73 protein-coding genes, 1 rRNA gene, 1 pseudogene and 2 other annotated features (1 of these 77 running past the window's edge) are annotated in these 54,578 nt (G+C 42.0%); of the genes and pseudogenes, 72 read left to right on the top strand and 3 right to left on the bottom strand.

Annotated elements, in window-relative coordinates; all coding sequences use genetic code 11:
* The 67 genes and pseudogenes from disA to AAZR19_RS18020 all read left to right on the top strand — a co-directional run.
* A protein-coding gene (gene disA, locus AAZR19_RS18350) for a DNA integrity scanning diadenylate cyclase DisA (RefSeq protein WP_024425581.1) crosses the window boundary here: on the top strand, window positions 1-101 show its 3' end. It extends 979 nt beyond the left edge of the window; only the last 101 of its 1,080 coding nucleotides appear in the window; the start codon falls outside the window, past its left edge; it ends in the stop codon at window positions 99-101.
* Window positions 102-254: 153 nt separating this feature from the next.
* The gene (locus AAZR19_RS18345) at window positions 255-1,355 is read left to right on the top strand and encodes a PIN/TRAM domain-containing protein (RefSeq protein ID WP_024425582.1); all 1,101 of its coding nucleotides are present in this window, start codon (window positions 255-257) and stop codon (window positions 1,353-1,355) included.
* 13 nt (window positions 1,356-1,368) lie between these two features.
* Entirely contained in the window at window positions 1,369-2,058 is a 690-nt protein-coding gene (gene ispD / locus AAZR19_RS18340) for a 2-C-methyl-D-erythritol 4-phosphate cytidylyltransferase (RefSeq protein ID WP_024425583.1), read from the top strand.
* Between the two features lie 3 nt (window positions 2,059-2,061).
* Entirely contained in the window at window positions 2,062-2,538 is a 477-nt protein-coding gene (ispF, locus tag AAZR19_RS18335; protein WP_003216928.1) for a 2-C-methyl-D-erythritol 2,4-cyclodiphosphate synthase, read from the top strand.
* Window positions 2,539-2,632: 94 nt separating this feature from the next.
* Window positions 2,633-4,084: a glutamate--tRNA ligase gene (gene gltX / locus AAZR19_RS18330; protein ID WP_041105654.1), complete on the top strand. Its 1,452-nt coding sequence runs from the start codon at window positions 2,633-2,635 to the stop codon at window positions 4,082-4,084.
* Window positions 4,084-4,314: a binding site (T-box leader), on the top strand. It overlaps the preceding gene by 1 nt.
* Before the next feature lie 82 nt (window positions 4,315-4,396).
* Complete coding sequence (gene cysE / locus AAZR19_RS18325; RefSeq protein WP_034283914.1) at window positions 4,397-5,050, top strand: serine O-acetyltransferase; 654 nt, start codon at window positions 4,397-4,399, stop codon at window positions 5,048-5,050.
* Window positions 5,047-6,447 (top strand): cysteine--tRNA ligase, encoded by a 1,401-nt coding sequence (gene cysS, locus AAZR19_RS18320; RefSeq protein WP_041105656.1) that lies wholly within the window; start codon window positions 5,047-5,049, stop codon window positions 6,445-6,447. Before cysE ends, cysS begins: the two co-directional genes overlap by 4 nt.
* Window positions 6,448-6,450: 3 nt before the next feature.
* Window positions 6,451-6,882 carry a Mini-ribonuclease 3 gene (locus tag AAZR19_RS18315; RefSeq protein WP_076839365.1) on the top strand — a complete coding sequence of 144 codons (432 nt, stop codon included), beginning with the start codon at window positions 6,451-6,453 and terminating at the stop codon, window positions 6,880-6,882.
* Window positions 6,866-7,615: a 23S rRNA (guanosine(2251)-2'-O)-methyltransferase RlmB gene (gene rlmB, locus AAZR19_RS18310; protein WP_024425588.1), complete on the top strand. Its 750-nt coding sequence runs from the start codon at window positions 6,866-6,868 to the stop codon at window positions 7,613-7,615. Before AAZR19_RS18315 ends, rlmB begins: the two co-directional genes overlap by 17 nt.
* A 2-nt stretch (window positions 7,616-7,617) precedes the next feature.
* Complete coding sequence (gene rae1 / locus AAZR19_RS18305) at window positions 7,618-8,130, top strand: ribosome-dependent mRNA decay endonuclease Rae1/YacP (protein ID WP_024425589.1); 513 nt, start codon at window positions 7,618-7,620, stop codon at window positions 8,128-8,130.
* 63 nt (window positions 8,131-8,193) lie between these two features.
* Window positions 8,194-8,850 (top strand): RNA polymerase sporulation sigma factor SigH, encoded by a 657-nt coding sequence (gene sigH, locus AAZR19_RS18300; protein ID WP_008345424.1) that lies wholly within the window; start codon window positions 8,194-8,196, stop codon window positions 8,848-8,850.
* 76 nt (window positions 8,851-8,926) lie between these two features.
* Window positions 8,927-9,076 carry a 50S ribosomal protein L33 gene (rpmG, locus tag AAZR19_RS18295; protein WP_008356502.1) on the top strand — a complete coding sequence of 50 codons (150 nt, stop codon included), beginning with the start codon at window positions 8,927-8,929 and terminating at the stop codon, window positions 9,074-9,076.
* Window positions 9,077-9,110: 34 nt separating this feature from the next.
* Window positions 9,111-9,287 (top strand): preprotein translocase subunit SecE, encoded by a 177-nt coding sequence (gene secE, locus AAZR19_RS18290; RefSeq protein WP_008345422.1) that lies wholly within the window; start codon window positions 9,111-9,113, stop codon window positions 9,285-9,287.
* A gap of 171 nt (window positions 9,288-9,458) precedes the next feature.
* A complete protein-coding gene (nusG, locus tag AAZR19_RS18285) occupies window positions 9,459-9,992 on the top strand; it encodes a transcription termination/antitermination protein NusG (protein WP_003217197.1) in 534 nt (177 codons plus the stop codon).
* 171 nt (window positions 9,993-10,163) lie between these two features.
* Entirely contained in the window at window positions 10,164-10,589 is a 426-nt protein-coding gene (rplK, locus tag AAZR19_RS18280; RefSeq protein ID WP_003216956.1) for a 50S ribosomal protein L11, read from the top strand.
* A gap of 99 nt (window positions 10,590-10,688) precedes the next feature.
* Window positions 10,689-11,387 carry a 50S ribosomal protein L1 gene (rplA, locus tag AAZR19_RS18275; protein ID WP_017359164.1) on the top strand — a complete coding sequence of 233 codons (699 nt, stop codon included), beginning with the start codon at window positions 10,689-10,691 and terminating at the stop codon, window positions 11,385-11,387.
* Window positions 11,388-11,436: 49 nt separating this feature from the next.
* Window positions 11,437-11,577: a sequence feature (ribosomal protein L10 leader region), on the top strand.
* A 69-nt stretch (window positions 11,578-11,646) separates the two neighbouring features.
* Window positions 11,647-12,147 carry a 50S ribosomal protein L10 gene (rplJ, locus tag AAZR19_RS18270; RefSeq protein ID WP_024425590.1) on the top strand — a complete coding sequence of 167 codons (501 nt, stop codon included), beginning with the start codon at window positions 11,647-11,649 and terminating at the stop codon, window positions 12,145-12,147.
* A gap of 48 nt (window positions 12,148-12,195) precedes the next feature.
* The gene (gene rplL, locus AAZR19_RS18265) at window positions 12,196-12,561 is read left to right on the top strand and encodes a 50S ribosomal protein L7/L12 (RefSeq protein ID WP_008345418.1); all 366 of its coding nucleotides are present in this window, start codon (window positions 12,196-12,198) and stop codon (window positions 12,559-12,561) included.
* A gap of 96 nt (window positions 12,562-12,657) precedes the next feature.
* On the top strand, window positions 12,658-13,263 hold the full coding sequence (locus AAZR19_RS18260) for a class I SAM-dependent methyltransferase (protein WP_024425591.1): 606 nt from the start codon (window positions 12,658-12,660) through the stop codon (window positions 13,261-13,263).
* A gap of 255 nt (window positions 13,264-13,518) precedes the next feature.
* Window positions 13,519-17,100, top strand: a complete 3,582-nt coding sequence (gene rpoB / locus AAZR19_RS18255) for a DNA-directed RNA polymerase subunit beta (protein WP_076839362.1) — start codon at window positions 13,519-13,521, stop codon at window positions 17,098-17,100.
* Between the two features lie 61 nt (window positions 17,101-17,161).
* Entirely contained in the window at window positions 17,162-20,761 is a 3,600-nt protein-coding gene (rpoC, locus tag AAZR19_RS18250; protein ID WP_024425592.1) for a DNA-directed RNA polymerase subunit beta', read from the top strand.
* Between the two features lie 144 nt (window positions 20,762-20,905).
* Window positions 20,906-21,154: a 50S ribosomal protein L7ae-like protein gene (locus AAZR19_RS18245; RefSeq protein WP_024425593.1), complete on the top strand. Its 249-nt coding sequence runs from the start codon at window positions 20,906-20,908 to the stop codon at window positions 21,152-21,154.
* Window positions 21,155-21,267: 113 nt separating this feature from the next.
* Entirely contained in the window at window positions 21,268-21,687 is a 420-nt protein-coding gene (rpsL, locus tag AAZR19_RS18240; RefSeq protein ID WP_008356518.1) for a 30S ribosomal protein S12, read from the top strand.
* Window positions 21,688-21,808: 121 nt separating this feature from the next.
* Window positions 21,809-22,279, top strand: coding sequence for a 30S ribosomal protein S7 (gene rpsG, locus AAZR19_RS18235; protein WP_008356520.1), 471 nt, complete (start codon window positions 21,809-21,811; stop codon window positions 22,277-22,279).
* 54 nt (window positions 22,280-22,333) lie between these two features.
* Window positions 22,334-24,412 carry an elongation factor G gene (fusA, locus tag AAZR19_RS18230; RefSeq protein ID WP_041105661.1) on the top strand — a complete coding sequence of 693 codons (2,079 nt, stop codon included), beginning with the start codon at window positions 22,334-22,336 and terminating at the stop codon, window positions 24,410-24,412.
* A 118-nt stretch (window positions 24,413-24,530) separates the two neighbouring features.
* Window positions 24,531-25,721, top strand: a complete 1,191-nt coding sequence (gene tuf / locus AAZR19_RS18225; RefSeq protein ID WP_034283892.1) for an elongation factor Tu — start codon at window positions 24,531-24,533, stop codon at window positions 25,719-25,721.
* A gap of 109 nt (window positions 25,722-25,830) precedes the next feature.
* A complete protein-coding gene (locus tag AAZR19_RS18220; protein ID WP_076839360.1) occupies window positions 25,831-26,790 on the top strand; it encodes an alpha/beta fold hydrolase in 960 nt (319 codons plus the stop codon).
* A 218-nt stretch (window positions 26,791-27,008) separates the two neighbouring features.
* On the top strand, window positions 27,009-27,317 hold the full coding sequence (gene rpsJ, locus AAZR19_RS18215) for a 30S ribosomal protein S10 (RefSeq protein WP_003156464.1): 309 nt from the start codon (window positions 27,009-27,011) through the stop codon (window positions 27,315-27,317).
* Between the two features lie 37 nt (window positions 27,318-27,354).
* Window positions 27,355-27,984, top strand: a complete 630-nt coding sequence (gene rplC / locus AAZR19_RS18210) for a 50S ribosomal protein L3 (RefSeq protein WP_024425597.1) — start codon at window positions 27,355-27,357, stop codon at window positions 27,982-27,984.
* A 27-nt stretch (window positions 27,985-28,011) separates the two neighbouring features.
* On the top strand, window positions 28,012-28,635 hold the full coding sequence (gene rplD, locus AAZR19_RS18205; RefSeq protein WP_024425598.1) for a 50S ribosomal protein L4: 624 nt from the start codon (window positions 28,012-28,014) through the stop codon (window positions 28,633-28,635).
* A complete protein-coding gene (gene rplW, locus AAZR19_RS18200; protein ID WP_003217016.1) occupies window positions 28,635-28,922 on the top strand; it encodes a 50S ribosomal protein L23 in 288 nt (95 codons plus the stop codon). Before rplD ends, rplW begins: the two co-directional genes overlap by 1 nt.
* Before the next feature lie 28 nt (window positions 28,923-28,950).
* A complete protein-coding gene (rplB, locus tag AAZR19_RS18195) occupies window positions 28,951-29,784 on the top strand; it encodes a 50S ribosomal protein L2 (protein ID WP_024425599.1) in 834 nt (277 codons plus the stop codon).
* A gap of 57 nt (window positions 29,785-29,841) precedes the next feature.
* Window positions 29,842-30,120, top strand: coding sequence for a 30S ribosomal protein S19 (gene rpsS, locus AAZR19_RS18190; protein ID WP_003216920.1), 279 nt, complete (start codon window positions 29,842-29,844; stop codon window positions 30,118-30,120).
* A gap of 17 nt (window positions 30,121-30,137) precedes the next feature.
* Window positions 30,138-30,479, top strand: a complete 342-nt coding sequence (rplV, locus tag AAZR19_RS18185) for a 50S ribosomal protein L22 (protein ID WP_007496316.1) — start codon at window positions 30,138-30,140, stop codon at window positions 30,477-30,479.
* Window positions 30,480-30,482: 3 nt separating this feature from the next.
* On the top strand, window positions 30,483-31,139 hold the full coding sequence (gene rpsC, locus AAZR19_RS18180) for a 30S ribosomal protein S3 (protein WP_003217241.1): 657 nt from the start codon (window positions 30,483-30,485) through the stop codon (window positions 31,137-31,139).
* Window position 31,140: 1 nt separating this feature from the next.
* Complete coding sequence (gene rplP / locus AAZR19_RS18175; RefSeq protein ID WP_003156478.1) at window positions 31,141-31,575, top strand: 50S ribosomal protein L16; 435 nt, start codon at window positions 31,141-31,143, stop codon at window positions 31,573-31,575.
* The gene (gene rpmC, locus AAZR19_RS18170) at window positions 31,565-31,765 is read left to right on the top strand and encodes a 50S ribosomal protein L29 (protein ID WP_003217155.1); all 201 of its coding nucleotides are present in this window, start codon (window positions 31,565-31,567) and stop codon (window positions 31,763-31,765) included. The genes rplP and rpmC overlap by 11 nt, the downstream gene beginning before the upstream one ends.
* Window positions 31,766-31,790: 25 nt before the next feature.
* Window positions 31,791-32,054, top strand: a complete 264-nt coding sequence (rpsQ, locus tag AAZR19_RS18165) for a 30S ribosomal protein S17 (protein ID WP_012008705.1) — start codon at window positions 31,791-31,793, stop codon at window positions 32,052-32,054.
* A 39-nt stretch (window positions 32,055-32,093) separates the two neighbouring features.
* Window positions 32,094-32,462 carry a 50S ribosomal protein L14 gene (rplN, locus tag AAZR19_RS18160; protein ID WP_003216882.1) on the top strand — a complete coding sequence of 123 codons (369 nt, stop codon included), beginning with the start codon at window positions 32,094-32,096 and terminating at the stop codon, window positions 32,460-32,462.
* Window positions 32,463-32,497: 35 nt separating this feature from the next.
* Entirely contained in the window at window positions 32,498-32,809 is a 312-nt protein-coding gene (rplX, locus tag AAZR19_RS18155) for a 50S ribosomal protein L24 (protein WP_008356538.1), read from the top strand.
* A gap of 25 nt (window positions 32,810-32,834) precedes the next feature.
* The gene (rplE, locus tag AAZR19_RS18150; protein WP_003217159.1) at window positions 32,835-33,374 is read left to right on the top strand and encodes a 50S ribosomal protein L5; all 540 of its coding nucleotides are present in this window, start codon (window positions 32,835-32,837) and stop codon (window positions 33,372-33,374) included.
* 22 nt (window positions 33,375-33,396) lie between these two features.
* Complete coding sequence (rpsN, locus tag AAZR19_RS18145; protein ID WP_008356542.1) at window positions 33,397-33,582, top strand: 30S ribosomal protein S14; 186 nt, start codon at window positions 33,397-33,399, stop codon at window positions 33,580-33,582.
* Window positions 33,583-33,613: 31 nt separating this feature from the next.
* Complete coding sequence (rpsH, locus tag AAZR19_RS18140) at window positions 33,614-34,012, top strand: 30S ribosomal protein S8 (protein WP_007496327.1); 399 nt, start codon at window positions 33,614-33,616, stop codon at window positions 34,010-34,012.
* A gap of 31 nt (window positions 34,013-34,043) precedes the next feature.
* Complete coding sequence (rplF, locus tag AAZR19_RS18135) at window positions 34,044-34,580, top strand: 50S ribosomal protein L6 (protein WP_024425602.1); 537 nt, start codon at window positions 34,044-34,046, stop codon at window positions 34,578-34,580.
* Window positions 34,581-34,612: 32 nt separating this feature from the next.
* Entirely contained in the window at window positions 34,613-34,975 is a 363-nt protein-coding gene (gene rplR / locus AAZR19_RS18130) for a 50S ribosomal protein L18 (protein WP_008356544.1), read from the top strand.
* A gap of 24 nt (window positions 34,976-34,999) precedes the next feature.
* On the top strand, window positions 35,000-35,500 hold the full coding sequence (gene rpsE, locus AAZR19_RS18125; protein ID WP_007496332.1) for a 30S ribosomal protein S5: 501 nt from the start codon (window positions 35,000-35,002) through the stop codon (window positions 35,498-35,500).
* 13 nt (window positions 35,501-35,513) lie between these two features.
* The gene (rpmD, locus tag AAZR19_RS18120; protein ID WP_003217067.1) at window positions 35,514-35,696 is read left to right on the top strand and encodes a 50S ribosomal protein L30; all 183 of its coding nucleotides are present in this window, start codon (window positions 35,514-35,516) and stop codon (window positions 35,694-35,696) included.
* Window positions 35,697-35,726: 30 nt separating this feature from the next.
* On the top strand, window positions 35,727-36,167 hold the full coding sequence (gene rplO, locus AAZR19_RS18115; protein ID WP_003216888.1) for a 50S ribosomal protein L15: 441 nt from the start codon (window positions 35,727-35,729) through the stop codon (window positions 36,165-36,167).
* 1 nt (window position 36,168) lies between these two features.
* Window positions 36,169-37,461 carry a preprotein translocase subunit SecY gene (secY, locus tag AAZR19_RS18110; RefSeq protein WP_024425603.1) on the top strand — a complete coding sequence of 431 codons (1,293 nt, stop codon included), beginning with the start codon at window positions 36,169-36,171 and terminating at the stop codon, window positions 37,459-37,461.
* Between the two features lie 55 nt (window positions 37,462-37,516).
* The gene (locus AAZR19_RS18105) at window positions 37,517-38,170 is read left to right on the top strand and encodes an adenylate kinase (protein WP_076839358.1); all 654 of its coding nucleotides are present in this window, start codon (window positions 37,517-37,519) and stop codon (window positions 38,168-38,170) included.
* Window positions 38,167-38,913: a type I methionyl aminopeptidase gene (gene map, locus AAZR19_RS18100; RefSeq protein WP_003217210.1), complete on the top strand. Its 747-nt coding sequence runs from the start codon at window positions 38,167-38,169 to the stop codon at window positions 38,911-38,913. Before AAZR19_RS18105 ends, map begins: the two co-directional genes overlap by 4 nt.
* Before the next feature lie 27 nt (window positions 38,914-38,940).
* Window positions 38,941-39,247, top strand: a pseudogene (locus AAZR19_RS18095) (KOW domain-containing RNA-binding protein).
* The gene (gene infA / locus AAZR19_RS18090) at window positions 39,225-39,443 is read left to right on the top strand and encodes a translation initiation factor IF-1 (protein WP_003217190.1); all 219 of its coding nucleotides are present in this window, start codon (window positions 39,225-39,227) and stop codon (window positions 39,441-39,443) included. The pseudogene AAZR19_RS18095 and the gene infA overlap by 23 nt, the downstream one beginning before the upstream one ends.
* A 31-nt stretch (window positions 39,444-39,474) precedes the next feature.
* Entirely contained in the window at window positions 39,475-39,588 is a 114-nt protein-coding gene (gene rpmJ / locus AAZR19_RS18085) for a 50S ribosomal protein L36 (protein WP_003156543.1), read from the top strand.
* A gap of 21 nt (window positions 39,589-39,609) precedes the next feature.
* Window positions 39,610-39,975 carry a 30S ribosomal protein S13 gene (rpsM, locus tag AAZR19_RS18080; RefSeq protein WP_003217023.1) on the top strand — a complete coding sequence of 122 codons (366 nt, stop codon included), beginning with the start codon at window positions 39,610-39,612 and terminating at the stop codon, window positions 39,973-39,975.
* A 20-nt stretch (window positions 39,976-39,995) separates the two neighbouring features.
* Window positions 39,996-40,391: a 30S ribosomal protein S11 gene (gene rpsK / locus AAZR19_RS18075; protein ID WP_003217231.1), complete on the top strand. Its 396-nt coding sequence runs from the start codon at window positions 39,996-39,998 to the stop codon at window positions 40,389-40,391.
* 175 nt (window positions 40,392-40,566) lie between these two features.
* Window positions 40,567-41,511: a DNA-directed RNA polymerase subunit alpha gene (locus AAZR19_RS18070; protein ID WP_003217009.1), complete on the top strand. Its 945-nt coding sequence runs from the start codon at window positions 40,567-40,569 to the stop codon at window positions 41,509-41,511.
* A gap of 75 nt (window positions 41,512-41,586) precedes the next feature.
* Window positions 41,587-41,949 (top strand): 50S ribosomal protein L17, encoded by a 363-nt coding sequence (gene rplQ, locus AAZR19_RS18065; RefSeq protein ID WP_003216944.1) that lies wholly within the window; start codon window positions 41,587-41,589, stop codon window positions 41,947-41,949.
* 125 nt (window positions 41,950-42,074) lie between these two features.
* Window positions 42,075-42,917: an energy-coupling factor ABC transporter ATP-binding protein gene (locus AAZR19_RS18060; protein WP_008356549.1), complete on the top strand. Its 843-nt coding sequence runs from the start codon at window positions 42,075-42,077 to the stop codon at window positions 42,915-42,917.
* A complete protein-coding gene (locus tag AAZR19_RS18055; protein ID WP_024425606.1) occupies window positions 42,893-43,762 on the top strand; it encodes an energy-coupling factor ABC transporter ATP-binding protein in 870 nt (289 codons plus the stop codon). Before AAZR19_RS18060 ends, AAZR19_RS18055 begins: the two co-directional genes overlap by 25 nt.
* The gene (locus AAZR19_RS18050; protein ID WP_041105669.1) at window positions 43,759-44,556 is read left to right on the top strand and encodes an energy-coupling factor transporter transmembrane component T family protein; all 798 of its coding nucleotides are present in this window, start codon (window positions 43,759-43,761) and stop codon (window positions 44,554-44,556) included. The genes AAZR19_RS18055 and AAZR19_RS18050 overlap by 4 nt, the downstream gene beginning before the upstream one ends.
* 11 nt (window positions 44,557-44,567) lie before the next feature.
* Window positions 44,568-45,311 carry a tRNA pseudouridine(38-40) synthase TruA gene (gene truA / locus AAZR19_RS18045; protein WP_041105676.1) on the top strand — a complete coding sequence of 248 codons (744 nt, stop codon included), beginning with the start codon at window positions 44,568-44,570 and terminating at the stop codon, window positions 45,309-45,311.
* 165 nt (window positions 45,312-45,476) lie between these two features.
* The gene (gene rplM, locus AAZR19_RS18040; RefSeq protein WP_003217042.1) at window positions 45,477-45,914 is read left to right on the top strand and encodes a 50S ribosomal protein L13; all 438 of its coding nucleotides are present in this window, start codon (window positions 45,477-45,479) and stop codon (window positions 45,912-45,914) included.
* Between the two features lie 20 nt (window positions 45,915-45,934).
* Window positions 45,935-46,327, top strand: a complete 393-nt coding sequence (rpsI, locus tag AAZR19_RS18035) for a 30S ribosomal protein S9 (protein WP_039175996.1) — start codon at window positions 45,935-45,937, stop codon at window positions 46,325-46,327.
* A gap of 173 nt (window positions 46,328-46,500) precedes the next feature.
* A complete protein-coding gene (locus AAZR19_RS18030) occupies window positions 46,501-47,025 on the top strand; it encodes a GNAT family N-acetyltransferase (RefSeq protein WP_076839356.1) in 525 nt (174 codons plus the stop codon).
* A gap of 254 nt (window positions 47,026-47,279) precedes the next feature.
* Complete coding sequence (locus AAZR19_RS18025) at window positions 47,280-47,753, top strand: GNAT family N-acetyltransferase (protein WP_326350074.1); 474 nt, start codon at window positions 47,280-47,282, stop codon at window positions 47,751-47,753.
* A gap of 214 nt (window positions 47,754-47,967) precedes the next feature.
* A complete protein-coding gene (locus AAZR19_RS18020) occupies window positions 47,968-48,942 on the top strand; it encodes a serine hydrolase (RefSeq protein WP_434703922.1) in 975 nt (324 codons plus the stop codon).
* Between the two features lie 36 nt (window positions 48,943-48,978).
* On the opposite strand, the gene AAZR19_RS18015 is transcribed toward AAZR19_RS18020, so the two are convergent.
* Window positions 48,979-49,548, bottom strand: a complete 570-nt coding sequence (locus AAZR19_RS18015; RefSeq protein ID WP_041105682.1) for a DUF4825 domain-containing protein — start codon at window positions 49,546-49,548, stop codon at window positions 48,979-48,981.
* A 152-nt stretch (window positions 49,549-49,700) separates the two neighbouring features.
* Between AAZR19_RS18015 and AAZR19_RS18010 the strand changes: the two genes are divergently transcribed.
* The 3 genes from AAZR19_RS18010 to AAZR19_RS18000 all read left to right on the top strand — a co-directional run bounded on the left by AAZR19_RS18010 (window position 49,701) and on the right by AAZR19_RS18000 (window position 52,078).
* Window positions 49,701-50,144, top strand: a complete 444-nt coding sequence (locus tag AAZR19_RS18010) for a DUF2521 family protein (RefSeq protein ID WP_034283869.1) — start codon at window positions 49,701-49,703, stop codon at window positions 50,142-50,144.
* Window positions 50,145-50,202: 58 nt separating this feature from the next.
* Window positions 50,203-50,916: an N-acetylmuramoyl-L-alanine amidase CwlD gene (gene cwlD, locus AAZR19_RS18005; RefSeq protein WP_024425615.1), complete on the top strand. Its 714-nt coding sequence runs from the start codon at window positions 50,203-50,205 to the stop codon at window positions 50,914-50,916.
* Window positions 50,917-51,019: 103 nt separating this feature from the next.
* The gene (locus tag AAZR19_RS18000) at window positions 51,020-52,078 is read left to right on the top strand and encodes an Mrp/NBP35 family ATP-binding protein (RefSeq protein WP_041105688.1); all 1,059 of its coding nucleotides are present in this window, start codon (window positions 51,020-51,022) and stop codon (window positions 52,076-52,078) included.
* Window positions 52,079-52,115: 37 nt separating this feature from the next.
* Here AAZR19_RS18000 and gerD read toward each other — a convergent pair whose 3' ends face one another.
* On the bottom strand, window positions 52,116-52,694 hold the full coding sequence (gerD, locus tag AAZR19_RS17995) for a spore germination lipoprotein GerD (protein WP_041105690.1): 579 nt from the start codon (window positions 52,692-52,694) through the stop codon (window positions 52,116-52,118).
* Window positions 52,695-52,784: 90 nt separating this feature from the next.
* Between gerD and AAZR19_RS17990 the strand changes: the two genes are divergently transcribed.
* Window positions 52,785-53,387, top strand: coding sequence for a KinB-signaling pathway activation protein (locus AAZR19_RS17990; protein WP_041105692.1), 603 nt, complete (start codon window positions 52,785-52,787; stop codon window positions 53,385-53,387).
* Here the strand turns inward: AAZR19_RS17990 and pdaB are convergent.
* The gene (gene pdaB / locus AAZR19_RS17985) at window positions 53,380-54,144 is read right to left on the bottom strand and encodes a polysaccharide deacetylase family sporulation protein PdaB (protein WP_024425619.1); all 765 of its coding nucleotides are present in this window, start codon (window positions 54,142-54,144) and stop codon (window positions 53,380-53,382) included. The two genes, AAZR19_RS17990 and pdaB, sit on opposite strands and share 8 nt — an antisense overlap.
* A 375-nt stretch (window positions 54,145-54,519) precedes the next feature.
* Between pdaB and AAZR19_RS17980 the strand changes: the two genes are divergently transcribed.
* A 16S ribosomal RNA gene (locus AAZR19_RS17980) occupies window positions 54,520-54,578 on the top strand; the annotation flags it as partial.

Genomic DNA, 54,578 nt, shown 5'->3' with positions numbered 1-54,578 from the left:
AATTGGATGAAGTAGAAGGAATTGGAGAAGTAAGAGCGAAAAAGATAAAAAAAGGATTAAAAAGGTTACAAGAAAAACATTACATTGACCGTCAGCTTTAAGAAGAGAAATTTTTCTCTATTACGGTTAAAAATGGATGAATATGGGTATATTAATGATGGTTTTGTTTTCTGTTGCTCATGATAGGAAACTTAAACATATATTAATGTCAGATGAAGGTGGATTGACAGATGAAAAATAAAGGAGGTGAAGGTATGTTAAAAAGAATCGTTCAGGCGTTTTTTATCATTTTGGGTGCAGTTGTGGGGATTTTTATCATTCCAGAGTTATTTCTGCTTTTAAATGTAAAGGACATACCTTTCATAACAAATGCTTACTCTTCAGCACTAATAGGAGCCGTTGTGTTCTTCATCATTGGTAAATGGTGCACAGGTTATGTGGTAAATTGGGTGAAATGGATCGAGGATTCTCTATTGAAGGCGCCTCTTCCTGATCTTATATCTGGAAGTTTCGGATTAGTATTTGGACTTATTCTAGCATATCTTATTGTAAACGTGATCCCGCTAAACAATATCCCATATCATATTTTTGGTACCATTATTCCGATTTTCCTGGCTTTCTTTTTAGGATACCTTGGATTTCAGGTAGGCTTTAAGAAGAAGGATGAAATGATAGGGCTGTTCTCCCGATCTGCAAAGGTCACAAAGAAAAAGGGAGCAGCTGATGATGAACCTGAAATAGAAGATAAAAAGCTGAAAATTTTAGACACAAGTGTTATCATTGATGGAAGAATCGCAGATATTTGCCAAACTGGATTTTTAGAAGGTGTCATGGTCATTCCTCAATTTGTACTCGAGGAATTACAGCATATTGCAGACTCTTCAGATGTATTAAAGAGAAATAGAGGCCGAAGAGGTCTAGATATTTTAAATCGTATTCAAAAAGAATTGGATATCAAAGTTGAAATTTACGAAGGTGACTTCGAAGACATTCAAGAGGTTGATAGCAAGCTTGTGAAGCTGGCGAAATTAACTTCAGGTGTTGTTGTGACCAATGATTTTAATTTAAATAAAGTATGCGAACTTCAAAAAGTAGCAGTGTTAAACATCAATGATCTAGCCAATGCCGTTAAACCGGTTGTACTGCCTGGGGAAGAAATGAAGGTACAGGTCATCAAAGATGGAAAAGAGCATAACCAAGGTGTTGCTTACTTAGATGACGGTACGATGATTGTGGTCGAAGAAGGACGCAATTACATTGGAAAAGACATTGACGTGCTCGTCACAAGTGTGCTGCAGACTGCTGCTGGAAGAATGATTTTTGCGAAGCCAAAACTTCTGGAGAAGGCGCTCTAAAGGGAGAACGAACATGTATTATGAAGTAGTTATTCCGGCTGCGGGGCAGGGGAAACGAATGAAGGCCGGCCGTAATAAGCTTTTTATTGAGCTGAAAAGAATGCCGGTCATCATTCATACACTAAAGGTGTTTGACGCTCATGCGCAATGCAAACGCATGATCCTAGCGATCAATGAAGAGGAGCGTCAAGACTTTGAAAGGCTACTCAAGGTACACGCTTTTCAAACGCCTGTTTCACTTGTCACTGGCGGTGAAGAACGTCAGCAAAGTGTATACGAAGGATTAAAGGCTGTGAAAGATGCGGACATCGTGCTTGTTCATGATGGAGCAAGGCCTTTTATTAAGCATACACAGATTGACTTGCTCGTTAAAGCAGCGATTGAAAAAGGCTCCGCGGTTGTAGCGGTACCAGTGAAAGACACAATCAAACGCGTTCAAGAAGGCAAAGTGGAACAAACCATTGAACGTCAGAGCTTGTGGGCAGTCCAGACCCCACAAGCTTTTCGTCATTCTATTTTAAAAGAGGCGCATGAATATGCGGAGCGGACAGGCTTCCTTGGAACAGACGACGCCAGTCTTGTTGAACAATTACAAGGTGAGAATGTGTATATTGTCCAAGGAGACTATACCAATATTAAGCTGACAACACCGGATGATTTATTGGTTGCCAAGGCAATTATGGATGCGGAAAGAGGGTACTAGATCATGTTGAGAATAGGACAAGGCTTTGATGTACATCAATTAACAGAGGGAAGACCTCTGATTATCGGCGGGGTCACCATTCCTTATGAAAAGGGACTGCTAGGGCATTCAGACGCTGACGTACTGCTTCACACAGTGGCAGATGCATGCCTGGGTGCGATTGCTGAAGGAGATATCGGCAGACATTTCCCAGACACAGATCCTGAGTTTAAGGATGCAGATTCTTTTAAATTATTGCAGCATGTGTGGGCACTTGTGAAAGAAAAGGGCTACACACTTGTGAATATTGACTGCACAATCATGGCGCAAAAGCCAAAAATGGCACCTTATATTCAACCAATGTGTGAGAAAATTGCAGAAGCGCTTGAGGCAGATGTCACACAGGTGAATGTCAAAGCAACAACGACAGAGAAACTCGGATTTACAGGAAGAGGAGAAGGAATTGCCTCTCAGGCAACAGTGCTTCTTCAGAAAAAGTAAAATCCATTTTGATGAGAATAGGTTTTGATGATAAAATACGTTTATAAAAAATTGGTGTCAGACAACATGATGCAGATGAAAGGAAGTTAAACTCATGGGAAATGAAGTGCGTGTTCGTTATGCACCGAGTCCAACTGGTCATTTACATATTGGGAATGCTAGAACGGCTCTTTTCAACTATTTGTTCGCACGCAGCCAAGGCGGCAAATTTATTATTCGAATCGAGGATACGGACCAAAAGCGTAATGTAGAAGGCGGGGAGGAAAGCCAGCTTCGCCACCTGAAATGGCTCGGTATTGATTGGGATGAGAGCATTGATAAAGATGGCGGTTACGGTCCTTACAGACAATCAGAGCGTAATGATATTTACAAGAAATATTATGACGAACTGTTAGAGAAGGACTTGGCGTATAAGTGCTATTGTACGGCTGAAGAGCTAGAGGCAGAGCGTGAAGCACAAATCGCCCGCAGCGAAATGCCTCGATATTCTGGTAAATGCAGTCATTTATCAAAAGAAGAAGAGGACAAACTGATTGCTGAAGGAAGAGAGCCAAGTATCCGCTTCCGAGTGCCAAAAGGAGAAATCATCAAATTTGACGACATGGTCAAAGGCGATATTTCATTTGAAACAGACGGCATCGGTGACTTTGTTATTGTGAAGAAAGATGGCACGCCAACTTATAACTTTGCCGTAGCAGTGGATGATCATTTGATGAAAATGACTCACGTTCTTCGCGGAGAAGATCATATTTCAAATACCCCTAAACAAATCATGATTTTTAATGCATTTGGCTGGGATGTTCCGCTATTCGGACATATGACGCTGATTGTGAACGAAAACCGCAAGAAATTAAGTAAACGTGATGAATCAATTATTCAATTCATCGAGCAATATAAGAATTTAGGCTATTTACCTGAAGCCCTGTTTAACTTCATTGCATTACTTGGATGGTCTCCAGTAGGCGAAGAAGAACTGTTTACAAAAGAGCAATTCATCGACATTTTCGATGTAAACCGACTTTCTAAGTCACCAGCTCTATTCGATATGCATAAACTAAAATGGGTGAACAACCAATACGTGAAAGCACTTGATCTTGATCAGGTTGTGGCACTAACACTTCCACATCTTCAAAAAGCAGGCAAGGTAAGTGAGCAGCTGACTGAAGAAGAAAACACGTGGGTACGCAAACTTATTTCTCTGTATCACGAACAATTAAGCTACGGGGCAGAAATTGTTGAGTTAACAGAGTTGTTCTTTAAGGAGCAAATTGAGTATAATCAAGAGGCAAAGGAAGTTCTAGCAGAGGAGCAAGTACCAGAAGTGATGGCATCTTTTGCAGGTCAGCTTGAACAGCTTGAGTCTTTCACACCTGATGAAATCAAGGCTGCCATTAAAGCGGTACAAAAAGAAACAGGGCATAAAGGCAAGAAACTATTCATGCCGATTCGTGTGGCTGTCACAGGACAAACGCATGGCCCAGAACTTCCGCAAAGTATTGAATTACTAGGTAAAGAAACGGTATTAAACCGCATTAAACAAATATAAGGAAATCGTTGCGAGGGAGAAGTACAATGTACTCGTCCATCACAGAAAGAGTCTCCACCGGCTGAAAGAGACTTATGGGCAGACGTTGGAAATGCACCCTCAAGACCCTTGAGGAACACGTACGTTAGTATGCAAGGGCGGTACCCTCCGTTATGGGATTAAGTTGAGAAGGCTGAAAGATAAGTAGCTTTCTAAACAGAGTGGAACCGCGTTTTCAAAACGTCTCTGTCATTTGGCAGAGGCGTTTTTTATTTGTCCAAAAAAAGAGAGCAAGTCCTAAGAGAGATTCATGGGGAAGAACGGGGGGAGCATGTGTTTTTCAAAATGCTGAAAGAAGATATTGATACTGTGTTTGATCAAGATCCTGCTGCTAGAAGCTATATTGAAGTAGTGCTAACCTATTCAGGGCTTCATGCGATTTGGGCTCACCGTATTGCGCACGCATTTTATAAGCGGAAGCTGTATTTTATTGCGCGGATCATTTCTCAGGTCAGCCGTTTTTTCACAGGGGTGGAAATTCATCCGGCGGCAACCATTGGCAGGCGGTTCTTCATTGATCACGGCATGGGCGTCGTGATCGGGGAAACATGTGAAATTGGAGACAACGTCACTGTTTTCCAAGGCGTGACATTAGGGGGAACAGGGAAAGAAAAGGGAAAGCGGCATCCGACCATTTTAGACGATGCCCTCATTGCGACAGGTGCCAAGGTGCTTGGTTCCATTACAGTTGGAAAAGGAGCCAAGATTGGAGCGGGGTCGGTCGTGTTAAAGGACGTACCCGACCATTCCACCGTTGTCGGTATACCTGGGCGAGTCGTCGTTCAAAATGGAAAGAAAATCAATCGTGATCTCAATCATCAAGATTTGCCAGATCCAATTTCCGATCGTTTCAAAGAATTGGAACGAGAAATGGAAAAGCTAAAAGGTGAGCTGGCTTCATTGAGCAGAAAGGAAGAACAATCATGACAATCAATATTTATAATACATTGACACGTAAGAAGGAAGAATTTGTCCCGCTTGAGCCAGGAAAGGTCAAGATGTATGTGTGCGGACCAACCGTTTATAACTACATTCATATCGGGAATGCTAGACCTGCTATTGTTTATGACACTGTACGTAAGTATTTAGAATACAGCGGTTACGATGTGAACTTTGTATCAAACTTTACAGATGTGGATGATAAACTCATCAAAGCAGCCAACGAACTCGGAGAAGATGTGCCGACAATTGCTGACCGGTTTATCCAAGCCTACTTCGAAGACGTCAGTGCGCTCGGCTGCAAAAAAGCAGACCTTCACCCGCGAGTGACGGAAAATATGGATGATATCATTGCGTTTATTGCGACATTGATTGAAAAAGGCTACGCCTATGAAGCAGATGGTGACGTGTATTACAGCACACGCTCATTTGAAGGTTATGGAAAGCTTTCTCACCAATCAATTGATGAGCTGAAGACAGGTGCTCGTATTCGTGTAGGTGAAAAGAAACGAGATGCGCTGGACTTTGCTCTTTGGAAGGCTGCAAAGGATCAGGAAATCTCTTGGGATAGCCCGTGGGGCAAAGGACGCCCAGGCTGGCACATCGAATGCTCGGCAATGGTCAAAAAATATTTAGGTGATACGATCGACATTCATGCTGGCGGACAGGATTTAACATTCCCTCACCATGAGAATGAAATTGCCCAATCTGAGGCTTTGACAGGGAAGCCTTTTGCGAAGTATTGGATGCATAACGGGTATATTAATATCGATAATGAAAAAATGTCAAAATCACTTGGCAACTTTGTGCTGGTGCATGACATTGTGAAAGAACAAGATCCTGATGTGCTCCGCTTCTTTATGTTGTCGGTTCACTATCGTCACCCAATTAACTACTCAATGGATTTATTAGAAAGTACAAAGAGTGCGTTTAACCGACTCAAGACATCGTATGCGAATTTACATCATCGTCTAGAGAGCAGCACAAATATCACGGAAGACAATGCTGAATGGCTGGCAAAAATTGAAGAGCAGCGTGCGACATTTATTTCTGAAATGAACGATGACTTCAATACGGCAAATGCGATCTCTGTTTTATTCGAATTAGCGAAACAGGCGAATTATTATATGGAAAATGATCATACTTCGGAGGAAGTGATCAAGGCATTTATCGGCTTGTTCCAAGAAATTACGTCTGTTCTCGGCTTCTCATTAGAAGAAAAGCACACGCTTGACGAAGAGGTAGAAGCGTTAATTGAAAAACGCAATGAAGCTAGAAGAAATCGTGACTTTGCCCTATCTGATCAAATTCGTGATCAATTAAAGAACATGAATATTGTGTTGGAGGACACTCCTCAAGGTACTCGCTGGAAAAGAGGAGAATAGGCAATGTTGAATTTTGAAAAGCTGAAAGACGGTAAACAGCTGAACGGACTTGCGCTGGCTTATATAGGTGATGCCATTTTTGAAGTATATGTGAGGCATCACCTCCTCCAAACGGGGGCGACAAAACCAAATGAGCTGCACAAACGAGCAAGCAAAATTGTTTCAGCTAAATCACAGGCTGCTATTTTATTTACGCTTCAGCAGCAAGGCTTTTTCACTGAAGCAGAAGAAGCGGTGCTGAAAAGAGGAAGAAACGCAAAATCAGGCACAGTGCCTAAAAACACAGACGTTCAAACGTATCGTTATAGTACAGCGTTTGAAGCGCTTATGGGTTATTTATTTATCGAAAAGCAGGACGAACGCTTAGAAGAGCTGATTGGTCAGGCGATTGAAATCGGAACGTCAGGGAGGAAGACAAATGAGTCAGCAACATGATTATGTCATTGGGAAAAATGCAGTGATTGAGACACTGAAGTCAGATCGGGAGTTATACAAGCTCTGGATGGCAGAAAACACTGTAAAAGGACAAGCCCAGCAGGTCATTGAACTCGCTAAAAAGCAAAATATCACCATTCAGTATGTTCCGAGGAAAAAGCTTGATCAAATGGTTACAGGTCAGCACCAGGGAATCGTTGCACAAGTAGCAGCATATGAATATGCAGAATTAGATGATCTGTATCAAATCGCTGAAAAGCGGAATGAACAGCCTTTCTTTCTGATTTTAGATGAAATTGAAGACCCGCATAATTTAGGATCTATTATGCGTACGGCAGATGCTGTAGGTGCACACGGGATTGTCATTCCGAAAAGGAGAGCGGTCGGTCTAACAACAACAGTTGCTAAGGCATCCACTGGAGCAATTGAGCATATTCCTGTTGCAAAAGTGACCAATCTTTCAAGAGCCCTTGATGAAATGAAAGAAAGAGGAATCTGGGTTGCGGGAACAGATGCGTCTGCTAAACAGGATTACAGACAATTTGATGGTACAATGCCGCTGGCTCTTGTGATTGGCAGTGAAGGAAAAGGAATTGGCCGATTGATTAAGGAAAAGTGTGATTTTCTGATTAAACTGCCTATGGCCGGGAAGGTTACTTCGTTAAACGCATCAGTTGCGGCTGGTCTATTGATGTATGAAGTGTATCGAAAACGTTATCCGTTAGGAGAATAGAGATGGATATCCTCTTAGTCGATGGATACAACATGATAGGTGCATGGCCTCAGCTGCAGCACTTAAAGGAAAACAGCTTTGAAGAAGCCAGAGACGTGCTGATTCAACATTTAGCAGAATATCAAGCATACACAGGGTATCGAGTCATTGTCGTATTCGATGCCCATATGGTCAAAGGAATTGAAAAGAAGCGGACTAACCACCGAGTAGAGGTCATCTTTACAAGAGAGAATGAAACGGCGGATGAGCGGATTGAAAAGCTGGCGCAGGATTTGAATAATATCCGGACGCAAATTCATGTGGCAACCTCAGATTTTACGGAACAATGGGCTATTTTTGGACAAGGAGCTCTTCGGAAGTCGGCTCGTGAGCTTTTAAGAGAGATTGAAGTGATAGAACGAAAGATTGAAACGAGGGTCAAAAAGATTACTTCTGATAAACCAGCATCTAAGATTGAATTGTCAGAAGATGTATTGAAAACGTTTGAAAAATGGCGGCGCGGGAATCTGGAATAGCTTGACGATATTTCAACCATTAATGTATAATATTTCTATCTAGGTGCGGTCGGGGGGATCGAAGTGAATCTAAACAACAGCAAGGGTAAGTCCATCAGAGAGCAATTTTGCCAGTTGGAAGATGAACAAGTCATTGAAAGGGTTCATGTCGGAGATAGTGATGCGCTAGATTATTTAATAACGAAATACCGCAATTTTGTACGTGCGAAAGCAAGATCTTATTTCTTGATAGGAGCGGATCGAGAGGACATTGTCCAAGAGGGAATGATCGGACTTTATAAGTCTATCCGCGATTTCAGAGAGGACAAGCTTACTTCATTTAAGGCTTTTGCAGAATTATGTATTACCCGCCAAATTATCACCGCAATTAAAACAGCTACTCGCCAAAAACATATCCCGTTAAATTCCTATGTATCATTAGACAAGCCGATCTACGATGAAGAATCGGACAGAACATTATTGGATGTCATTTCCGGCGCTAAAGCGCTTAACCCAGAAGACTTAATCATTAGCAAAGAAGAATTTGATGATATCGAAATGAAGATGGGTGAACTGCTAAGCGAGCTGGAAAGAAAGGTACTTGTGCTTTATCTTGATGGCAGATCCTATCAAGAGATTTCTGAAGATTTAAATCGTCATGTGAAATCAATTGATAACGCACTCCAAAGAGTAAAGAGAAAATTAGAGAAATATTTAGAGCTTCGCGAGATTAGTCTCTAATCAAACCTATATTGACAGCTTTTTCGACACTGTGATAAGGTACTAATGAAATGATGTCGAGAAAATAGGTGTAAATATGAGGAAAAAGATTACTCTAGCCTGTAAAGACTGCGGAAGCCGCAATTATACGACAATGAAAAGTGTTGCTTCAGCAGCTGAAAGATTAGAAGTTAAGAAATATTGCAAGACTTGTAATTCACATAAAACACATTTAGAAACGAAGTAAGATTTGCGTTCTTTAATCTGTGGAGGTCTTTTACATGCGTATTATCAGTTTCTTAAAAAGTGTCGGAAAAGAAATGAAAAAGGTCAGCTGGCCAAAGAAGAACGAAATGGTCCGCTACACAATCACTGTTATTTTAACAGTCGTGTTCTTTGCCATCTTTTTCTCTTTTCTTGATATAGGAATCTCACAATTAATCGAATTAATTCATTAATACTTGAATAATGGTCTGCTGAACGTGCTATAATAGATCATAATATGACTTGCCAAAAAACCCGTTTTACGGGTTTTTTCAATTGCTTGAAAATATTTACCGGTACTCGAGATTCGTCAAATAGACATTATGAAATGTGGGGAGGGAAGGACTAAATAGTCCTGAACGAAAATGGAAAAGAATTGGTATGTTGTGCATACGTACTCTGGCTATGAAAACAAAGTAAAAGCGAACTTGGAAAAGCGTGTTGAATCAATGGGCATGCAGGATAAAATCTTCCGCGTCGTCGTACCAGAAGAAGAAGAAACCGATATTAAAAATGGTAAGAAAAAAGTCGTCAAAAAGAAAGTGTTCCCTGGCTATGTCCTAGTGGAAATCGTGATGACTGACGACTCTTGGTATGTCGTTCGTAATACACCGGGTGTCACTGGATTCGTTGGATCAGCTGGATCAGGATCAAAGCCGACTGCGCTGCTGCCAGGCGAAGCCGAAACCATTCTGAAGAGAATGGGTCTTGAAGAACGCAAAACAGAAATCGACTTTGAACTGAAAGAAACAGTTAAGGTCATCGATGGACCATTTGCTAACTTCACTGGCTCCATTGAAGAAATTGACTACGATAAAAGCAAAGTCAAAGTATTCGTTAATATGTTTGGTAGAGAAACACCTGTTGAACTTGAGTTCACGCAGATCGATAAATTGTAATTTAAAAGAGCTTGAAATGAGTGTATAGAAGTGGTAATATAGCAAAGGTACGTCTTGAGTTCACTCAAGATCGCTAGCTAGTTATTTCGTCATTCATATAAAGAATGAAGTTGTTGAGTGGGAGGGGGATTCCCCTATTACCACATCACGGACTTTAAGGAGGTGTGTCTCGTGGCTAAAAAAGTAGTTAAAGTTGTTAAATTGCAAATTCCTGCTGGAAAAGCTAACCCAGCTCCACCAGTTGGACCTGCACTAGGTCAAGCCGGTGTTAATATCATGGGATTCTGTAAGGAGTTTAACGCTCGTACAGCTGACCAAGCTGGTCTTATCATTCCTGTTGAAATTTCGGTTTTTGAAGACCGTTCATTTACATTTATTACTAAAACTCCACCTGCTGCAGTTTTACTTAAAAAAGCAGCTGGTATTGAGTCTGGTTCTGGTGAACCTAACCGTAATAAAGTGGCAACTGTTAAGCGTGATAAAGTACGCGAAATCGCGGAAACAAAAATGCCTGACTTAAACGCTGCTAGCGTTGAATCAGCTATGCGCATGGTTGAAGGTACTGCACGCAGTATGGGTATTGTCATCGAAGATTAATTTTTTGTCTTGTTGGGTTGCGAGTTTGGTTTTGACAAGTTCGCAACCCTTATTCGTGGGAGGTTATTCCGCTAAAACCACATAAGGAGGATTTTTATAATGGCTAAAAAAGGTAAAAAGTATGTAGAAGCTGCTAAGCTGATCGATCGTACGAAAGCGTATGATGTAGCTGAAGCTGTTTCTCTTACAAAAAAAGCAAATACAGCTAAATTTGATGCGACTGTAGAAGTTGCTTTTCGTTTGGGCGTAGACCCTCGTAAAAACGATCAACAAATCCGCGGTGCAGTTGTACTTCCTAACGGAACTGGTAAAACTCAACGCGTTCTTGTGTTCGCTAAAGGCGAAAAAGCAAAAGAAGCAGAAGCTGCTGGAGCAGACTACGTTGGAGATTCTGATTACATCACTAAAATCCAACAAGGCTGGTTCGAATTCGATGTAATCGTTGCGACACCTGACATGATGGGTGAAGTTGGTAAGATCGGTCGTGTACTTGGACCAAAAGGTCTTATGCCAAACCCTAAAACAGGAACTGTAACGTTCGAAGTTGAAAAGGCAATCAATGAAATCAAAGCTGGTAAAGTAGAATACCGCGTTGATAAAGCTGGTAACATCCACGCGCCAATCGGAAAGGTTTCTTTCGAGGACGAAAAGCTTGTTGAGAACTTTGCAACAATCTATGACACAATCCTTAAAGCAAAACCTGCAGCGGCTAAAGGTGTATACGTGAAAAACGTTTCTGTTACATCTACTATGGGCCCTGGCGTGAAAGTGGATCCATCTTCTTTCTCTGCAAAATAATTCTTGACTTATGACAACCATTTTGATAATATCAAAATGTTGTAAAATAGAATAATGTCCATTTATACCGTAGACAGCAGGGGCCTTATGGCTTAAATAACCCGCCGAGGTGTATATGTCACAGTCTTACGTTAACGTATGCTTGTATATACAGCCTCCATGTCTTAATGGAGGCTTTTTATATGGAGAACCGTTCGTTAGGAACGTGATGGCCTGATCGGTATAAGTGTTACACAAAGAATGTACAGGAGGTGTAACCATGAGCAATGCAATCGATACTAAAAAAGTTGTCGTTGATGAAATTACTTCTAAATTTAAAGATAGTATGTCTACTGTCATTGTAGATTACCGCGGTCTTTCAGTTTCTGAAGTGACTGAACTTCGTAAACAGCTTCGTGAAGCTGGCGTAGAATTCAAAGTTTACAAAAACACTTTGACTCGCCGTGCAGTTGAACAAGTTGAACTAACGGGTTTAAACGATTTCTTAACAGGTCCAAACGCTATCGCATTCAGTAACGAAGATGTTATCGCACCTGCGAAAATCATCAACGAATTTGCGAAAAGCCACGAAGCTTTAGAAATCAAAGCTGGTGTCATCGAAGGAAACGTAGCGACTGTAGAAGAAGTGAAGGCTCTTGCGGAACTTCCGTCTCGCGAAGGCTTACTTTCTATGTTGCTTAGCGTTCTTCAAGCTCCAGTTCGTAACCTTGCTCTTGCTACTAAAGCAGTTGCAGATCAAAAAGAAGAACAAGGCGCTTAATGCGTACTTTACGTTTACGTAAAAAAACTTAAAATGGAGGAATTACAAATGGCTTTAAATATCGAAGAAATCATTGCTTCAGTTAAAGAAGCAACTGTACTTGAGTTAAACGACTTAGTAAAAGCAATCGAAGAAGAATTTGGCGTAACTGCTGCTGCTCCTGTAGCTGTAGCTGCTGGTGGCGGTGCTGCTGCTGAAGAAAAAACTGATTTTGATCTAGTACTTGCTGGTGCTGGAGACCAAAAAATTAAAGTTATCAAAGTGGTTCGTGAAATCACTGGTCTTGGCTTGAAAGAAGCTAAAGAACTTGTTGACAACACTCCAAAACCACTTAAAGAAGGTATTGCTAAAGAAGAAGCTGAAGAACTTAAAGCTAAGCTTGAAGAAGTTGGCGCTTCTGTAGAAGTTAAGTAATCTTCGCCTATCCTTTTGGGAAAGCTCGCTTTTACTGGCGGGCTTTTTCTTTTCTAATCTCCTGAAACGATTGAATCCAGAGGAGGTCCATTCACCATGAGTGACCACTATTATACGGAAAAGCCATCAGTAAAAAGCAATAAACAGACATGGGACTTCACCTTGAGAAACCGTACCTTTACTTTTACAAGTGACAGTGGAGTGTTTTCTAAGAAAGAAGTCGACTTTGGTTCAAGGCTTTTAATTGAAGCTTTCGAAGAACCTGATTTGGATGGCGATGTCTTAGATGTCGGTTGCGGTTATGGACCGATTGGCTTATCGTTAGCAAACGAAATGACTAGCCGTACCATTCATATGATTGATGTGAACGAAAGAGCAGTCGAACTTTCAAAGGAAAACGCTAAACATAATCGCATTGATAATGTTCGCATCTATCAAAGTGATTTGTTCTCGAATGTTCATTCCTCAGCTGCTTTTGCCTCTATACTGACCAATCCCCCAATACGGGCAGGGAAGAAAGTTGTACATGCGATCTTTGAAAAAAGTGCTGATCATTTATTGCCGGAAGGTGAGTTGTGGGTGGTTATTCAGAAAAAGCAAGGTGGACCATCTGCGATTGAAAAATTAGAGCAGCTCTTTGGAGAAGTCGAGGTTGTGTTGAAAAAAAAGGGCTACTATATAATCAAAGCTAAAAAAGTTTGACGCAGTTTCCTAGCTGTGTTAACATTATAAAATGCCAATGTGTATATTTTGCTTGATAGGCTTAAAAAACAACTATTTTGTATAAATTATGCATACTTGGGAAAACTAATAAAATCGGTATTTGTTTTTGGATGTGGTTTTCTTATTTTAGAAACCCTTTTTTCTTTTGTCTTGTAAAAGTATTTCTTTACTGACATTTGAAAGACAGAAATACTTTTTACACATATAATACGCATGATTTGAGGGGTGAATCAGTTGACAGGTCAACTAGTTCAGTATGGACGACACCGCCAGCGCAGAAGCTACGCACGCATAAGCGAAGTGTTAGAATTACCAAATCTCATTGAAATTCAAACCTCTTCTTATCAGTGGTTTCTTGATGAGGGTCTTAGAGAGATGTTTCAAGATATATCCCCAATTGAGGATTTTACTGGTAACCTTTCTCTTGAATTCATTGATTACAGCCTAGGGGATCCTAAGTATCCTGTAGCAGAATCAAAAGAACGTGATGTAACTTACTCTGCTCCACTAAGAGTAAAAGTTCGTTTAATTAACAAAGAAACTGGAGAAGTAAAAGACCAAGATGTGTTTATGGGTGATTTCCCAATCATGACAGACACAGGTACTTTTATCATTAATGGTGCGGAACGTGTAATCGTTTCTCAGTTAGTGCGTTCTCCAAGTGTATATTTCAGTGGTAAAGTAGACAAAAACGGTAAAAAAGGTTTTACTGCGACTGTCATTCCAAACCGTGGCGCATGGTTAGAATACGAAACTGATGCGAAGGATGTAGTCTATGTACGCATCGATCGCACACGTAAGTTGCCGGTTACGGTTCTTTTGCGTGCTCTCGGCTTCAGCTCTGATCAAGAGATTCTTGACCTCATTGGCGAGAATGAATACTTACGCAACACACTGGAAAAAGACAATACAGAGAATGCCGATAAAGCACTTCTCGAAATCTACGAGCGCCTCCGTCCTGGAGAGCCGCCAACTGTTGAAAATGCGAAAAGCTTGCTAGACTCTCGCTTCTTCGATCCGAAGAGATATGACCTAGCAAATGTTGGACGCTACAAGATTAATAAGAAGCTTCATATTAAAAATAGACTGTTCAATCAAAAATTGGCTGAAACGCTAGTTGATCCTGAAACAGGTGAAATTCTAGCAGAAAAAGGTCAAATTTTAGACAGAAGAGTTCTTGATAAAGTTCTTCCATACTTAGAAAACGGCATCGGATTTAGAAAGCTTTATCCTAATGGTGGCGTAGTAGAAGATGAAGTAGAACTTCAATCTATTAAGATTTATGCACCGACTGATCAAGAAGGCGAGCAAGTGATCAACGTGATTGGAAATGCATATGTAGAGGAAGCTGTGAAAAACATCACGCCTTCTGACATCATTGCATCAATCAGTTACTTCTTCAACCTTCTTCATGGTGTAGGTGACACAGATGATATCGACCACCTTGGTAACCGTCGTCTGCGTTCTGTAGGTGAACTTCTGCAAAACCAATTCCGTATTGGTTTAAGCAGAATGGAGCGTGTTGTTCGTGAAAGAATGTCGATTCAAGACACAAACACGATCACACCTCAGCAGCTGATCAACATTCGTCCTGTGATCGCTTCTATCAAAGAGTTCTTTGGTAGCTCTCAGCTTTCTCAGTTCATGGATCAAACAAACCCGCTTGCTGAATTGACGCACAAACGTCGTCTGTCAGCGCTTGGACCGGGTGGTTTGACACGTGAGCGTGCAGGAATGGAAGTTCGTGACGTTCACTACTCTCACTATGGACGTATGTGTCCGATCGAAACACCAGAGGGTCCAAACATTGGTTTGATCAACTCTCTATCTTCATTTGCAAAAGTGAATCGCTTCGGATTTATCGAAACACCTTACCGCCGGGTTGATCCTGAGACTGGTAAAGTAACACCGAGAATCGATTACTTAACTGCTGATGAAGAGGATAACTACGTAGTAGCACAAGCGAACGCTCAGTTAGCTGATGATGGTTCGTTTATCGATGATAATATCATTGCTCGTTTCAGAGGGGAAAACACCGTTGTTCCTCGAAACCGCGTTGACTACATGGACGTTTCGCCAAAGCAGGTTGTTTCTGCAGCGACAGCATGTATCCCATTCTTAGAAAACGATGACTCTAACCGTGCTCTAATGGGAGCGAACATGCAGCGTCAGGCTGTGCCTTTGATGCAGCCAGAATCACCGATTGTTGGTACAGGTATGGAGTACGTATCAGGTAAAGACTCTGGTGCTGCTGTCATCTGCCGCTACCCAGGTGTTGTAGAACGTGTAGAAGCAAAAAATATTTGGGTTCGCCGTTATGAAGACGTTGACGGACAACAAGTCAAAGGAAACCTTGACAAATACAGCCTGCTGAAATTTGTCCGCTCTAACCAAGGGACTTGCTACAACCAGCGTCCTATCGTAAGTGTTGGAGATGAAGTCGTTAAAGGGGAAATCCTTGCAGACGGTCCTTCTATGGAAAAAGGTGAATTGGCTCTAGGACGTAACGTCATGGTCGGCTTCATGACTTGGGACGGTTACAACTACGAGGATGCGATCATCATGAGTGAGCGCCTTGTAAAAGATGACGTCTACACGTCTATTCATATTGAAGAATATGAATCAGAAGCTCGTGATACAAAGCTTGGACCTGAAGAAATCACTCGTGATATTCCAAACGTTGGGGAAGATGCTTTACGCAACCTTGACGAGCGCGGAATTATCCGTATTGGTGCAGAAGTAAAAGACGGAGACCTTCTTGTAGGTAAAGTAACGCCTAAAGGTGTAACTGAACTAACAGCTGAAGAACGTCTATTACATGCAATCTTCGGTGAAAAGGCTCGTGAAGTTCGTGATACGTCACTACGTGTTCCACACGGCGGCGGCGGAATTATCCACGATGTAAAAGTCTTCAACCGTGAAGATGGAGATGAATTACCTCCAGGTGTAAACCAATTAGTCCGCGTATACATCGTTCAGAAGCGTAAGATTTCTGAAGGTGACAAAATGGCCGGACGACATGGTAACAAAGGGGTTATCTCTAAAATCCTTCCAGAAGAAGATATGCCTTATCTTCCAGACGGAACACCGATCGATATCATGTTGAACCCTCTAGGGGTACCATCTCGTATGAACATCGGTCAGGTACTTGAGCTTCATATGGGTATGGCTGCACGTTACCTCGGCATCCACATTGCGTCACCAGTATTTGATGGTGCGCGCGAGGAAGATGTTTGGGAAACGCTTGAAGAAGCAGGTATGTCCCGTGATGCGAAAACAGTCCTTTATGACGGTCGAACTGGTGAACCATTCGACAACCGTGTATCTGTCGGAATCATGTACATGATCAAACTGGCTCACATGGTTGACGATAAACTTCACGCTCGTTCAACTGGACCATACTCACTTGTTACGCAGCAGCCACTTGGCGGTAAAGCACAGTTTGGTGGTCAGCGTTTCGGAGAGATGGAAGTATGGGCACTTGAAGCTTACGGTGCAGCATATACACTTCAAGAGATCTTAACAGTTAAATCGGATGACGTTGTGGGGCGTGTGAAAACATACGAAGCCATCGTCAAAGGGGATAACGTACCTGAACCAGGTGTCCCTGAATCATTCAAAGTGTTAATCAAAGAACTTCAAAGTTTAGGTATGGATGTGAAAATCCTATCTGGCGATGAAGAAGAGATAGAAATGAGAGATTTAGAAGACGATGAGGAAACGAAGAAAGCAGACGGATTAGCGTTATCTAATGACGAAGAAGCTGCAGACCTCGCACCTGTCGATCTTGAACGTGACGCAGTCACAAAAGAATAGCAGAAACGATTAGAGCAAGTGACTAGGGTATAACCCGAAGATTAAAAGGGAGGTAGGCCCCTTGCTAGATGTGAACAATTTTGAGTATATGAACATCGGTCTCGCATCACCTGATAAAATCCGTTCTTGGTCTTTTGGTGAAGTGAAAAAGCCTGAAACGATTAACTATCGTACACTGAAACCTGAAAAAGATGGTCTCTTTTGTGAACGTATCTTCGGACCGCAAAAAGACTGGGAATGTCATTGTGGGAAGTATAAACGCGTTCGGTATAAGGGTGTTGTATGTGACCGTTGTGGTGTAGAAGTAACACGGGCAAAAGTCCGTCGTGAGAGAATGGGGCATATCGAACTGGCTGCCCCAGTTTCCCACATTTGGTATTTCAAAGGTATCCCAAGCCGTATGGGTCTTGTTCTTGATATGTCACCACGTGCGTTAGAAGAAGTGATTTACTTCGCTTCTTACGTCGTGACAGATCCGGGCAATACACCGCTTGAGAAGAAACAACTTCTTTCTGAGAAAGAATTCCGTGCTTATTTAGATAAATACGGTAATACATTCCAAGCGGCTATGGGTGCAGAAGCAATCAACAAACTTCTTCAAGATATCGATCTTGTAAAAGAAGTGGATACACTGAAAGAAGAGCTGAAAACTGCTCAAGGACAGCGCCGTACACGTGCGATCAAACGTCTTGAAGTGTTAGAAGCCTTCCGTAACTCAGGAAACAAACCATCTTGGATGATTCTTGATGTACTTCCGGTTATTCCGCCAGAATTACGTCCAATGGTTCAGCTTGATGGTGGACGTTTTGCTACTTCTGACTTGAACGACCTTTATCGTCGTGTCATCAACCGTAACAATCGTCTGAAGCGTTTATTAGATCTTGGCGCGCCAAGCATCATCGTTCAGAACGAGAAGCGTATGCTTCAAGAAGCTGTCGATGCCTTGATTGATAATGGACGTAGAGGCCGACCAGTAACAGGACCAGGAAATCGACCATTGAAATCTCTTTCTCACATGCTGAAAGGGAAACAAGGACGTTTCCGTCAAAACTTGCTTGGTAAACGTGTTGACTATTCTGGACGTTCCGTTATCGTCGTAGGACCACATTTGAAAATGTATCAGTGTGGACTTCCTAAAGAAATGGCTCTTGAATTATTCAAACCATTCGTGATGAAGGAGCTTGTTGAAAAAGGATTAGCTCACAATATCAAGAGTGCGAAGCGTAAAATTGAGCGCGTGCAGCCGGAAGTATGGGATGTTTTAGAATCAGTTATTCGTGAGCATCCAGTCTTACTAAACCGTGCACCGACTCTTCACAGACTTGGTATTCAAGCGTTTGAACCTACACTTGTGGAAGGACGCGCAATTCGTCTGCATCCACTTGTATGTACAGCCTACAACGCTGACTTTGACGGTGACCAAATGGCGGTTCACGTACCATTGTCTGCTGAAGCTCAAGCTGAAGCTCGTATCTTAATGCTTGCTGCTCAAAACATTTTGAACCCGAAAGATGGAAAACCAGTTGTTACGCCATCTCAGGATATGGTGCTTGGTAACTACTACCTTACACTTGAGCGCAAAGGTGCTATCGGAGAAGGTATGGTCTTCAAAGATACTGACGAAGCCCTTCTAGCTTATCAAAATGGTTATGTGCATCTTCATACACGTGTAGCTGTTGCAGCTAGCTCGTTGAAGAATGTGACATTCACTGATGAACAGCGTTCTAAATTGTTGATTACAACAGTTGGAAAACTGATCTTTAACGAAATCTTACCGGAATCATTCCCATACATGAATGAGCCGACAAAGAGCAATATTGAAGAAAAAACGCCTGATCGTTTCTTCCTTGAAAAAGGTGAGGATGTAAAAGCTGCGATCGAGAAACAAGAAATCAATGCGCCGTTCAAAAAAGGTATTTTAGGTAAAATCATTGCAGAAATCTTTAAGAGATTCCATATCACTGAGACATCTAAAATGCTTGACCGCATGAAAAATCTTGGTTTCAGATACTCTACTAAAGCCGGTATTACGGTTGGTGTGTCTGATATCGTCGTATTAGATGATAAGCAGCAAATTCTTGAAGAAGCACAAGCAAAAGTAGATAACGTCATGAAGCAATTCAGACGTGGTTTGATTACTGAAGAAGAGCGTTATGAGAGAGTTATTTCAATCTGGAGTTCTTCTAAAGATGTGATCCAAGGTAAACTGATGAAGTCCCTTGATGAAGTCAACCCAATCTACATGATGAGTGACTCTGGAGCGCGTGGTAACGCATCTAACTTCACTCAGCTGGCTGGTATGCGTGGTCTGATGGCCAACCCGGCTGGACGTATCATTGAACTTCCGATTAAATCTAGTTTCCGTGAAGGTTTAACCGTATTGGAATACTTTATTTCCACTCACGGTGCGCGTAAAGGTCTTGCCGATACAGCCCTTAAAACAGCTGACTCAGGTTACCTCACGCGTCGTCTCGTTGACGTTGCACAGGATGTCATTATCCGTGAAACAGATTGCGGTACAGACCGTGGAATCTTGGCGAAGTCTATTAAAGAAGGAAATGAAATTATTGAGAAACTTGAAGAACGTCTGATTGGACGTTTTGCAAGAAAACCAATTGTTCATCCTGAAACAGGCGAAGTCATTGTAGCCGAAAACGAACTAATTGATGAAGATAAAGCACTTGAAGTAGTTGAAGCAGGAATTGAGGAAGTATGGATCCGTTCTGCATTTACATGTAACACGCCTCATGGTGTATGTAAACGATGCTACGGCCGTAACCTTGCAACTGGTACTGACGTTGAAGTCGGTGAAGCAGTTGGAATCATCGCTGCACAATCAATCGGTGAGCCAGGAACACAGCTTACAATGCGTACGTTCCACACCGGTGGGGTAGCAGGAGACGATATCACTCAAGGTCTACCTCGTATCCAAGAGCTATTTGAAGCGCGTAATCCGAAAGGGCAAGCGACAATTTCTGAAATTGATGGTGTCGTTGCTGAAATTAACGATGTTCGTGACAAGCAGCAGGAAATTGTGGTTCAAGGCGAAGTTGAAACTCGCTCATACACAGCTCCTTACAATGCACGTCTGAAAGTTGTTGAAGGTGACACAGTTACTCGTGGTCAAGTACTTACAGAAGGTTCGATCGATCCGAAAGAACTTCTTAAAGTGACTGACATGACAGCTGTTCAAGAATATCTGCTTCATGAAGTACAAAAAGTATACCGTATGCAAGGGGTAGAAATCGGAGATAAGCACGTAGAGGTAATGGTTCGCCAAATGCTTCGTAAAGTGCGTGTCGCTGATGCAGGGGATACAGACGTATTACCAGGCACACTTCTTGATGTACATCAATTCACTGAAGCGAACAAAAAAGTACTATTCGAAGGCAAACGTCCTGCAACAGGCCGTCCAGTTCTTCTTGGTATTACAAAAGCTTCGCTTGAAACAGACTCATTCTTGTCTGCAGCATCCTTCCAAGAAACGACTCGTGTCCTTACAGATGCGGCGATCAAAGGAAAACGTGATGAACTGCTTGGCTTGAAAGAGAATGTGATCATTGGTAAACTTGTTCCTGCTGGAACGGGAATGCCAAACTACCGTAAAGTTAAGCCGGTATCGCAAGTGCAGCCGTCTGACGATATGGTTCCTGTAGAGTAATCTTTCTCGTGAGATTCCTATAAAATCATCAAAAATGGTGAAGGATGTCAAGATAATCTGTCATACGATATTGACATCCTTCTGCCATGATGATAATATAACCAAGGTGCTCAAAATAAAACCTGTTACTTTGGAGGATATTCGATGTCTTATGATAAAGTATCACAGGCTCAATCCATTATTATTGGTACGAAGCAAACAGTAAAAGCTCTAAAACGAGATTCAGTAAAGGAAGTCGTCGTAGCGAAAGATGCTGATCCTGCTTTAACTGCTAGTGTATTGAAACTAGCGCAAGAGAAGGGTGTAGACATTTTAGTGGTAGATTCCATGAAAAAGCTCGGCAAGGCCTGCGGAATTGAAGTTGGGGCAGCAGCTGTTGCCATTATGTTATAACGTACTTGTTTTGTTTTTGCATGCTTAAAATGCAAAAGCATTGTTTTTTGCCTTTTGATGAACCACCTGGGTATGTGGGTTATAAAAAAAGTAATGAAGGGAGGAATAACAACATGCCTACAATTAATCAGCTAGTACGCAAAGGACGCGTGAGTAAAGTTGAAAACTCAAAGTCTCCTGCACTTAACAAAGGATACAACAGTTTCAAAAAAGAGCACACTAACGTAACATCTCCACAGAAGCGCGGGGTTTGTACTCGTGTCGGTACAATGACACCGAAAAAACCAAACTCAGCACTACGTAAATATGCTCGTGTACGTTTGTCTAACCTGATTGAAGTAACAGCTTACATTCCTGGTATCGGACATAACCTACAAGAGCACAGTGTAGTACTTATCCGTGGCGGACGTGTAAAAGACTTACCGGGTGTACGTTACCACATCGTTCGTGGTGCGCTTGATACTGCCGGAGTTGACGGTCGTATGCAAGGACGTTCTAAATACGGAACAAAACGCCCTAAACAAAGCAAATAATACAAACAAACATAAGGGTTTTTAGAAGTTGATATCAGATCAGTGGAGTCAGGAAGCTGACAATGATATTGAGATGAGAGACAGATAGAAATCCTTTTAAAAGAGAAGGGAGGCTATTCAGATGCCACGTAAAGGTCCTGTAGCAAAAAGAGACGTATTGCCAGATCCAATTTACAATTCTAAACTTGTATCTCGTTTGATCAACAAAATGATGATCGACGGTAAAAGAGGAAAAGCACAAACAATTCTCTACAAGTCATTTGATATCATCAAAGAACGTACTGGTAATGAAGCGATGGAGGTTTTCGAACAAGCCTTGAAAAACATCATGCCAGTTCTTGAAGTTAAAGCACGTCGTGTAGGTGGAGCTAACTACCAAGTTCCTGTAGAAGTTCGCCCAGACCGTCGTACTACTTTAGGTCTTCGCTGGTTAGTAAACTACGCTCGTCTTCGTGGAGAAAAAACGATGGAAGAGCGTCTTGCTAACGAAATCCTTGACGCAGCTAACAACACTGGTGCTGCTGTTAAGAAACGTGAAGATACACACAAAATGGCAGAAGCGAACAAAGCATTCGCTCACTACCGCTGGTAGGATTTATACCAAACTAAAAAAACTATTCCCTAATGAGGAAGGAGAAATTACCCAATGGCAAGAGAGTTCTCCTTAGACAAAACTCGTAATATTGGTATCATGGCTCACATCGATGCCGGTAAAACGACAACGACTGAGCGTATCTTATACTACACTGGTCGTATCCATAAAATTGGTGAAACTCACGAAGGAGCTTCACAAATGGACTGGATGGAGCAGGAGCAAGAACGTGGTATTACAATCACTTCTGCTGCTACTACAGCACAATGGAAAGGTTACCGTGTAAACATCATCGATACACCAGGACACGTAGACTTCACTGTTGAAGTTGAACGCTCTTTACGTGTACTTGATGGTGCGGTTGCTGTTCTTGATGCACAATCAGGTGTAGAGCCACAAACTGAAACAGTTTGGCGCCAAGCAACAACTTACGGAGTACCTCGTATCGTATTCGTTAACAAAATGGATAAAACCGGTGCGGACTTCCTTTACTCTGTAAGCACATTAAGAGATCGTCTTCAAGCGAACGCTCATGCAATTCAATTGCCGATCGGCGCTGAAGATCAATTCGAAGGAATCATCGACCTTGTAGAAAACGTAGCATACTTCTACGAAGATGACCTTGGAACTCGCTCTGATGCTAAAGAAATCCCTGCTGAGTATAAAGACAAAGCTGAAGAGCTTCGCAACAGCCTAATTGAAGCTGTCGCTGAGCTTGATGAAGAGCTTATGGAAAAATACCTTGAGGGTGAAGAAATCACAATTCCTGAATTGAAAGCTGCAATCCGTAAAGGAACATTGAATGTTGAATTCTACCCAGTTCTTGTTGGATCTGCTTTCAAAAACAAAGGTGTTCAGCTTGTACTTGACGCTGTGCTTGACTACCTTCCTGCACCAACTGATGTTGCTGCAATCAAAGGTATCCTGCCAGATTCAAATGAAGAGGTTGTTCGTGAGTCTACTGATGACGCACCATTCGCAGCTCTTGCATTTAAAGTTATGACTGACCCTTATGTTGGGAAACTAACTTTCTTCCGCGTGTACTCTGGAACACTTGATTCTGGTTCATACGTGAAGAACTCTTCTAAGAACAAGCGTGAACGTGTTGGACGTATCCTTCAAATGCACGCAAACAGCCGTGAAGAAATCTCTACTGTATATGCAGGGGATATCGCAGCAGCTGTAGGTCTTAAAGATACATCTACTGGTGACACTCTTTGTGACGAGAAAAATCTTGTTATCCTTGAGTCTATGGAATTCCCAGAGCCAGTTATCGATGTAGCTATCGAGCCTAAATCTAAGGCTGACCAAGATAAAATGAGTATCGCTTTAGCTAAACTAGCTGAAGAGGATCCAACATTCCGTACACAAACAAACCCTGAAACTGGTCAAACGATCATCTCTGGTATGGGTGAGCTTCACCTTGATATCATTGTTGACCGTATGAAGCGTGAGTTCAAGGTTGAAGCTAACGTAGGTGCTCCTCAAGTTGCGTACCGTGAAACATTCCGTTCTGGTGCAAAAGTTGAAGGTAAATTCGTACGTCAGTCTGGTGGACGCGGTCAGTTCGGACACGTTTGGATCGAATTCGAACCAAACGAAGAAGGCGCAGGATTCGAATTTGAAAATGCAATCGTCGGTGGGGTTGTTCCACGTGAATACATCCCAGCAATTCAAGCAGGTCTTGAAGATTCACTTGAAAATGGTGTATTAGCTGGATTCCCATTAATCGACATCAAAGCAAAATTATTTGATGGATCTTACCACGATGTTGACTCTAACGAAATGGCGTTCAAAATTGCTGCATCTATGGCATTGAAAAATGCTGTCAGCAAATGTAACCCAGTTCTACTTGAGCCAATGATGAAAGTGGAAGTTGTTATCCCTGAAGAATACATGGGAGACATCATGGGTGATATCACATCTCGTCGTGGACGTGTAGAAGGTATGGAAGCTCGCGGTAACGCTCAAGTTGTTCGCGCTATGGTTCCACTTTCTGAAATGTTCGGATATGCTACTGCACTCCGTTCTAACACACAAGGACGCGGTACTTTCACTATGCACATGGATCACTACGAAGAAGTGCCTAAGAGCATCAGTGAAGAAATCATCAAAAAAAATAAAGGTGAATAATTGATTTTGCCTTTAAACTAAAGTATAACTACTATTGAAGATCAGAAAGTGAGAGGTAACTCTTCACTTTCTATCACTCTATACCAAATACAATGAACCTTTAAGGAGGATTTTTAGAATGGCTAAAGAAAAATTCGACCGTTCCAAATCGCATGCTAACATTGGTACAATTGGACACGTTGACCATGGTAAAACAACTCTAACTGCTGCTATCTCAACAGTTCTTCATAAGAAATCTGGTAAAGGTACAGCTATGGCTTATGACCAAATCGATGGTGCTCCAGAAGAGCGTGAGCGTGGAATCACAATCTCAACTGCACACGTTGAGTATGAAACTGAAACTCGTCACTATGCACACGTAGACTGCCCAGGACACGCTGACTATGTTAAAAACATGATCACTGGTGCTGCTCAAATGGACGGCGCGATCTTAGTAGTATCTGCTGCTGATGGTCCAATGCCACAAACACGTGAGCACATCCTACTTTCTCGTAACGTAGGTGTACCATACATCGTAGTATTCCTTAACAAATGTGACATGGTTGACGATGAAGAGTTACTTGAACTTGTTGAAATGGAAGTTCGTGACCTTCTTTCTGACTATGACTTCCCTGGTGACGATGTACCAGTTATCAAAGGTTCTGCTCTTAAAGCTCTTGAAGGAGATGCTGATTACGAAGCAAAAATCTTTGAACTTATGGATGCGGTTGATGAGTACATCCCAACTCCAGAGCGTGACACTGAGAAGCCATTCATGATGCCAGTTGAGGACGTATTCTCAATCACTGGTCGTGGAACAGTTGCTACTGGTCGTGTTGAGCGTGGACAAGTTAAAGTCGGTGACGAAGTTGAAATCATCGGTCTTCAAGAAGAAAACGGTAAAACAACTGTTACTGGTGTTGAAATGTTCCGTAAACTTCTTGACTATGCTGAAGCTGGTGACAACATCGGTGCACTACTTCGTGGTGTATCTCGTGAAGATATCCAACGTGGTCAAGTACTTGCTAAACCAGGTACAATCACTCCACACAGCCGTTTCAAAGCTGAAGTTTATGTACTTTCTAAAGAAGAGGGTGGACGTCATACTCCATTCTTCGCTAACTACCGTCCGCAGTTCTACTTCCGTACAACTGACGTAACTGGTATCGTACATCTTCCAGAAGGTACTGAAATGGTAATGCCTGGTGATAACACTGAGATGGAAGTTGAACTTATCTCTACTATCGCTATCGAAGAAGGAACTCGTTTCTCTATCCGTGAGGGTGGACGTACTGTAGGTTCTGGTGTCGTTTCAACTATCATTAAGTAATAAACATACAAAAGAGACTCCTTGCAAAAGGGTCTCTTTTTTTGCTTTTCCAGATCAGAACGGCTACTATAAGCTATAGAATCTAAATGGAACCGAGAGGATCGCTGGAATGGCAAAGACATATTTGAAAAAATGGTCGATCGGCGGGATTGACCAATGGATTATGATGAAAGAAGACCAGACGAGTGAAACGAAGCCTGTACTTTTATTTTTACACGGAGGGCCCGGCTCGGCTCAAATCAGTTATATTGATTCCTTTCTCGAGGAACTTGATCAGGACTTTACAGTTGTCCATTGGGATCAGCGTGGCGCAGGACTTTCCTATCAAGAGAATCTTCCTGATGCATCGATGACCATTCAGCAATTTATTGAAGACACGATTGAACTGACAGAGAAGCTTCTATCTTATCTAGGTCATTCAAAATTGTATATTGCAGGATACTCGTGGGGATCATTAATTGCCATACAAGCAGTACATAAGCGTCCGGATCTTTATCATGCTTATTATGGGATTAGTCAGGTAGTAGATGTGTTAAAGGAAGATATCGTATCGTACGAGCTCCTTTTGAAGAAATACCGTCGCAATCGGCTGTTTACTGGGTGTCTGCGATTACTGACACCTCCTCCATGGAAACGGACATCAGCTCATGCCTTGTTTTCTCTATATAAAGAGTTTGCGAGCGTAGGTCTCACACATAGATGGAAGCCGGTTTTTCAAATACTAAAAGGGTTTCTTTTTAGTAAGCAATATCAGCTGAAAGATAAATGGAAGTTCATAAAAGGGCAGAAGTTTAGTCAAGACAAGTTATGGGATCAGCTAATGAATGAGAGTATTCAATACCGAGTTTCTACTATATTAATACCGTGCTACTTTCTCATTGGCGATCACGACATGATAACACCAGCTGCTGTATCAAAACCATATGTTGAGCAATTAAAAGCACCAATCAAAGAATGGTTTGTCTTTAAAGACTCTGCACATTCTCCGCATATCGAAGAGCCAGATGAATTTATACGTATCATAAGAAAGACTGCTATACATCATCTTCAGGGAAAGCTTGATTTATAGGCTGAATCCCTGTATAATATGAAAAGTGTGCAAATCATAAATTTATCCGATTTATTATTGCAACACGCAGGCCAATTTGGTACAATAGTGCATGTTGGTCTTTGACTGCGATGAAGTGAGAGGTTGCTGACACACCCGGCCGCTTTGCCATGGCGAGGTGATCAGGTTTTTCTCACGGAGAACTGTCTAACGTAAGTAGGCGAAAAGGAGGGAAAATAATGGCAAAACAAAAAATTCGTATTCGTTTAAAAGCATATGATCATAGAATTCTTGATCAATCTGCTGAGAAGATTGTTGAAACGGCTAAGCGTTCTGGTGCTAGTGTATCTGGTCCAATCCCGCTTCCAACTGAAAAATCAGTTTACACAATCCTTCGTGCGGTGCATAAGTACAAAGATTCTCGTGAGCAATTCGAGATGCGTACTCACAAACGTCTAATCGACATCGTGAATCCAACTCCGCAAACAGTTGATGCACTTATGCGTTTAGATTTACCATCTGGTGTAGATATCGAAATCAAACTTTAATTCAAATAGAAAACACATATTATAGGAGGTGTGACTAATGACCAAAGGAATCTTAGGTAGAAAAATTGGTATGACGCAAGTATTCGCAGAAAACGGTGATCTTATCCCTGTAACTGTTGTTGAGGCTGCTGCTAACGTTGTTCTTCAAAAGAAGACTGTTGACACGGATGGCTATGAAGCAATCCAAATCGGTTTTGATGACAAACGTGAAAAGCTTTCTAACAAACCAGAGAAAGGCCACGTTGCTAAAGCGGAAACTGCTCCTAAGCGCTTCGTAAAAGAATTACGCGGTGCGGAGTTAGATGCGTATGAAGTTGGTCAGGAAGTCAAAGTTGATATTTTCGCAAATGGAGATATCGTAGATGTAACAGGAACATCAAAAGGTAAAGGATTCCAAGGGGCTATCAAACGCCACGGACAATCACGCGGACCAATGACTCACGGTTCACGTTACCACCGTCGTCCTGGTTCAATGGGACCTGTTGATCCAAACCGTGTATTCAAAGGTAAACTTCTTCCAGGTCGTATGGGCGGAGAGCAAATCACTGTCCAAAACCTTGAGATCGTTAAAGTTGATGCAGAACGCAATCTTCTATTGATCAAAGGAAACGTACCAGGAGCTAAAAAATCTCTAGTAACTGTAAAGAGTGCAGTTAAATCTAAATAACTCTCTTAGGAAAGGAGGAAACAAGTCATGCCAAAAGTAGCATTATATAACCAAAACGGTTCTACTAACGGTGAAATCGAATTAAACGCTTCTGTGTTTGGAATCGAGCCAAACGAAAGCGTAGTATTCGATGCTATTCTTATGCAAAGAGCTTCCTTACGTCAAGGAACTCACAAAGTAAAAACTCGTTCTGAAGTACGTGGCGGAGGTCGTAAGCCTTGGAGACAGAAGGGTACAGGTCGTGCTCGTCAAGGTTCTATCCGTTCACCACAATGGCGCGGAGGCGGTATCGTATTCGGTCCAACACCACGCAGTTATTCTTATAAATTACCTAAAAAAGTTCGCCGCTTGGCTATCAAGTCAGTATTGTCTTCTAAAGTAATCGACAACAACATCATCGTTCTTGAAGATCTGACTCTTGATGCAGTGAAAACGAAAGAATTCGCAGGCATCCTTAAAGGATTATCTGTTGAGAAGAAAGCGTTGATCGTCACTGCGGATGCAAACGAAACAGTTGCTTTATCTGCTCGTAACATCCCTGGAGTAACAGTTGTTGAAGCTAACGGTATCAACGTTCTTGACGTTGTCAACCACGACAAACTTCTGATCACTAAAGCAGCGGTTGAAAAAGTAGAGGAGGGACTTGCATAATGAAAGATCCTCGTGATGTTCTAAAGCGCCCTATCATTACTGAACGTTCTGCTGATCTAATGACAGAGAAGAAGTACACGTTCGAAGTTGATGTCAGAGCTAACAAAACAGAAGTGAAAGACGCTGTTGAAGAAATCTTTGGAGTGAAAGTTGAGAAAGTCAACGTTCAAAACTACAAAGGAAAATCAAAACGCGTTGGACGCTACACTGGTATGACTAGCCGTCGCAGAAAAGCGATCGTGAAATTAACTGCTGACAGCAAAGAAATCGAAATTTTTGAAGCGTAAATCTTAAAAAGAAGGAGGGAAATTCAAAATGGCGATTAAAAAGTATAAACCAACCAGTAATGGTCGTCGTGGCATGACTACTTCAGATTTTGCTGAAATCACGACTGACAAACCAGAAAAATCGTTGCTTGCACCGCTACACAAAAAAGGCGGACGTAACAACCAAGGTAGATTGACTGTTCGTCATCAAGGTGGCGGTCATAAACGTCAATACCGTATCATCGACTTTAAGCGTGATAAAGACGGTATACCTGGACGCGTTGCTACAATCGAGTATGATCCAAACCGTTCAGCTAACATCGCTCTTGTAAACTATGCAGATGGTGAGAAACGTTACATTCTTGCTCCGAAAGGAATCCAAGTTGGTACTGAAGTTACTTCTGGTCCAGAAGCTGACATCAAACCAGGTAATGCTCTTCCACTTATCAACATCCCAGTTGGTACAGTTGTGCATAACATTGAATTAAAACCAGGTAAAGGTGGACAATTAGTTCGTTCTGCTGGTACTTCTGCTCAAGTTCTTGGTAAAGAAGGTAAATACGTTCTTGTACGTTTGAACTCAGGAGAAGTTCGCATGATTCTTTCTGCTTGCCGTGCGACTATCGGTCAAGTTGGAAACGAGCAACACGAATTAATCAACATCGGTAAAGCTGGACGTTCTCGCTGGAAAGGCGTACGCCCAACAGTTCGTGGTTCTGTAATGAACCCTAACGATCACCCACACGGTGGTGGTGAAGGACGCGCTCCAATCGGACGTAAATCACCAATGTCTCCATGGGGTAAACCGACTCTTGGATTCAAGACTCGTAAGAAAACCAACAAGTCTGATAAATTCATTGTACGTCGTCGTAAAAACAAGTAACGGGGTTGTCTACGGTTCATTTAGGACCGTAGTTCAATCACGAAGGGAGGTTCCACAATGGCTCGCAGCTTAAAAAAAGGACCATTTGTTGATGATCATTTGATGGCTAAAGTCGAGAAATTGAATGAAACTGACAAAAAGCAAGTCGTAAAAACTTGGTCTCGTCGTTCTACAATTTTCCCACAATTCATCGGTCACACAATCGCTGTCTATGACGGACGCAAACATGTACCTGTTTTCATTTCTGAAGATATGGTAGGTCACAAATTGGGCGAATTCGCACCAAGCCGTACTTACAAAGGTCATGCTAGTGACGATAAAAAAACAAGACGCTAATGAGAGGAGGCTTTTAAATGCAAGCTAAAGCTGTCGCAAGAACAGTCCGTATTGCTCCTCGTAAAGCACGTCTAGTAATGGACCTGATCCGAGGTAAGCAAGTAGGAGAAGCAGTTTCTATCTTAAACCTTACACCTAAGGCTGCTTCACCAATTATTGAAAAAGTATTAAAATCTGCTATCGCAAACGCTGAGCACAACTACGAGTTGGACGCTAACAGCCTAGTGATTACTCAAGCATTCGTTGACGAAGGTCCAACACTTAAGAGATTCCGTCCACGTGCTATGGGTCGTGCGAGCGCAATTAACAAACGTACTAGCCACATTACAATCGTTGTATCAGAAAAGAAGGAGGGATAATCCGTGGGTCAAAAGGTAAATCCAGTAGGTCTTCGTATTGGCGTCATTCGTGATTGGGAATCTAAATGGTTCGCAGGAAAAGATTACGCTGACTTCTTACATGAAGACTTGAAAATCCGTGAATTCATCAGCAAGCGTTTGTCTGACGCGTCTGTTTCTAAAGTAGAAATCGAACGTGCTGCAAACCGCGTAAATATCACAATCCACACGGCTAAACCAGGTATGGTAATTGGTAAAGGCGGATCTGAAGTTGAAGCACTTCGTAAAGCTCTTAACAGCCTAACTGGCAAACGTGTACACATCAACATTCTTGAAATCAAGAGAGCAGATCTTGATGCTCAGCTAGTTGCTGAAAACATCGCTCGTCAACTTGAAAACCGTATTTCATTCCGTCGTGCACAAAAACAAACAATCCAACGCACAATGCGTGCTGGAGCACAAGGAATCAAAACAATGGTTTCTGGTCGTCTTGGCGGTGCAGATATTGCTCGTTCTGAATATTACAGTGAAGGTACTGTTCCATTGCACACACTTCGTGCTGACATCGACTATGCTACTGCTGAAGCTGACACTACTTATGGTAAGCTTGGCGTAAAAGTATGGATCTATCGTGGAGAAGTCCTTCCAACTAAGAAGAATACTGCGGAAGGAGGAAAATAATATGTTATTGCCAAAACGCGTGAAGTATCGCAGAGAACATCGTGGAAAAATGCGTGGTCGTGCAAAAGGCGGTACTGAAGTACATTTCGGTGAGTACGGTATCCAAGCTCTTGAAGCTTCTTGGATCACAAACCGTCAAATCGAAGCTGCTCGTATTGCTATGACTCGTTACATGAAACGTGGCGGTAAAGTTTGGATTAAAATTTTCCCTTCTAAGCCATACACAGCTAAACCTCTAGAGGTCCGCATGGGTTCCGGTAAAGGTGCTCCAGAAGGATGGGTAGCTGTAGTAAAACCGGGCAAAGTTTTATTTGAAATTTCTGGTGTGTCTGAAGAAGTTGCTCGTGAAGCTCTTCGTCTTGCATCTCACAAATTGCCAATTAAAACGAAGTTCGTAAAACGTGAAGAAATTGGTGGTGAATCAAATGAAAGCTAATGAAATTCGTGACCTTACCACTGCTGAAATTGAACAAAAAGTAAAGTCTCTTAAAGAAGAACTTTTCAATCTTCGTTTCCAATTAGCGACTGGGCAGCTTGAAAATACTGCTCGCATTCGTGAAGTGCGTAAATCAATCGCACGCATGAAAACTGTGATTCGTCAAAGAGAAATCGCTGCTAATAAATAATAATTAGAGGGGAGGCCCCGCAAACATGAGCGAACGTAACCAACGTAAAGTGTATCAAGGTCGTGTTGTTTCTGACAAAATGGATAAAACCATCACTGTTGTAGTTGAAACATACAAAAAGCATTCACTTTATGGAAAACGTGTAAGATACTCTAAAAAGTTAAAAGCACATGATGAAAACAACCAAGCAAAAATCGGAGACATCGTAAAGGTCATGGAAACTCGTCCTTTATCTGCGACTAAACGCTTTCGTCTAGTTGAAGTTGTCGAAGAAGCCGTTATTATCTAATAAAGTTCGGATTTCTTTTTCCGAAAGGAGGTAACATTAATGATTCAACAGGAGACTCGTTTAAAAGTAGCTGACAACTCTGGCGCACGCGAAGTACTAACGATTAAAGTTCTTGGTGGCTCTGGACGTAAAACGGCTAACATCGGTGATGTCATTGTTTGTACGGTTAAACAAGCAACACCTGGAGGCGTTGTCAAAAAAGGTGAAGTTGTGAAAGCAGTTATCGTTCGTACTAAGAGCGGAGCTCGCAGAAACGATGGATCTTACATCAGTTTTGACGAAAATGCATGTGTCATCATCCGTGACGACAAGAGCCCACGTGGAACTCGTATCTTCGGACCAGTAGCACGTGAACTTCGTGAAAACAACTATATGAAAATTGTTTCTCTAGCACCAGAAGTACTTTAATGAATACAATCCGCGACTCAAGGAGGTGCGATTAAATGCATGTTAAAAAGGGCGATAAAGTAGTGGTTATCTCTGGTAAAGATAAAGGTAAACAAGGTGTCATCCTTGCTGCTTTCCCTAAAAAGGAACGTGTTTTAGTAGAAGGTATTAACCTTGTGAAAAAACACTCTAAACCAACCCAAGCTAACCCTCAAGGCGGAATTTCTGAACAAGAAGCGCCGATTCACGTATCAAACGTAATGCCGCTTGATCCTAAAACGGGTGAAGTGACACGTGTTGGATATAAAGTTGAGGACGGAAAGAAAGTCCGTGTAGCGAAAAAATCTGGGCAAGTTCTAGATAAATAGTAAATAAGGAAGGGAGGTCTTTCTCATGAACCGCCTTAAAGAAAAGTATGTAAAAGAAATTACACCTGCATTAGTTTCTAAGTTTGAATACAAATCAGTAATGCAAGTGCCAAAAATCGAAAAAATCGTGATCAACATGGGTGTTGGTGACGCCGTTCAAAACGCTAAAGCAATCGATACTGCTGTTGAAGAATTAACGTTTATCGCTGGTCAAAAACCTGTCGTTACTCGTGCGAAGAAGTCTATTGCTGGATTCCGTCTACGTGAAGGAATGCCAATCGGTGCGAAAGTAACACTTCGCGGAGAGCGCATGTATGATTTCCTTGATAAACTTATTTCTGTGTCTTTACCACGTGTACGTGACTTCCGCGGGATTTCTAAGAAATCTTTCGACGGTCGTGGAAACTACACGCTTGGTATTAAAGAACAGTTAATCTTCCCAGAAATTGATTACGATAAAGTAACAAAGGTCCGCGGTATGGATATCGTTATCGTTACTACTGCCAATACGGACGAAGAAGCACGTGAGTTATTAACTCAAGTAGGTATGCCGTTCCAGAAATAATCAATGAAAGGGAGGCGAAATCGTGGCTAAAAAGTCTATGATTGCGAAACAACAACGCAAACAAAAGTTTAAAGTTCAAGAGTATACGCGCTGCGAACGTTGTGGACGTCCACATTCAGTTATTCGTAAGTTTAAACTTTGCCGTATTTGTTTCCGCGAACTTGCATATAAAGGACAAATTCCTGGCGTTAAAAAAGCCAGCTGGTAATCCCCATAAATGGGAAGGAGGTTATTAAATAATGGTTATGACAGATCCGATTGCAGATTTGCTGACTCGTATTCGCAATGCGAACATGGTACGTCATGAGAAGCTAGAAGTACCGGCTTCAAAAATCAAAAGAGAAATTGCTGAAATCTTAAAGCGTGAAGGTTTTATCCGTGACGTTGAGTACGTCGAAGACAGCAAACAAGGAATTATCCGTTTGTTCCTTAAATACGGTCAAAACAACGAACGTGTTATCACTGGTCTTAAAAGAATCAGTAAACCTGGTTTACGCGTATATGCGAAATCAAATGAAGTACCACGTGTACTTAACGGACTTGGAATCGCAATTATTTCTACATCACAAGGTGTTTTATCGGACAAAGAAGCCCGTGCTAAACAAGCTGGTGGAGAAGTACTTGCTTACGTATGGTAAAAAAAGTTTAAGATGAATGGAGGTGCTTGGTATGTCTCGTATAGGTAAAAAACTAATCGAGATCCCTTCAGGAGTAACTGTGACAAACAACGATAACACAGTGACAGTAAAGGGACCAAAAGGTGAACTAACTCGTGCATTTCACCCTGATATGGAAATTAAAATTGAGGACAACGTCTTAACTGTAAGCCGTCCGTCTGAAAATAAAGAACACCGTGCATTACATGGTACAACACGTAGCTTGATTGCAAACATGGTTGAAGGTGTATCTAAAGGTTTCGAAAGAGGTTTAGAACTTATCGGTGTCGGTTACCGTGCAGCTAAATCTGGAAACAAACTTGTTCTTAACGTTGGATACTCTCATCCAGTTGAAATCGTTCCTGAGGCTGGAGTTGAAATCGAAGTTCCATCTCAAACGAAAGTAATCATTAAAGGTATCGATAAAGAGCGTGTAGGAGCTCTAGCTTCTAACATCCGCGCTGTCCGTGCTCCAGAGCCTTACAAAGGTAAAGGAATTCGTTACGAAGGTGAATTCGTTCGCCGTAAAGAAGGAAAAACTGGTAAGTAAGATCGCTTAATGTGAAGAAAGGAGTGACTCGGATGATTACGAAAACTAGCAAAAACGCTACTCGTCTTAAAAGACATGCTCGTGTTCGTGCGAAACTTTCAGGTACTGCTGAAAGACCTCGCCTTAACGTTTTCCGTTCTAACAAGAATATCTACGCTCAAGTAATTGATGATGTTAACGGTGTAACACTTGTAAGTGCTTCTACTCTTGATAAAGAGTTAAAGATCGAGAATAGTTCTGACACTGCAGCTGCTACGAAAGTTGGCGAACTTGTTGCAAAACGTGCTGTTGAAAAAGGAATCTCTAACGTGGTATTTGACCGCGGAGGATACCTATATCATGGACGTGTAAAAGCTCTAGCTGAAGCTGCTCGTGAGGCTGGACTTAAATTTTAATAAAAGAAGGAGGGACACATCCGAATGAGTCGTATTGACCCAAGCAAATTAGAGTTAGAAGAACGCTTAGTTACGGTTAACCGCGTAGCGAAAGTTGTTAAAGGTGGACGTCGTTTCCGTTTTGCAGCTTTAGTTGTTGTCGGTGACAAAAACGGTCATGTAGGTTTCGGTACTGGTAAAGCACAAGAAGTACCAGAAGCGATCCGCAAAGCTGTTGAAGATGCGAAAAAGAATTTAATTGAAGTACCAATGGTTGGAACTACAATTCCACATGAAATCATCGGTCGATTCGGTGCAGGAAACGTTCTATTGAAGCCTGCTTCAGAAGGTACAGGAGTTATCGCTGGAGGCCCAGTGCGTGCGGTACTTGAGCTTGCTGGTCTAGCTGATATCCTTTCTAAATCTCTAGGTTCTAATACACCGATCAACATGATCCGCGCAACACTTCAAGGTTTAAGTGAGCTTAAACGTGCTGAAGATGTAGCGAAGCTTCGTGGAAAATCTGTAGAAGACCTGTTAGGATAAGGAGGGAACAATAATGGCAAATAAATTAGAAATTACCCTCAAACGCAGTGTAATCGGTCGCCCTGAAGATCAGCGTGTCACTGTTCGTACTCTTGGTCTTAAGAAAACAAACCAAACAGTCGTACATGAAGACAATGCAGCGATCCGCGGCATGATTAACAAGGTGTCTCATTTAGTTTCTGTTAAAGAACAATAAAACATTTTTAATCGATAAGGAGGTGCCCAAATGAAACTTCATGAATTGAAGCCTTCAGAAGGTTCACGTAAAGTACGCAACCGTGTTGGTCGTGGTATTGGATCAGGTAACGGTAAAACTTCTGGTAAAGGTCATAAAGGTCAAAACGCTCGTTCTGGCGGCGGTGTACGCCCTGGTTTCGAAGGTGGTCAGATGCCTTTATTCCAACGCCTTCCAAAACGTGGTTTTACAAACATCAACCGTAAAGATTACGCGGTAATCAACTTAGACAGATTAAACAGTTTTGACGAAGGAACGGAAGTAACTCCTGAACTTCTTCTAGAGACTGGTGCAATAAGCAAGTTAAAAGCAGGAGTAAAAATTCTTGGCAACGGTAAATTAGAAAAAAAATTAACTGTAAAAGCCAATAAATTCTCTGCTTCTGCGAAAGAAGCGATTGAAGCTGCTGGCGGTACAGCCGAGGTGATCTAACTTGTTTAAGACAATCTCCAATTTTATGCGCGTGAAAGATATACGGAATAAGATTATATTCACACTTTTAATGTTAGTCGTCTTTCGTATAGGTGCTTTCATCCCTGTGCCTAATGTGAACGCCGATGTTCTCCAGGCACAGGATCAAATGAGTGTTTTCGGAATCCTCAACACGTTTGGGGGCGGGGCACTTTTCCAATTCTCCATTCTTGCAATGGGGATTATGCCGTATATCACTGCTTCGATCATCATTCAGCTCTTGCAGATGGATGTTGTTCCGAAGTTTACTGAGTGGTCAAAGCAAGGAGAGGTTGGCCGCCGAAAATTAGCACAATTCACAAGGTATTTTACAATTGTTCTAGGATTTATCCAGGCGCTAGGAATGTCATATGGATTCAATAATATGGCAGGAGGCATGCTGATTGAAAACCCTGGTGTTTCAACGTATCTCTTAATTGCGGTCGTACTCACTGCGGGAACAGCATTTTTAATGTGGCTGGGTGAGCAGATTACTGCTCACGGTGTTGGTAATGGTATTTCGATTATTATCTTTGCCGGTATCATCGCTGGTATCCCTCAAACATTAAAACAAGTGTACGCTCAACAATTTGTAGGTGGAGATGGACAGCTGTTCATGCAAATCCTTAAAATTGCCCTTATTGTCATTGCCATTCTTGTCATTGTTATCGGTGTTATTTACATTCAAATGGCAGTGAGAAAGATTGCAATTCAATATTCAAAGGGAACTGGCCGTGCACAAATGTCTGCTAGTCAAGCAACGCACCTTCCATTGAAAGTGAATCCAGCAGGGGTGATTCCAGTCATCTTTGCCGTTTCTTTCATTATTACTCCGCAGACGATCGCATCGTTCTTCGGAACCAATAATGTGACAACTTGGATAACCAACAACTTTGACTATACTAAGCCAATCGGTATGACGATTTATGTAGCACTGATTGTTGCTTTCACATATTTTTATGCCTTTGTCCAAGTCAATCCTGAACAAATGGCTGAAAATCTGCAAAAGCAGGGTGGCTATATCCCGGGAGTTCGTCCAGGGAAAATGACTCAAGATAGAATTACGAGCATTTTGTACCGACTCACGTTTGTGGGCGCCATTTTCTTAGCCGTGATTTCAATACTTCCTATCTTTTTCATTCAATTCGCTGGATTACCTTCCGCTGCACAAATTGGCGGCACAAGTCTTCTCATTGTTGTAGGTGTTGCACTTGAAACAATGAAACAGCTTGAAAGCCAATTAGTGAAACGAAATTACCGTGGATTTATGAAATAAAACAGAGGGCTGGGCAGCTGCCCAACCTCTCTAAGTAAGGAAGGGGAAATCCGAAATGAACTTAGTCTTAATGGGGCTTCCGGGTGCTGGTAAAGGCACTCAGGCAGAACGAATTGTTGATGATTATGGGATCCCTCATATCTCAACAGGAGATATGTTCCGCGCTGCTATGAAAGAGGAGACACAACTTGGGCTCGAAGCAAAATCCTTTATCGATAAAGGAGAGCTTGTTCCTGATGAGGTCACAATCGGTATTGTTAGAGAAAGACTTGGCAAAAATGATTGTGAACAAGGTTTTCTTCTGGACGGATTTCCGCGAACAGTCGCTCAGGCTGAAGCTTTAGAAGGAATTCTAAAGGACCTTGGCAGAACGATTGATTATGTCATTAATATTAAAGTCGATAAAGATGCTTTGATGGAGCGTCTGACTGGCCGAAGAATTTGCAAAAATTGCGGAGCAACATATCATTTAGTATTCAATCCACCTGCGAAAGAAAATGTTTGCGACAAGTGTGGAGGCGAGCTTTATCAACGTGCAGATGATAATGCAGAAACCGTTTCGACTAGACTTGAAGTAAACTTAAAGCAGACTGAGCCTTTACTGAACTTCTATTCAGAAAAAGGATATCTTGCAAACATTGATGGTGCGAAGCACATTAACGATGTATATGCAGATATCAAGGACCTGCTTGGAGGATTAAATAAATGATTATCTGTAAAACTCCTCGCGAGCTTGAGATTATGAGAGAAGCTGGACGTATTGTCGCACTGACTCATGAAGAGCTGAAGAAACACATAAAACCAGGTATTTCGACAAAAGAATTGGATCAAATTGCCGAACGTTTTATTACAAAGCAGGGTGCAATCCCATCTTTTAAAGGGTATAATGGTTTTCGCGGGAGCATTTGCGTTTCGGTGAATGAAGAACTCGTTCACGGTATTCCTGGTAAACGGGTTTTACGTGATGGTGACATCATTAGTATCGATATTGGCGCAAAGTTAAATGGCTATCATGGTGACTCTGCTTGGACTTATCCAGTTGGGGTAATCAGTGATGAAGACCGCAAACTACTGGAAGTCACAGAGGAATCTCTATATAAAGGCTTACAGGAAGCAAAGCCAGGCGAACGTCTGTCGAACATTTCCCATGCCATACAAACGTATGTTGAAAATGAAAATTTTTCAGTTGTTAGAGAATATGTTGGACATGGGGTCGGACAGGATCTTCATGAGGACCCTCAAATTCCTCATTATGGTCCGCCCAACAAAGGCCCGCGGCTAAAACCTGGAATGGTGTTGGCCATCGAACCGATGGTGAACGCAGGCAGCCGATATGTGAAAACATTGGCTGATAACTGGACGGTTGTAACGGTTGATGGGAAAAAGTGTGCTCATTTTGAGCATACGATTGCGATTACAGATACAGGTTTTGATATACTGACTAAGATTTAGGTCTTCACTGAAGCCTTTCAGGCCCAAATCGGGCAGGTTGTCTGTATAGTCCAAAGAAAGAACAAGATCAGTATACAGGTGTCATCGGCATGTTCGTTGGCTGCCATGTACTAATCGCAGACGGAGAAAAGCGTAAATTTCATTCTCCTAAGAAAAAATATCAATCATATAACCTTTTATGATTGCGTATCTCCGGAAGTTCAGAACAGTATATTCAAAACAGGTCGGGTGATAGATGAACAATTGAGAGATTCTCATTTGGACATTTGTCAGAGAGCAAGTTACTGATTTGAAGAAGGGAGAACACTTGAATGGCGAAAGACGATGTAATTGAAGTGGAAGGTACTGTAGCAGAAACTTTGCCAAACGCAATGTTCAAAGTTGAACTAGAGAATGGCCATACAGTTTTGGCTCATGTATCAGGAAAAATCCGTATGCACTTCATTCGCATTTTACCTGGAGACAAAGTTACGGTAGAATTATCTCCATATGACTTAACTCGTGGTAGAATTACGTACCGTTACAAATAAAGCAACTCCGGAAGAAGGAGGTTGGAAACACATGAAAGTGAGACCATCTGTTAAACCTATCTGTGAAAAATGTAAAGTGATTCGCAGAAAAGGAAAAGTAATGGTGATCTGTGAAAACCCAAAACATAAACAAAAACAAGGCTAATAACAAGGAGGTGCCCAAATCATGGCTCGTATTGCTGGTGTAGATATTCCACGTGATAAGCGTGTTGTCATTTCTTTAACATATGTTTTTGGAATTGGTCGTACGACTGCGCAACAAGTCCTTAAAGAAGCAGGTGTTTCTGAAGACACTCGCGTTCGCGATCTAACTGAAGACGAACTTGGTAAAATCCGTGATATCATTGACAAACTTAAAGTAGAAGGTGACCTTCGTCGTGAAGTTTCACTTAACATTAAGCGTCTAATTGAAATCGGAAGCTACCGCGGAATCCGTCATCGTAGAGGACTTCCTGTTCGTGGACAAAACACAAAAAACAACGCGCGTACTCGTAAAGGTCCGCGTCGTACTGTAGCTAACAAGAAAAAATAAGTAAAGGAGGTAGTTAAAGAATGGCTGCTGCTCGTAAACAAAATACGCGTAAACGTCGCGTGAAAAAGAATATTGAAGCTGGAATCGCTCATATCCGTTCCACTTTCAACAACACGATTGTAACGATTACTGATGTTCATGGAAACGCAATTTCTTGGTCAAGTGCTGGTGCATTAGGATTCAGAGGTTCTCGTAAATCTACTCCTTTCGCTGCACAAATGGCTGCTGAAACTGCTGCTAAAGGTTCTATCGAACACGGTCTTAAAACACTTGAAGTAACTGTTAAAGGTCCTGGTTCTGGTCGTGAAGCTGCAATTCGTGCGCTTCAAGCTGCAGGTCTTGAAGTTACTGCAATTAGAGACGTAACTCCAGTTCCTCATAACGGATGCCGTCCACCAAAACGTCGCCGCGTGTAATTTGTTTGTATAGATTTTGTGTCCCTGTCAATAATGGGTTATGATACAGTTATTTATGAGACGAATACACGACTCGTTGCCTGAGCACATACGGGACTAAACAATGAGGAATTTCGGATGGAATCTCATATGATTCTATTCGAGGTTTCGACGTTTTGAAGGAGGGTTTTATTAGATGATCGAAATTGAAAAACCAAAAATCGAAACGGTTGAAATCAGCGACGATGCCAAGTATGGCAAGTTTGTCGTAGAGCCACTTGAGCGTGGATATGGTACCACTTTAGGGAACTCCCTTCGTCGTATCCTTTTATCCTCACTTCCTGGTGCAGCTGTAACATCGATCCAGATAGATGGTGTCTTACACGAATTCTCAACGATCGAAGGCGTGGTTGAAGATGTTACAACGATTATCTTAAACATTAAAAAGCTTGCACTCAAAATCTACTCTGAAGAAGAGAAGACGCTTGAAATTGATGTACAAGATGAAGGTACTGTAACAGCTGCTGATATTACACACGACAGCGATATTGAAATCTTAAATCCAGATCTTCACATCGCAACTCTTGGCAAGAATGCGAGCTTCCGTGTTCGCTTAACTGCACAAAGAGGTCGCGGGTATAATCCTGCTGATGCAAACAAAAGAGACGATCAGCCAATCGGTGTGATTCCGATCGACTCAATCTATACACCTGTATCTCGTGTGACTTATCAAGTGGAGAACACCCGTGTTGGGCAAATCACAAACTATGATAAATTAACACTAGATGTATGGACTGATGGAAGCACAGGACCGAAAGAAGCGATCGCTCTAGGTTCTAAGATTTTAACTGAACACCTGAATATTTTCGTTGGGTTAACTGACGAAGCTCAGCATGCTGAAATCATGGTTGAGAAAGAAGAAGACCAAAAAGAAAAAGTGCTTGAAATGACAATTGAAGAGCTTGATCTTTCTGTTCGTTCTTACAACTGTTTGAAGCGTGCGGGTATTAACACTGTTCAAGAGCTTGCTAACAAGACAGAAGAGGATATGATGAAAGTTCGTAACCTTGGACGTAAATCTCTTGAAGAAGTGAAAGCGAAACTAGAAGAACTTGGACTGGGTCTTCGTAAAGACGATTGACTAGTTTCATTGTGAACTAGGATTTTCGTGTGTTTTTTATTCATACAGCATCTCTAATTAAGGAGGGGACATCACATGGCATACAGAAAGCTAGGACGCACTAGTGCACAACGTAAAGCAATGCTTCGTGACCTAACGACTGATTTGATCATCAACGAACGCATCGAAACAACTGAAACACGTGCGAAAGAACTTCGCTCTGTAGTTGAAAAAATGATCACTCTTGGCAAACGCGGAGATCTTCATGCTCGCCGTCAAGCTGCAGCTTACATTCGTAATGAAGTAGCTAACGCTGAAACAAACCAAGATGCACTTCAAAAATTATTCGCTGACGTTGCAACTCGCTACGAAGATCGCCAAGGTGGATACACTCGTATCATGAAGCTTGGACCTCGTCGCGGCGATGGCGCACCAATGGCTGTCATTGAATTAGTTTAATCACATATCGTGTATCTAAGAAAGGGCGGGACAGTTCATAACTGGATCTATGCCCTTTTTTAGGTACTACGGCTTTTTTAGGAATAAGCAAAGAAGAGGTTGAGCTGAGAGGAGGTCCGGTAGAGATGGGGAAGACATTAATTGACGTAAAAGACATTGTATTTCGTTATCACAAGGATGCGGACAAGCCCGCTTTAGATCAAGTGTCACTGCATGTGAATCAAAATGAATGGCTCGCCATTGTTGGTCATAACGGTTCAGGTAAATCCACACTTGCCCGTGTGCTGAATGGGCTCATTTTACCGGATGCTGGTACGGTCAAGGTTGGAGAGATTGAGCTCAAAGAAGAAAGTGTTTGGGATATTCGCAAAAAGGTAGGAATGGTCTTTCAAAACCCAGATAACCAATTTGTGGGCTCAACGGTTCGTGATGATGTGGCTTTTGGTTTAGAAAATAACGGGGTTGAGCGGGAATTGATGATAGAACGTGTAGATTGGGCTGTCAAACAGGTCAATATGCAGGAGTTTCTTGATCAAGAGCCGCACCATCTATCAGGCGGGCAGAAGCAGAGAGTCGCCATTGCAGGTGTGCTTGCCGCAAGCCCTGACATCATGATCTTGGATGAAGCAACATCAATGCTTGATCCGATTGGCCGTGAAGAAGTGTTAGAGACTGTTAGACTATTGAAGGAACAAGGAACGGTCACAGTCATTTCCATCACACATGATTTAGACGAGGCTGCCAAGGCAGACCGCGTCATTGTGATGAATGGCGGGAAGAAATTTGCCGAGGGAACGCCAGAGGAAGTATTTGAACTAGATGAACAGCTGGTTCAGATTGGACTTGATCTGCCATTCTCCTATCGATTGAGCAAGCAATTGAAGCAGCAAGGTGTGCCGCTTGCAAATGCCCATTTGACACAAGAAGGATTGGTGAAAGAGCTATGGACATTACGATCAAAGAATTAGAGCATCGTTATCAAATGAAAACGCCGTTTGAGCGTCTCGCTTTGTATGATGTCAATGCTTCCATCAAAGAGGGCAGCTATGTCGCTGTCATTGGTCATACGGGCTCTGGTAAGTCTACATTGCTGCAGCATTTAAATGGATTGCTCAAACCAACGAAGGGGAGCATTGCGCTTGGAGAGACAATTTTACAAGCCAATAAAAAGCAGAAGGATATGAAACCCCTCCGGAAAAAGGTAGGCATCGTGTTTCAGTTTCCTGAGCATCAGCTCTTTGAGGAAACCATCCTCAAGGATATCTGCTTTGGTCCAATGAACTTCGGTGTTCCTCAAGAGAAGGCAGAAGCGAAGGCGAAGGAGATGCTGAAACTGGTTGGTCTTCCTGAATCTCTATTATCTCGATCTCCCTTTGAACTAAGCGGCGGTCAAATGAGACGTGTGGCGATTGCAGGCGTTTTAGCGATGGAGCCAGAAGTGCTTGTGCTTGATGAGCCGACTGCTGGGCTGGATCCACGCGGGCGGAAGGAAATTATGGACATGTTCTATGACCTTCATCAAAAGGCAAACCTCACCACGATCCTGGTCACACACAGTATGGAGGATGCCGCTCATTATGCGGATCAAATGATTGTGATGCATAAAGGAACAGTGAAGGCGACAGGCACGCCGAGAGAGTTGTTTGCCAATCGTACAGACATGTCTTCGTTTGGTCTCGACCTCCCGGAAACGATTAAATTCCAGCAGACTGTAGAAGAAAAGCTTGGTATTACGTTTCCAAGGCCGCTTCTGACCATGGATGAAATGGCAGAAGCCTTAACAGCTCTTTATCAGGAGGACACGACATCATGATGGATAGTATGATTATCGGCAAATATGTGCCAGGCTCATCCTTTGTCCATCGTCTTGATCCAAGGACAAAGCTGTTATCAATTTTCTTTTTCGTCTTTATCGTCTTTTTTGCTAATAATTACATCACTTACGGGCTTTTAGGTGTCTTTACCATCCTTGTGGTGATGGTTTCTCAGGTGCCGCTATACTTTATTCTCAAGGGAATGAAGCCGATCCTATGGATTGTCCTGTTTACCTTTATTCTGCATATTTTCATGACAAAGGATGGCTCCTTGCTATTCCACTTGGGTTTTCTGAATATTTATGAAGAAGGTCTAAAGCAGGGAATCTTCATTTCACTCCGTTTTGTCTATCTCATTATGATGACGACACTTCTTACGTTAACCACAACGCCTATAGAAGTGACAGACGGGATGGAGAAGCTGCTGCACCCGTTCCGTAAAATCAAACTGCCTGTTCATGAACTTGCTCTCATGATGTCCATCTCTCTTCGGTTTATTCCGACGTTATTAGAAGAGACAGACAAAATCATGAAGGCACAAATGGCACGAGGCGTTGATTTTACAAGCGGACCTTTAAAGGATCGCCTGAAAGCTATCGTTCCTTTGCTTGTTCCGCTTTTCGTCAGTGCGTTTAAGCGTGCAGAGGAACTGGCGACCGCGATGGAAGCGAGAGGCTACCGCGGGGGAGAAGGACGGACGAAATATCGTCAGCTTGTCTGGGGCATGAAGGACACGTTCACGCTGCTTCTATTCATCCTGTTAACAGCACTCCTTGTGCTGCTTAGAAATTAGGTGATTCCTAGATGAAGGTCAAATGTACCGTATCCTACGATGGGACACATTTTAAAGGCTATCAGGTGCAGCCAGGGCAGCGAACCGTTCAGACGGAGATAGAGTCTGCCCTTGCAAGAATGCATAAACAGGATGAACTGATTCCGATTGTGGCTTCCGGCCGGACGGACAGTGGTGTCCATGCAAAGGGACAGGTCATCCATTTTGAGACCCCGCTTTCGATCCCGATGGAGAGATGGCCTTTTGCCCTCAACAGCATGCTGCCGGATGATATCCGTGTTCTAAAGGCTGAGGAGGTCGATGATTCGTTTCATGCCAGATTTGGTGTTGTTTCGAAGGAGTACCGTTATAAGGTCTCAACGGAAACACACCAAAATGTATTCACGAGACAGTATGCCTGCCACTATCCTTACCGGCTGGATATCGATAAAATGAGAGAAGCCGCTGAGCACCTGGTTGGGACACATGACTTTACAAGCTTTTGTGCGGCCAATACAGAGGTTCAGGACAAGGTGAGGGTTATTTATGCCCTCGAGTGGAAAAACGTCTCAGACGGGCTTGAAATGCGTGTGAGAGGGAATGGTTTTTTATACAACATGGTGCGGATTATCGCTGGAACATTGCTTGAAATCGGTTCTGGTAAATTTCACCCTGAGGAGATAAAAGCCATGCTTGCCGCCCGAAATCGCGAAGCGGCAGGCAAGACTGCGCCTAGTCACGGACTGTATTTATGGGAAGTTTTCTATGACAACTAAACCAGGTGTAACATGTTCTTGACACAGGAAGCAGAAAGTTATAAGATATCATATGGTATGTATTTCAACCCCACAAATAAGCCCCGGAAGACTTATCTGTGTTTTGAAATAGAACGTAGCATTTGATTCAAGGAAAATTCATTGATTTATTTAGGAGGGAAACTCATGCGTACAACACCAATGGCGAACGCAAGCACAATTGAGCGCAAATGGCTAGTTGTTGATGCGGCAGGCAAGACTCTAGGTCGTCTTTCTACTGAAGTAGCATCACTTTTGCGCGGTAAGCACAAACCAACTTATACACCACACGTTGATACAGGTGATCATGTGATCATCATCAATGCTGAGAAAATCGAATTAACTGGTAAGAAATTGACGGACAAAATTTACTACCGTCACACGATGCACCCAGGTGGTTTGAAACAAAGAACTGCTCTTGAGATGCGTACAAACTACCCTGAAAAAATGTTGGAGCTTGCTATCAAAGGTATGCTTCCAAAGGGTCCACTAGGTCGTCAAATGTTCAAAAAATTAAATGTGTACCGTGGTTCTGAGCATCCACATCAAGCACAACAACCTGAAGTTTACGAACTTCGCGGTTAATTATAAGGGAGGTTAACAATTTGGCACAGGTTCAATATTACGGTACAGGTCGTCGTAAAAGTTCTGTAGCGCGCGTTCGCTTAGTTCCAGGTGAAGGCCGTATCGTCGTTAATAATCGTGAAATTACTGAATACATTCCATTCGCTGCTTTAATCGAAGACGTGAAACAGCCTTTGAACATCACAGAAACAGCTAACAGCTACGATGTTCTTGTAAATGTTCACGGTGGTGGATTCTCTGGTCAAGCTGGAGCAATTCGTCACGGTATCTCTCGTGCTCTTCTAGAAGTAGATCCTGAGTACCGTACATCACTTAAACGTGCTGGACTTCTTACTCGTGACCCTCGTATGAAAGAGCGTAAGAAATACGGTCTTAAAGGCGCACGTAGAGCTCCTCAGTTCTCAAAACGTTAATCAATTTTATATTGTATGGACGTTTTACAAAGGTTTGTTACAGACAAACCATATAAGAAAAGCATCAGCATCCTGCTGGTGCTTTTTTATTTGTGTTTTTTTCTGTATGGAAACATATAAAATAGGATCATAGCAAGGTTTCTGTTTTTAAAAAAAGTCTATGGGGGTGTCATATGAATCTAACAACAGAAAGGTGTATCGTTCGATCATTTGCTGAGGGTGATTGGCGGGATGTCTATGCATATACATCTGATCCGGCAGTGATGAAGTATATTCCGGAAGGTGTTTTTTCTAAAGAAGATGCGAAGGATTTTGTCAAAAATAATAGTCTTAAAACAGCCAAGAATTTTGCTGTTCTATTAAAAGAAGATCAGATTTGCATCGGGCATATTGTGTTTCATTCTTACTTTGGTGAGCACACATATGAGATTGGCTGGGTTTTCAATCCTGCCTATCAAAACAAGGACTATGCATCAGAAGCGGCGTATGCTGTCTTACATCATGGTTTTCACACTCTGAACTTACATCGAATCATTGCGACTTGTCAGCCTGAAAATGTGCCCTCGTGGAGAGTAATGGAGAAAATGGGGATGAGGAGAGAGGGATATTTTAAAAAATGTATACCACAAGGAAATGAGTGGTGGGATGAGTTTTACTATGCCATCTTACAAGAGGAATGGTTCGTGAAGAGGGCTTGATCAGTTTTCATGATATGAAGTAATTCGCCATTTCAAATATCACTCCGCTTTCGATGTTGATATAATCAGGTCAAATAAGCAGAAGAGGGAGGATCTTTGATGCACATTTTCTTATCATTGATTTTCCAAGGATACACACTGCCGGCTAGTTATGTGGTTAAAAAAAGCAGCTGATCAAATCTTATAGAAGAACAGTCTCAATTGGTATTTTGGTAAGTGAAGATAGTTTTCGTCCATCCTAGGAGGTGCTTTCATTGAATTTAAATCAATTGACATGTAGAGAAGCTGGGCAAGAAGACCTCGACAAAATCATTTTCATGCTTTCAGATGATAAGTTAGGTCAAAAGAGAGAGCGTTACACTCGCCCGTTATTAGAAAGCTATATTAAAGCCTTTCATTCAATCGATGCTGATCCAAATATTGAACTCATTGTTGCGTGTGACCAGGAAGAAGCAGTTGGTGTTCTTCAGTTAACCATGACGCCATTTCTTACACATCAAGGAGGATGGAGAGCATCCATCGAAGGAGTTCGTACGGCTTCGACTCATAGAGGAAAAGGAGTCGGTTCGCTGCTTATAAAGTGGGCCATTCAACGCGCCAGCGACCGCGGATGTCATATGGTCCAGCTGACAACAGACAAACAGAGGCCAGAAGCACGCCATTTTTATGAGAAATTAGGGTTTGAAGCCACTCATGAAGGAATGAAGCTGCATTTGCCCCATGAATAAGGACATCAAGAAGCGGAGGATTCACGAACCTCTGCCTTTTTTATGCCTTTATTTGAAATATTTGTTATATTAAACATGTAAAACCTCTGTTATTTGGAAAGGAGAAACATGTTACTCAAAATCGGTCTAGTTGTTATAGGTGTGGTCGTACTTTACGTGGGGGTTCAAGTCTTGTTGTATAAAAGAGATATGAAAAAAAACGAAGGAAGATCTTTTGACATTTGTCGCAAAAAACAAAAAGGACGTATCAGTGACAATCATTGAAAATGATGATGTGGTGTTAGAGTGGAATGCTGATCAAAAAACGCCACTTGCAAGTACGGTGAAATTAGTGGTTTTATTTCATTTTGTTAAAGCTGTATCGAGCGGCGGCATCAAGCTAGAGGAAAAAGTGGCATTGTCTGATATAGAGCGGTTTTATATTGATAGAACAGACGGTGGTGCGCACGCGTACTGGCTGGAGGTCAATGATTTTTCTGAGCATGCGTCTTTATTAGATGTTGCCAAAGGGATGATGCAATTCAGTTCGAATGCTTGTACGGATTATTTGATTGACCGACTGGGCTTAGAAAAGATCAATGACCAGATGAAACAAGCAGGTCTTACAGAACATGATGAACTCATGGCACTGACGCCAGTGATTTTGTGGTCCGCTTATGTATCTGATCGTCGGCGGGATGCATTCAAGAAAATGAGCGGTGTATCCGAAGAACAATACAAATCTCTAATGAATGAGATTTTTAATATCATGAAAAATGACCCAGAGCATAAAAAGGCGTTAGAAGAAAAAATGAAAAAAAAGAACTTATTAGGCTGGCGTATACAATCATTACTGACGCAAAAGTTGACAAAGTCTACAACCAATCAATATGCACATTTTATGAAACGTCTCCAGGATGAGCTGTTAATAACAGAAGAAAAGAGTCTTTTTAGCCAAATTGTGCTGGGAGAAACATTCAAGACGGAAAAAGATCAATATATTTGGTATAAAGGCGGAGCGACGTTGTTTGTTTTCACAGCTGCTTTATATCGAAAAACGGATATCTCTTCTATATCCATTTCACTTTTTATCAATGATCCTAAAGCGAACAATTCTCACTGGATTGAGGGAGTATTCAACGAATTTATGCTTACTTCAGCAGTGGATCAAAACTTTCGCCAACGATTGATTCAGGCTTTTACTACATAAACACCAAAAAACAGAGGGAAACATCCCTCTGTTTTATTATTTCTGCATTGGATACGTTTTGTATACATCTTGGCGTTTCTTTTTTGACTTCACAACTCCATCCACCAGTTCCTTTTGCCAAAGCGCTGTATCGTCTTTGTACTTTTTAAAAGGGTGAGGGAGCTCTTTTTCTAGCTGTTTTCTTTTAAACGTGACGGACGGCTCGTCTTTAGAGCTCATGTTAAGTGTCACTTGCTCTACGTTATCGACCAGAATAAAAAGTGCGATGGCGTTGTATAAATACGTTTTTTCGATCGTATCCTTTTGATCAAACCAGAAGGCGTCAAACTGTTCTTCTGTATAGCCGGCATTTTCTTTTATCCCATACGTGACGTCTAATGCTTTCCCATCGATGATTTCAAATTCACGAATGACGCCTCCAGGAAGATCTGATAAGATTTCACGAATGGCTGAATTGTCACCGAGATACGTATTTTTGTGTGTTGAAAGTTGTTTTAAGGATATGTCTTCTATTCCTTTTATATCGCTCTTTTTCTCTGTGGCTTGACTGCTGCATGCAGATAAGACGACTGTTAATAGCAGCAGAATATACATCCATTTCTTCATTGATTTTGCCCCTTTATTGTTCTTTCTATATGTAAATGTTTATTTTATCACAATTTTCCATTCCGATCGTTCACAGGCCGTCATTTCCATTTACTGAACTGCATGTTTTGTTCAAACCAACGAACAATACAAAGAAAAAAGGAGTTCAGTCCATGGCAGAAGTGCTTTCATTTTATCAACTGAAAACAAAACGAGATGTCACGCTTGAAAAGAAGCTTTTGCGTACATTGTCTCTTCAACAAGTAACGGCTGCTTCCGAGAAATTCACAAAGAAGCTGTTTCCATTTGCAGATGATCCAGCGGGTATTATGAGTGATGGCTGCATCGATTTCGCCATTGAAGCTTTCTTAGCTGGCGGGAGATACGGTGAGTCGAGTAAATACGGCGAATCATTCGACGATATCAAAAAGCGGTCCTTCCAGGAGGAAGCTGAGCTGATTGAAGAGCTGGCAGGATGCTTGCAATCATGGGGGAATATGTTCCGTATGGAGCGGAAGATGTCATGTTTATATCCATTTGCGAAGGATTTTTTAAGCATGTGGTGGCAGGAAGGCTTTCGTGAATCAGAAAAAAGACACAAGCTTCGGCTGCACTAAGCATATTTCCAGCCCTTGTCCCATATCTATAAAATAATGGTGTATGGGAGGGACAGGGATGAAAAGAAAGCTGAAGTGGACAGGGTTTTTAATTGGGTTTATTGTCCTCTTATTCTTATTCAGGTTTCAATTTCTAAATGATGATTCATGGAAATCGTGGAATTTGCCTCTAAGCGGGAAGATCATCTATTTAGATCCGGGTCACGGCGGTCCAGATGGCGGGGCTGTAGGAGGAGAGCTGCTTGAGAAAGAGATTGCACTGGATGTATCCATGAAGATACGTGACTATTTGCAGGAGCAGGGAGCACTTGTTCTCATGACCCGAGAGGATGATTCTGATTTATCATCAAAGAATACAAAGGGTTATGCCCGGAAGAAAGCGGAGGATTTAAGGAACCGCGTCAAAGTCATCAATGAATCTGAAGCGGATCTCTATTTAAGCATTCATTTAAATGCGATACCATCAAACAAATGGAGCGGGGCTCAGACGTTTTTTTACGGAAAGTATGAAGAAAATGAAAAGGCAGCCAAGTTCATTCAAGATGAATTGCGCAGGAATCTTGAAAACACAGATCGAAAGGCGAAGCGGATTAATGGCATTTATTTAATGCAAAATGTCACAAAGCCAGGAGCTCTTGTGGAAATTGGATTTCTCTCCAACCCGAAAGAGGCTGGACAGCTGGCAACACCTAAATATCAGGATCAAATTGCTGCCTCTATTTATAAAGGGATTTTAAGATATTTAACAGAGCAAAAAGAGCCGCCTGAATAAGGGGCTTTTTCCTTTTGATCGCAGGCAAACAGGACAGACATTGTAAGGATATGTATGATATACTTGGATTGTAAACGAATTCAATAAAGGGTGAGGTTCTGCTATGATCGGACAAGATGATGTGAGAAAACTAGTTGGGAAGATGGACGAACCTTTCCTTCATATACCGCTTGGTGAGCTGGATGCCATCAAGGAAATCAGCCTAAAGCCTGAGAAAGAGCATGTGAGCCTGAAGGTGGCTATTGCCAAAACAGGCACTGCTGAGCAGATGAAGCTGCAGCAAGACATCGTACAAGCCTTGAAAGCAGCAGGCGCTAACACAGTAGGACTTCGTTTTGAGGAACTGCCTCAGGAAACACTTGAAAAGTTTATGCCATCACAAGATGAGGAAGAAACCCTGCTTAACTCTAAAAATCCGCCTGAGTTCTTAGCGATTGCGAGTGGAAAGGGCGGCGTTGGTAAATCGACGGTTTCTGTTAACCTTGCTGTAGCGCTCGCTCGTCTAGGGAAAAAAGTCGGGCTGATTGATGCTGATATTTATGGCTTTAGTGTACCGGATATGATGGGAATCACTGTCAGACCAACAGTTAAAGGGGAAAAAATTATTCCTGTGGAGCGCTTTGGTGTCAAAGTGATTTCAATGGGCTTTTTTGTTGAAGAAAATGCACCGGTTATTTGGAGAGGACCGATGCTTGGAAAAATGTTAAATAACTTCTTCCACGAAGTTGAGTGGGGAGAATTAGATTACTTACTATTAGACCTTCCGCCTGGAACGGGAGATGTAGCGCTTGATATTCATACAATGCTGCCTAGCTGTAAAGAAATCATTGTCACTACACCGCATCCAACGGCTGCCTTCGTTGCAGCAAGAGCAGGCGCAATGGCACTGCAAACAGATCATGAAGTGCTCGGGGTCGTTGAGAATATGAGCTATTATGAAAGCAAAAAAACAGGTGAAAAGGAATACGTTTTTGGAAAAGGCGGCGGGGAAAAGCTGGCTGAAGAGCTGCGTGTATCAGTCCTTGGCCAAATTCCTTTAAGACAGCCTGATTGGAATGAGGATGATTTCGCGCCTTCTGTCTATGATGCAAGTCATCCGACAGGAGAAGTGTATCAACACATTGCGAATAAAGTCATTGAACAATTAGCAGTGAAAGCATAATGAAAGCCCGAGTGGATGAACGCCACTCGGGTGATGTTTAACTGTCGCTTCCTTGCGAGCCGGAATCACTGCCGCTCTCAGATGCTGCCTTTTTGAGCTCATCTTCGAATTTCTTCTTATAAAGAGGGCTGCTTAATGTTTCCGTAATGACTTTTTCTAAGTGCTTTCTAAACTCTTTGCTTTTTACAAGTTCACCGTATTTTTTTTCCATCTCAGGATCCTTGAGAATATCCATCATCAGCTGTTGATAGTCAGGATCCTTCATTAACTGTTTTAACATTCTTTCATGCTGTTGCTGCATGGATTTTGCGAAAGTCTCGGCAAATTTAGAATCCTCAAAGACCTTCTTCCAGAACTCTTTGCCTTTATCAGAAGTCAGTGTTTTCTCTATCGTTTTTTTCACAGTTTGTTCATCCATTACCAAAGCTTCATTCATTGCCTCGTCATTTAATAACTGTTGAATGGCCTTTTTACCGTCATCTGTCTTTAATATATCGACGACCATTTTTTTTGTTTCGTCATAGTCCATATTAGATGAGGATTGGGTTTTGGGAGCACAAGCTGTTAGAGATAAAAGAAGAAAACAGCTCATTATACGCAAGATGCCTTTTGACATACTGTGGCTCCTTTCGTTACATGTCTTACTTTTAATATGAATGTTTCACGTAAATTTATACATAACAAAAATAGGGGTTGGATCAATTCAATGAAAAGTCGGGATTTAGTTCGTTTTTTCTTCTCTGTGCTAGCTGTTGGAGCGGTCATTACAAGCGTGGTAGGCTTTGCGCTGGAGTGGGGGAAATATCAGAAGCTTTTTATATCGTTTGAAATTCTAGAGATCGCATCTGTGTTGTTTTGGTTCATTGGTGTAGGAATGATTTTTAGTGTCATTAGTCAGATGGGGTTTGTTGTCTTCTTGACGGTGCACCGGTTTGCGTTAGAGATTTTCCGGTCACATTCTTTGTGGAATACCATTCAGCTGTTTCTTGTGATTTTTGTGCTGTTTGATTTAGCTTACTTGCGATTTTTGTTTTTCGGAGAAAATGAATCATTTCTTCCATACTTGTGGCTGCCTATATTTATTGGTGTGTTTGCATTGATCGTGGCTTACTTTAAACAGCAGCAGTCCTCTAAGAAAACATTTATTTCCGCAATGTTTCTCATGGTCGTCATCACATCGTTAGAATGGTTCCCGGCGCTCAGAGTCAATGAAGAGGACTGGCTGTATTTAATGCTGTTCCCGCTATTAGGCTGTAATGCGTTTCAGCTGTTAGCGATGCCGCGGTTTTCAAAAGCGAAAGCTACTTAACTTCTGATGACTTTGTTTTCGTATTGGAGATCAGTTCGCCAACCGTCACATTTTTTAAATGTTTTTCTTTTATTTGTTTCAAAATAGCGGGTAAGGCTTGAGCGGTTTGGGTTGCTGAATCTGAGGCGTGAAGGAGAACAATGTCCCCGCTTTTCATTCGATCATTTACATTCTGAACAATCTGGTCGACACCCGGATTCAGCCAATCCTGTGAATTGATACTGTAATGAACAACGGTATAACCGTACTGTGTGGCAATTTTTAGTGCTGTTTCGTTAAACTGTCCAGTTGGCGGTCTTAATAGTTGAATGTCATCTAGTCCAAGCTTTTGAAATGTATTTTGTGCACGGACAAGATCTTGCTTGATTTCACTATCTTCAAGCTGGCTATAATTTTTATAAGCATAGCCGAGGCTTCCGATCTGGTGGCCGTCCTCCCTAATTTGTTTCACGATATCAGGATGACGCTCAGCCCAAGAAGCAGACAGAAAGAAGGTGGCGTTCTTTATACCGTACTCTCGAAGGACATTTAAAATAGGAACAGCCTTCTCATCCCCCCAGCCAATATTAAAAGTGAGAGAGACATGTTTTGATGAAGTCTCGCCTTTATAAATGGCTCGGGGTCCATGTTCAGTTTTAAATACCGACAGCGGCGGTGCCTTTTGTACATAAAAAAAGGTTGCAGCTGCAAGGGCTGCTACAAGAATAATGACAACTTGCTTCAGCCGTTTAATAGGCAACACATATAATCGACTCAATTCAAACACTCCTGCCTTGTCCAAGATTGTTACTTGATTGTATGCAGGGCAAGGGTTTAAGATGCTTAATAAAACTATTTCAAAAAAAGTTTTGAAAAGGCGTTGACCGAAAGAAAGTTTTCGTGATATATTATTAATCGTCGCTGACACACAGTGACAAACACAAAACGCTTCGGGAAATAAACTTGAAAAAAGTTGTTGACATAAGATGAAGCGAAATGTTATATTATTAAAGCCGCTAAGAACGGCGGAGATGATCTTTGAAAACTAAACAAGACAAAACGTACCTGTTAATTCGAGTTTTTATAAAAAATCCTATGATACTTCATAGGTAGTCAGTCAAACTGGCGAAAAGCAAAACTTCGGTTTTGTACTTTTTCGGAGAGTTTGATCCTGGCTCAGGACGAACGCTGGCGGCGTGCCTAATACATGCA

It is taken from the genome of Bacillus sp. Je.9.29.b (genome assembly GCF_051129925.1).
Classification (GTDB): Bacteria; Bacillota; Bacilli; order Bacillales; family Bacillaceae; genus Bacillus; species Bacillus safensis.
Note: the sequence above shows the minus strand (reverse complement) of the source record. Positions and strands in the feature narration are given on the sequence as shown.

What these genes read in the sequence shown, in the direction of transcription:
- AAZR19_RS18010 (WP_034283869.1), top strand. Translation starts at nt 49,701, where the DNA reads ATGGCAGAAGTGCTTTCATTTTATCAACTGAAAACAAAACGAGATGTC.
- rpsK (WP_003217231.1), top strand. Translation starts at nt 39,996, where the DNA reads ATGGCTGCTGCTCGTAAACAAAATACGCGTAAACGTCGCGTGAAAAAG.
- gerD (WP_041105690.1), bottom strand. Translation starts at nt 52,694, where the DNA reads ATGTCAAAAGGCATCTTGCGTATAATGAGCTGTTTTCTTCTTTTATCT.
- rplO (WP_003216888.1), top strand. Translation starts at nt 35,727, where the DNA reads ATGAAACTTCATGAATTGAAGCCTTCAGAAGGTTCACGTAAAGTACGC.
- AAZR19_RS18030 (WP_076839356.1), top strand. Translation starts at nt 46,501, where the DNA reads ATGAATCTAACAACAGAAAGGTGTATCGTTCGATCATTTGCTGAGGGT.
- rplQ (WP_003216944.1), top strand. Translation starts at nt 41,587, where the DNA reads ATGGCATACAGAAAGCTAGGACGCACTAGTGCACAACGTAAAGCAATG.
- AAZR19_RS18245 (WP_024425593.1), top strand. Translation starts at nt 20,906, where the DNA reads ATGTCTTATGATAAAGTATCACAGGCTCAATCCATTATTATTGGTACG.
- rpmJ (WP_003156543.1), top strand. Translation starts at nt 39,475, where the DNA reads ATGAAAGTGAGACCATCTGTTAAACCTATCTGTGAAAAATGTAAAGTG.
- AAZR19_RS18050 (WP_041105669.1), top strand. Translation starts at nt 43,759, where the DNA reads ATGATGGATAGTATGATTATCGGCAAATATGTGCCAGGCTCATCCTTT.
- rplV (WP_007496316.1), top strand. Translation starts at nt 30,138, where the DNA reads ATGCAAGCTAAAGCTGTCGCAAGAACAGTCCGTATTGCTCCTCGTAAA.
- AAZR19_RS17990 (WP_041105692.1), top strand. Translation starts at nt 52,785, where the DNA reads ATGAAAAGTCGGGATTTAGTTCGTTTTTTCTTCTCTGTGCTAGCTGTT.
- AAZR19_RS18070 (WP_003217009.1), top strand. Translation starts at nt 40,567, where the DNA reads ATGATCGAAATTGAAAAACCAAAAATCGAAACGGTTGAAATCAGCGAC.
- truA (WP_041105676.1), top strand. Translation starts at nt 44,568, where the DNA reads ATGAAGGTCAAATGTACCGTATCCTACGATGGGACACATTTTAAAGGC.
- AAZR19_RS18105 (WP_076839358.1), top strand. Translation starts at nt 37,517, where the DNA reads ATGAACTTAGTCTTAATGGGGCTTCCGGGTGCTGGTAAAGGCACTCAG.
- rpmG (WP_008356502.1), top strand. Translation starts at nt 8,927, where the DNA reads ATGAGGAAAAAGATTACTCTAGCCTGTAAAGACTGCGGAAGCCGCAAT.
- AAZR19_RS18220 (WP_076839360.1), top strand. Translation starts at nt 25,831, where the DNA reads ATGGCAAAGACATATTTGAAAAAATGGTCGATCGGCGGGATTGACCAA.
- AAZR19_RS18055 (WP_024425606.1), top strand. Translation starts at nt 42,893, where the DNA reads ATGGACATTACGATCAAAGAATTAGAGCATCGTTATCAAATGAAAACG.
- rplJ (WP_024425590.1), top strand. Translation starts at nt 11,647, where the DNA reads ATGAGCAATGCAATCGATACTAAAAAAGTTGTCGTTGATGAAATTACT.
- gltX (WP_041105654.1), top strand. Translation starts at nt 2,633, where the DNA reads ATGGGAAATGAAGTGCGTGTTCGTTATGCACCGAGTCCAACTGGTCAT.
- rplL (WP_008345418.1), top strand. Translation starts at nt 12,196, where the DNA reads ATGGCTTTAAATATCGAAGAAATCATTGCTTCAGTTAAAGAAGCAACT.
- rpsE (WP_007496332.1), top strand. Translation starts at nt 35,000, where the DNA reads ATGAGTCGTATTGACCCAAGCAAATTAGAGTTAGAAGAACGCTTAGTT.
- cysS (WP_041105656.1), top strand. Translation starts at nt 5,047, where the DNA reads ATGACAATCAATATTTATAATACATTGACACGTAAGAAGGAAGAATTT.
- rplN (WP_003216882.1), top strand. Translation starts at nt 32,094, where the DNA reads ATGATTCAACAGGAGACTCGTTTAAAAGTAGCTGACAACTCTGGCGCA.
- ispF (WP_003216928.1), top strand. Translation starts at nt 2,062, where the DNA reads ATGTTGAGAATAGGACAAGGCTTTGATGTACATCAATTAACAGAGGGA.
- AAZR19_RS18060 (WP_008356549.1), top strand. Translation starts at nt 42,075, where the DNA reads ATGGGGAAGACATTAATTGACGTAAAAGACATTGTATTTCGTTATCAC.
- rplD (WP_024425598.1), top strand. Translation starts at nt 28,012, where the DNA reads ATGCCAAAAGTAGCATTATATAACCAAAACGGTTCTACTAACGGTGAA.
- rpsS (WP_003216920.1), top strand. Translation starts at nt 29,842, where the DNA reads ATGGCTCGCAGCTTAAAAAAAGGACCATTTGTTGATGATCATTTGATG.
- AAZR19_RS18315 (WP_076839365.1), top strand. Translation starts at nt 6,451, where the DNA reads ATGTTGAATTTTGAAAAGCTGAAAGACGGTAAACAGCTGAACGGACTT.
- infA (WP_003217190.1), top strand. Translation starts at nt 39,225, where the DNA reads ATGGCGAAAGACGATGTAATTGAAGTGGAAGGTACTGTAGCAGAAACT.
- map (WP_003217210.1), top strand. Translation starts at nt 38,167, where the DNA reads ATGATTATCTGTAAAACTCCTCGCGAGCTTGAGATTATGAGAGAAGCT.
- rpsG (WP_008356520.1), top strand. Translation starts at nt 21,809, where the DNA reads ATGCCACGTAAAGGTCCTGTAGCAAAAAGAGACGTATTGCCAGATCCA.
- tuf (WP_034283892.1), top strand. Translation starts at nt 24,531, where the DNA reads ATGGCTAAAGAAAAATTCGACCGTTCCAAATCGCATGCTAACATTGGT.
- AAZR19_RS18015 (WP_041105682.1), bottom strand. Translation starts at nt 49,548, where the DNA reads ATGAAGAAATGGATGTATATTCTGCTGCTATTAACAGTCGTCTTATCT.
- rplB (WP_024425599.1), top strand. Translation starts at nt 28,951, where the DNA reads ATGGCGATTAAAAAGTATAAACCAACCAGTAATGGTCGTCGTGGCATG.
- rplA (WP_017359164.1), top strand. Translation starts at nt 10,689, where the DNA reads ATGGCTAAAAAAGGTAAAAAGTATGTAGAAGCTGCTAAGCTGATCGAT.
- rlmB (WP_024425588.1), top strand. Translation starts at nt 6,866, where the DNA reads ATGAGTCAGCAACATGATTATGTCATTGGGAAAAATGCAGTGATTGAG.
- rpsH (WP_007496327.1), top strand. Translation starts at nt 33,614, where the DNA reads ATGGTTATGACAGATCCGATTGCAGATTTGCTGACTCGTATTCGCAAT.
- secE (WP_008345422.1), top strand. Translation starts at nt 9,111, where the DNA reads ATGCGTATTATCAGTTTCTTAAAAAGTGTCGGAAAAGAAATGAAAAAG.
- rplE (WP_003217159.1), top strand. Translation starts at nt 32,835, where the DNA reads ATGAACCGCCTTAAAGAAAAGTATGTAAAAGAAATTACACCTGCATTA.
- rplP (WP_003156478.1), top strand. Translation starts at nt 31,141, where the DNA reads ATGTTATTGCCAAAACGCGTGAAGTATCGCAGAGAACATCGTGGAAAA.
- rpsJ (WP_003156464.1), top strand. Translation starts at nt 27,009, where the DNA reads ATGGCAAAACAAAAAATTCGTATTCGTTTAAAAGCATATGATCATAGA.
- rplX (WP_008356538.1), top strand. Translation starts at nt 32,498, where the DNA reads ATGCATGTTAAAAAGGGCGATAAAGTAGTGGTTATCTCTGGTAAAGAT.
- ispD (WP_024425583.1), top strand. Translation starts at nt 1,369, where the DNA reads ATGTATTATGAAGTAGTTATTCCGGCTGCGGGGCAGGGGAAACGAATG.
- rplR (WP_008356544.1), top strand. Translation starts at nt 34,613, where the DNA reads ATGATTACGAAAACTAGCAAAAACGCTACTCGTCTTAAAAGACATGCT.
- AAZR19_RS18345 (WP_024425582.1), top strand. Translation starts at nt 255, where the DNA reads ATGTTAAAAAGAATCGTTCAGGCGTTTTTTATCATTTTGGGTGCAGTT.
- AAZR19_RS18000 (WP_041105688.1), top strand. Translation starts at nt 51,020, where the DNA reads ATGATCGGACAAGATGATGTGAGAAAACTAGTTGGGAAGATGGACGAA.
- rpsQ (WP_012008705.1), top strand. Translation starts at nt 31,791, where the DNA reads ATGAGCGAACGTAACCAACGTAAAGTGTATCAAGGTCGTGTTGTTTCT.
- rplW (WP_003217016.1), top strand. Translation starts at nt 28,635, where the DNA reads ATGAAAGATCCTCGTGATGTTCTAAAGCGCCCTATCATTACTGAACGT.
- rpmC (WP_003217155.1), top strand. Translation starts at nt 31,565, where the DNA reads ATGAAAGCTAATGAAATTCGTGACCTTACCACTGCTGAAATTGAACAA.
- nusG (WP_003217197.1), top strand. Translation starts at nt 9,459, where the DNA reads ATGGAAAAGAATTGGTATGTTGTGCATACGTACTCTGGCTATGAAAAC.
- rplF (WP_024425602.1), top strand. Translation starts at nt 34,044, where the DNA reads ATGTCTCGTATAGGTAAAAAACTAATCGAGATCCCTTCAGGAGTAACT.
- rpmD (WP_003217067.1), top strand. Translation starts at nt 35,514, where the DNA reads ATGGCAAATAAATTAGAAATTACCCTCAAACGCAGTGTAATCGGTCGC.
- rae1 (WP_024425589.1), top strand. Translation starts at nt 7,618, where the DNA reads ATGGATATCCTCTTAGTCGATGGATACAACATGATAGGTGCATGGCCT.
- rpsL (WP_008356518.1), top strand. Translation starts at nt 21,268, where the DNA reads ATGCCTACAATTAATCAGCTAGTACGCAAAGGACGCGTGAGTAAAGTT.
- AAZR19_RS18260 (WP_024425591.1), top strand. Translation starts at nt 12,658, where the DNA reads ATGAGTGACCACTATTATACGGAAAAGCCATCAGTAAAAAGCAATAAA.
- rplM (WP_003217042.1), top strand. Translation starts at nt 45,477, where the DNA reads ATGCGTACAACACCAATGGCGAACGCAAGCACAATTGAGCGCAAATGG.
- cwlD (WP_024425615.1), top strand. Translation starts at nt 50,203, where the DNA reads ATGAAAAGAAAGCTGAAGTGGACAGGGTTTTTAATTGGGTTTATTGTC.
- rplC (WP_024425597.1), top strand. Translation starts at nt 27,355, where the DNA reads ATGACCAAAGGAATCTTAGGTAGAAAAATTGGTATGACGCAAGTATTC.
- fusA (WP_041105661.1), top strand. Translation starts at nt 22,334, where the DNA reads ATGGCAAGAGAGTTCTCCTTAGACAAAACTCGTAATATTGGTATCATG.
- rpsM (WP_003217023.1), top strand. Translation starts at nt 39,610, where the DNA reads ATGGCTCGTATTGCTGGTGTAGATATTCCACGTGATAAGCGTGTTGTC.